General features: G+C 43.1%; 54 protein-coding genes and 2 pseudogenes (1 of these 56 running past the window's edge). 23 read left to right on the top strand and 33 right to left on the bottom strand.

Going from position 1 to position 57671, the window contains the following annotated elements; genetic code table 11:
• Positions 1 to 63 precede the first annotated feature (63 nt).
• The 3 genes from C805_RS08560 to C805_RS08550 form a co-directional block, all read right to left on the bottom strand.
• Positions 64 to 513 (bottom strand): helix-turn-helix domain-containing protein, encoded by a 450-nt coding sequence (locus tag C805_RS08560; protein WP_022750874.1) that lies wholly within the window; start codon positions 511 to 513, stop codon positions 64 to 66.
• 147 nt (positions 514 to 660) lie between these two features.
• Entirely contained in the window at positions 661 to 1944 is a 1284-nt protein-coding gene (locus C805_RS08555; RefSeq protein ID WP_016213412.1) for a HAMP domain-containing sensor histidine kinase, read from the bottom strand.
• A complete protein-coding gene (locus C805_RS08550; protein WP_016213411.1) occupies positions 1932 to 2606 on the bottom strand; it encodes a response regulator transcription factor in 675 nt (224 codons plus the stop codon). Before C805_RS08550 ends, C805_RS08555 begins: the two co-directional genes overlap by 13 nt.
• A 294-nt stretch (positions 2607 to 2900) precedes the next feature.
• Between C805_RS08550 and C805_RS27470 the strand changes: the two genes are divergently transcribed.
• Positions 2901 to 3050, top strand: coding sequence for a hypothetical protein (locus C805_RS27470; RefSeq protein ID WP_371197581.1), 150 nt, complete (start codon positions 2901 to 2903; stop codon positions 3048 to 3050).
• A 27-nt stretch (positions 3051 to 3077) separates the two neighbouring features.
• Here C805_RS27470 and C805_RS26920 read toward each other — a convergent pair.
• Positions 3078 to 3227, bottom strand: a pseudogene (locus C805_RS26920) (CHAP domain-containing protein); the annotation flags it as partial.
• Positions 3228 to 3373: 146 nt separating this feature from the next.
• Here C805_RS26920 and istA (C805_RS26915) point away from each other — a divergent pair.
• From istA (C805_RS26915) to istB, 3 genes are read left to right on the top strand one after another with little or no spacing between them, the layout of a single operon-like run.
• Complete coding sequence (gene istA / locus C805_RS26915) at positions 3374 to 4036, top strand: IS21 family transposase (RefSeq protein ID WP_242832653.1); 663 nt, start codon at positions 3374 to 3376, stop codon at positions 4034 to 4036.
• A gap of 55 nt (positions 4037 to 4091) precedes the next feature.
• Positions 4092 to 4580 (top strand): Mu transposase domain-containing protein, encoded by a 489-nt coding sequence (locus C805_RS26910; RefSeq protein ID WP_016213409.1) that lies wholly within the window; start codon positions 4092 to 4094, stop codon positions 4578 to 4580.
• Positions 4573 to 5370 (top strand): IS21-like element helper ATPase IstB, encoded by a 798-nt coding sequence (gene istB, locus C805_RS08540; RefSeq protein WP_016213408.1) that lies wholly within the window; start codon positions 4573 to 4575, stop codon positions 5368 to 5370. Before C805_RS26910 ends, istB begins: the two co-directional genes overlap by 8 nt.
• A gap of 74 nt (positions 5371 to 5444) precedes the next feature.
• Here istB and C805_RS08535 read toward each other — a convergent pair.
• From C805_RS08535 to C805_RS27460, 9 genes and pseudogenes are all read right to left on the bottom strand, one after another.
• Positions 5445 to 5693 (bottom strand): annotated as a pseudogene (locus C805_RS08535) (single-stranded DNA-binding protein); the annotation flags it as partial.
• A 268-nt stretch (positions 5694 to 5961) separates the two neighbouring features.
• Positions 5962 to 6438, bottom strand: a complete 477-nt coding sequence (locus C805_RS08530; RefSeq protein WP_155957601.1) for a hypothetical protein — start codon at positions 6436 to 6438, stop codon at positions 5962 to 5964.
• A 225-nt stretch (positions 6439 to 6663) separates the two neighbouring features.
• A complete protein-coding gene (locus C805_RS08525) occupies positions 6664 to 6975 on the bottom strand; it encodes a hypothetical protein (RefSeq protein WP_016213405.1) in 312 nt (103 codons plus the stop codon).
• Positions 6976 to 6996: 21 nt separating this feature from the next.
• Positions 6997 to 7935: a hypothetical protein gene (locus C805_RS08520; RefSeq protein ID WP_016213404.1), complete on the bottom strand. Its 939-nt coding sequence runs from the start codon at positions 7933 to 7935 to the stop codon at positions 6997 to 6999.
• Positions 7936 to 8134: 199 nt separating this feature from the next.
• Positions 8135 to 10129, bottom strand: coding sequence for a PcfJ domain-containing protein (locus C805_RS08515; protein ID WP_016213403.1), 1995 nt, complete (start codon positions 10127 to 10129; stop codon positions 8135 to 8137).
• Positions 10130 to 11176: a Cas9 inhibitor AcrIIA9 family protein gene (locus C805_RS26905; protein WP_016213402.1), complete on the bottom strand. Its 1047-nt coding sequence runs from the start codon at positions 11174 to 11176 to the stop codon at positions 10130 to 10132.
• A 36-nt stretch (positions 11177 to 11212) separates the two neighbouring features.
• Positions 11213 to 11494 carry a hypothetical protein gene (locus C805_RS08510; protein WP_016213401.1) on the bottom strand — a complete coding sequence of 94 codons (282 nt, stop codon included), beginning with the start codon at positions 11492 to 11494 and terminating at the stop codon, positions 11213 to 11215.
• 98 nt (positions 11495 to 11592) lie between these two features.
• The gene (locus C805_RS27465) at positions 11593 to 14463 is read right to left on the bottom strand and encodes a helicase-related protein (RefSeq protein WP_016213400.1); all 2871 of its coding nucleotides are present in this window, start codon (positions 14461 to 14463) and stop codon (positions 11593 to 11595) included.
• Between the two features lie 6 nt (positions 14464 to 14469).
• The gene (locus tag C805_RS27460) at positions 14470 to 17658 is read right to left on the bottom strand and encodes an N-6 DNA methylase (protein WP_016213399.1); all 3189 of its coding nucleotides are present in this window, start codon (positions 17656 to 17658) and stop codon (positions 14470 to 14472) included.
• Between the two features lie 252 nt (positions 17659 to 17910).
• Here C805_RS27460 and C805_RS08500 point away from each other — a divergent pair, with 252 nt between their 5' ends.
• Positions 17911 to 19047, top strand: coding sequence for a phospholipase D-like domain-containing protein (locus C805_RS08500; RefSeq protein WP_016213398.1), 1137 nt, complete (start codon positions 17911 to 17913; stop codon positions 19045 to 19047).
• A gap of 106 nt (positions 19048 to 19153) precedes the next feature.
• A complete protein-coding gene (locus tag C805_RS08495) occupies positions 19154 to 20650 on the top strand; it encodes a protein kinase domain-containing protein (RefSeq protein WP_016213397.1) in 1497 nt (498 codons plus the stop codon).
• Between the two features lie 1142 nt (positions 20651 to 21792).
• Here C805_RS08495 and C805_RS08490 read toward each other — a convergent pair.
• The 7 genes from C805_RS08490 to C805_RS08460 all read right to left on the bottom strand — a co-directional run bounded on the left by C805_RS08490 (position 21793) and on the right by C805_RS08460 (position 26282).
• Complete coding sequence (locus tag C805_RS08490) at positions 21793 to 22569, bottom strand: ATP-binding protein (protein ID WP_016213396.1); 777 nt, start codon at positions 22567 to 22569, stop codon at positions 21793 to 21795.
• Positions 22566 to 24113, bottom strand: coding sequence for an IS21 family transposase (gene istA / locus C805_RS08485; protein WP_016213395.1), 1548 nt, complete (start codon positions 24111 to 24113; stop codon positions 22566 to 22568). The genes C805_RS08490 and istA (C805_RS08485) overlap by 4 nt, the downstream gene beginning before the upstream one ends.
• A gap of 434 nt (positions 24114 to 24547) precedes the next feature.
• Positions 24548 to 24826 (bottom strand): hypothetical protein, encoded by a 279-nt coding sequence (locus tag C805_RS08480; RefSeq protein WP_016213394.1) that lies wholly within the window; start codon positions 24824 to 24826, stop codon positions 24548 to 24550.
• A gap of 2 nt (positions 24827 to 24828) precedes the next feature.
• Positions 24829 to 25059 carry a hypothetical protein gene (locus C805_RS08475; RefSeq protein ID WP_016213393.1) on the bottom strand — a complete coding sequence of 77 codons (231 nt, stop codon included), beginning with the start codon at positions 25057 to 25059 and terminating at the stop codon, positions 24829 to 24831.
• 22 nt (positions 25060 to 25081) lie between these two features.
• Complete coding sequence (locus C805_RS08470) at positions 25082 to 25273, bottom strand: hypothetical protein (protein ID WP_016213392.1); 192 nt, start codon at positions 25271 to 25273, stop codon at positions 25082 to 25084.
• A gap of 39 nt (positions 25274 to 25312) precedes the next feature.
• Positions 25313 to 25876, bottom strand: coding sequence for a hypothetical protein (locus C805_RS08465; protein ID WP_016213391.1), 564 nt, complete (start codon positions 25874 to 25876; stop codon positions 25313 to 25315).
• A 100-nt stretch (positions 25877 to 25976) separates the two neighbouring features.
• Positions 25977 to 26282, bottom strand: coding sequence for a hypothetical protein (locus C805_RS08460; RefSeq protein WP_016213390.1), 306 nt, complete (start codon positions 26280 to 26282; stop codon positions 25977 to 25979).
• Between the two features lie 197 nt (positions 26283 to 26479).
• Between C805_RS08460 and C805_RS26900 the strand changes: the two genes are divergently transcribed.
• Positions 26480 to 26584, top strand: a complete 105-nt coding sequence (locus C805_RS26900; RefSeq protein ID WP_330571708.1) for a putative holin-like toxin — start codon at positions 26480 to 26482, stop codon at positions 26582 to 26584.
• A gap of 561 nt (positions 26585 to 27145) precedes the next feature.
• On the opposite strand, the gene C805_RS08455 is transcribed toward C805_RS26900, so the two are convergent.
• The 6 genes from C805_RS08455 to C805_RS08430 form a co-directional block, all read right to left on the bottom strand.
• Complete coding sequence (locus tag C805_RS08455) at positions 27146 to 27481, bottom strand: type II toxin-antitoxin system RelE/ParE family toxin (RefSeq protein ID WP_016213389.1); 336 nt, start codon at positions 27479 to 27481, stop codon at positions 27146 to 27148.
• Positions 27482 to 27486: 5 nt separating this feature from the next.
• Positions 27487 to 27786: a type II toxin-antitoxin system RelB/DinJ family antitoxin gene (locus tag C805_RS08450; RefSeq protein WP_016213388.1), complete on the bottom strand. Its 300-nt coding sequence runs from the start codon at positions 27784 to 27786 to the stop codon at positions 27487 to 27489.
• Positions 27787 to 27872: 86 nt separating this feature from the next.
• The gene (locus C805_RS08445) at positions 27873 to 28130 is read right to left on the bottom strand and encodes a hypothetical protein (protein ID WP_016213387.1); all 258 of its coding nucleotides are present in this window, start codon (positions 28128 to 28130) and stop codon (positions 27873 to 27875) included.
• A 28-nt stretch (positions 28131 to 28158) separates the two neighbouring features.
• Positions 28159 to 29721: a 23S rRNA (uracil(1939)-C(5))-methyltransferase RlmD gene (rlmD, locus tag C805_RS08440; RefSeq protein WP_016213386.1), complete on the bottom strand. Its 1563-nt coding sequence runs from the start codon at positions 29719 to 29721 to the stop codon at positions 28159 to 28161.
• Positions 29722 to 29817: 96 nt separating this feature from the next.
• A complete protein-coding gene (locus C805_RS08435) occupies positions 29818 to 30765 on the bottom strand; it encodes a 3'-5' exoribonuclease YhaM family protein (protein ID WP_016213385.1) in 948 nt (315 codons plus the stop codon).
• Between the two features lie 24 nt (positions 30766 to 30789).
• Positions 30790 to 32082, bottom strand: a complete 1293-nt coding sequence (locus C805_RS08430; RefSeq protein ID WP_016213384.1) for a S1C family serine protease — start codon at positions 32080 to 32082, stop codon at positions 30790 to 30792.
• Positions 32083 to 32466: 384 nt separating this feature from the next.
• Here C805_RS08430 and C805_RS08425 point away from each other — a divergent pair, with 384 nt between their 5' ends.
• The 15 genes from C805_RS08425 (at position 32467) to C805_RS08355 (ending at position 50348) form a co-directional block, all read left to right on the top strand.
• A complete protein-coding gene (locus C805_RS08425) occupies positions 32467 to 34836 on the top strand; it encodes an endonuclease MutS2 (protein ID WP_016213383.1) in 2370 nt (789 codons plus the stop codon).
• Positions 34837 to 34867: 31 nt separating this feature from the next.
• The gene (locus C805_RS08420; RefSeq protein ID WP_016213382.1) at positions 34868 to 35569 is read left to right on the top strand and encodes a response regulator transcription factor; all 702 of its coding nucleotides are present in this window, start codon (positions 34868 to 34870) and stop codon (positions 35567 to 35569) included.
• Complete coding sequence (locus C805_RS08415; protein ID WP_016213381.1) at positions 35566 to 36978, top strand: sensor histidine kinase; 1413 nt, start codon at positions 35566 to 35568, stop codon at positions 36976 to 36978. Before C805_RS08420 ends, C805_RS08415 begins: the two co-directional genes overlap by 4 nt.
• Positions 36979 to 37244: 266 nt before the next feature.
• Positions 37245 to 38087 carry a transketolase gene (locus C805_RS08410; protein ID WP_016213380.1) on the top strand — a complete coding sequence of 281 codons (843 nt, stop codon included), beginning with the start codon at positions 37245 to 37247 and terminating at the stop codon, positions 38085 to 38087.
• A gap of 4 nt (positions 38088 to 38091) precedes the next feature.
• Positions 38092 to 39027 (top strand): transketolase family protein, encoded by a 936-nt coding sequence (locus C805_RS08405; RefSeq protein ID WP_016213379.1) that lies wholly within the window; start codon positions 38092 to 38094, stop codon positions 39025 to 39027.
• 68 nt (positions 39028 to 39095) lie between these two features.
• The gene (gene deoC / locus C805_RS08400; protein WP_016213378.1) at positions 39096 to 39821 is read left to right on the top strand and encodes a deoxyribose-phosphate aldolase; all 726 of its coding nucleotides are present in this window, start codon (positions 39096 to 39098) and stop codon (positions 39819 to 39821) included.
• A gap of 32 nt (positions 39822 to 39853) precedes the next feature.
• Complete coding sequence (deoC, locus tag C805_RS08395) at positions 39854 to 40582, top strand: deoxyribose-phosphate aldolase (RefSeq protein ID WP_016213377.1); 729 nt, start codon at positions 39854 to 39856, stop codon at positions 40580 to 40582.
• Positions 40583 to 40832: 250 nt separating this feature from the next.
• A complete protein-coding gene (locus tag C805_RS08390) occupies positions 40833 to 42350 on the top strand; it encodes an FGGY-family carbohydrate kinase (protein WP_016213376.1) in 1518 nt (505 codons plus the stop codon).
• A gap of 304 nt (positions 42351 to 42654) precedes the next feature.
• Entirely contained in the window at positions 42655 to 43953 is a 1299-nt protein-coding gene (locus C805_RS08385) for a transaldolase family protein (RefSeq protein WP_016213375.1), read from the top strand.
• A gap of 90 nt (positions 43954 to 44043) precedes the next feature.
• Positions 44044 to 44478, top strand: coding sequence for an RpiB/LacA/LacB family sugar-phosphate isomerase (locus C805_RS08380; RefSeq protein WP_016213374.1), 435 nt, complete (start codon positions 44044 to 44046; stop codon positions 44476 to 44478).
• A gap of 321 nt (positions 44479 to 44799) precedes the next feature.
• Positions 44800 to 45519, top strand: a complete 720-nt coding sequence (locus tag C805_RS08375) for a GntR family transcriptional regulator (protein ID WP_016213373.1) — start codon at positions 44800 to 44802, stop codon at positions 45517 to 45519.
• A 144-nt stretch (positions 45520 to 45663) separates the two neighbouring features.
• Complete coding sequence (locus C805_RS08370) at positions 45664 to 46509, top strand: class II fructose-bisphosphate aldolase (protein ID WP_016213372.1); 846 nt, start codon at positions 45664 to 45666, stop codon at positions 46507 to 46509.
• 13 nt (positions 46510 to 46522) lie between these two features.
• Positions 46523 to 47470, top strand: coding sequence for a PHP domain-containing protein (locus C805_RS08365; protein WP_016213371.1), 948 nt, complete (start codon positions 46523 to 46525; stop codon positions 47468 to 47470).
• A 425-nt stretch (positions 47471 to 47895) separates the two neighbouring features.
• Positions 47896 to 48837 carry a tyrosine-type recombinase/integrase gene (locus C805_RS08360; protein ID WP_016213370.1) on the top strand — a complete coding sequence of 314 codons (942 nt, stop codon included), beginning with the start codon at positions 47896 to 47898 and terminating at the stop codon, positions 48835 to 48837.
• 188 nt (positions 48838 to 49025) lie between these two features.
• Positions 49026 to 50348: a HEAT repeat domain-containing protein gene (locus tag C805_RS08355; RefSeq protein ID WP_016213369.1), complete on the top strand. Its 1323-nt coding sequence runs from the start codon at positions 49026 to 49028 to the stop codon at positions 50346 to 50348.
• 50 nt (positions 50349 to 50398) lie between these two features.
• On the opposite strand, the gene C805_RS24980 is transcribed toward C805_RS08355, so the two are convergent.
• Positions 50399 to 51355 carry a glycosyltransferase family 2 protein gene (locus C805_RS24980; RefSeq protein WP_016213368.1) on the bottom strand — a complete coding sequence of 319 codons (957 nt, stop codon included), beginning with the start codon at positions 51353 to 51355 and terminating at the stop codon, positions 50399 to 50401.
• Between the two features lie 27 nt (positions 51356 to 51382).
• Positions 51383 to 52420: a polysaccharide pyruvyl transferase family protein gene (locus tag C805_RS08345; RefSeq protein ID WP_016213367.1), complete on the bottom strand. Its 1038-nt coding sequence runs from the start codon at positions 52418 to 52420 to the stop codon at positions 51383 to 51385.
• Positions 52421 to 52811: 391 nt separating this feature from the next.
• Between C805_RS08345 and C805_RS26210 the strand changes: the two genes are divergently transcribed.
• The gene (locus tag C805_RS26210; protein ID WP_016213366.1) at positions 52812 to 52958 is read left to right on the top strand and encodes a hypothetical protein; all 147 of its coding nucleotides are present in this window, start codon (positions 52812 to 52814) and stop codon (positions 52956 to 52958) included.
• A 3-nt stretch (positions 52959 to 52961) separates the two neighbouring features.
• Here C805_RS26210 and C805_RS08340 read toward each other — a convergent pair whose 3' ends face one another.
• The 5 genes from C805_RS08340 to C805_RS08320 form a co-directional block, all read right to left on the bottom strand.
• Positions 52962 to 53894 (bottom strand): helix-turn-helix transcriptional regulator, encoded by a 933-nt coding sequence (locus C805_RS08340; RefSeq protein ID WP_016213365.1) that lies wholly within the window; start codon positions 53892 to 53894, stop codon positions 52962 to 52964.
• On the bottom strand, positions 53867 to 54811 hold the full coding sequence (locus C805_RS08335; protein ID WP_016213364.1) for a helix-turn-helix domain-containing protein: 945 nt from the start codon (positions 54809 to 54811) through the stop codon (positions 53867 to 53869). The genes C805_RS08340 and C805_RS08335 overlap by 28 nt, the downstream gene beginning before the upstream one ends.
• Positions 54812 to 55161: 350 nt before the next feature.
• Positions 55162 to 56043, bottom strand: a complete 882-nt coding sequence (locus C805_RS08330; RefSeq protein WP_016213363.1) for a hypothetical protein — start codon at positions 56041 to 56043, stop codon at positions 55162 to 55164.
• A 142-nt stretch (positions 56044 to 56185) separates the two neighbouring features.
• On the bottom strand, positions 56186 to 56722 hold the full coding sequence (locus tag C805_RS08325; protein WP_016213362.1) for a bL17 family ribosomal protein: 537 nt from the start codon (positions 56720 to 56722) through the stop codon (positions 56186 to 56188).
• 148 nt (positions 56723 to 56870) lie between these two features.
• On the bottom strand, positions 56871 to 57671 hold the 3' portion of the coding sequence (locus C805_RS08320) for a DNA-directed RNA polymerase subunit alpha (protein ID WP_016213360.1). 159 nt of this gene lie beyond the right edge of the window; 801 of the gene's 960 nt are visible here — the last part of the coding sequence; its start codon lies beyond the right edge, outside the window; its stop codon occupies positions 56871 to 56873.

Below are 57671 nucleotides of genomic sequence, written 5' to 3'. Positions count from 1 at the left end.
ACTTGCCTCAAATTGTGAATAATCGACCATTTTTTCCTCCGTTTCTTACGTTTCTGTAGATTGCTAATATTTTTTATAGATATATTCAGTAAAAATCCGATAAAAACAATATACAATCCAGACCACCCAGGTTATTTCCCACTTGTGTGATATTACAGAAATCATCAAATAAAGAACAGCAACAGTAATAGCAGTCATCCAATTCGTTATTTTTTTCTTCCTGGTTATTTCATTGGCTGATACTTTTACAACATCTGACAACAGACTTTCATATTCGTTATCAACGTTGTTTTCTGTTCTTTCACCCTTGAATAATTCTGCTATGGAAATCCCCAGGGATGCAGCTAATGGTTCAATAAGAGATACATCTGGAAATCCGATACCTCGTTCCCATTTTGAAACAGCTGCACTTGATACTCCCAATTCATTCGCTAAATCCTGCTGCGTGCGATTTTGTTCTTTCCTGATAGCGGCAATCAGACTGCCTGTTTTTTGAACGTTCAATATTTTCACCTTCTTTCCGATTTCATAATATCACAAGAAACACCATATTCAAGAAACGCTCCGTTGAAATGTTAAACGCTGCATTGGATTTATGCAAATCCTCCTTGGTTGGCTTTAAGCACGGCACTTGACTCATTGCTCGCAGAAATAAAAATATCAACTCATTTTGTGGACTGCAATTTTAATTGTTACAGAAGCTCCACTCGGAGTAACATTTGAAAGTTCTAAACATCCGCCGTGTTTCTGGCTAAGGACACGGCTTGTAGCCAATCCCAGTCCCATATGTTCACCCGTTTTATCCTCAGAATAAAGAAAGGTATTCTTATTGCGGAGCATTGCCTTTGAAAATCCTTTGCCGTCGTCTGTAATGGTTATAGTAAGTGCATCATCAATAAATGTGTATAGGAAACTCACTTTGCTATTAGCATACCGAATGGCATTAGAAAAGATATTCTCAACAATACGGTAAAATATTTGTTCATCTAATTTTACTTGACATTCGGATACTGTAGAATGATATTCAATCTCCAAGCTATGCTGTCCTACAATAAGTGAAAGGCTTTCTGTAGCATTTTTCAAAAAATCTGGTAACTGAACGACAGAATACTTTGTTTCGGTTTCTTCAATGGTATTCAAATCACGAATATAATCTGTATAACGCTCAAGTCGTTTTGAGGTTATCGCAAGGTTGGATAGTGTATGCTGCAATTTCTCATCATTCAGACTTCCATTTGTAAAACATTGCTGCATATATTCGACATAGCCCTCTATAATCGCAATCGGATTTCTGAGGTCATGTGCCACTGATGCCTGTAAAATTTTCCGCTGCTCAATCATATTCCATAGCTGTCGGTTATTATCATACAAAGCTTGCCGCATTTCTTCAAAAGCTGTGCAGAGCCTGCCTAATTCATCGTTACTGTTATAAGCAACTGTAAAATCAAGGTCTTGCCCCTTTATATGCTTTGTTGCATCTGCAAGAATCTGAATTGGCGGCGATAGCTTTTTCCTATAAAACCACCATGCACATAACATGATTCCTATAACTGAATAGATAAAAGGAAGCCCTGCCATAGAAATGCTTATTGCTCTATATAGTAACTGTTGTTTTGGGCGGAGTGTGGAGAAGCTGGATTCTATTCTCTCTATTGTAAATTCTGTATCCCCTAACTTTTCTTCTTCCGCTTTAGCGGGGACAAGCATAGACACTTTAGAAGGTTCATCAAGTATCAATCTTTGCTTTGCCTCAGATACCGTCCCATCTGCCATAATAGTCCGTGTATGCAGCCAAATTTCCTGTGAGTCGGGGATGATATTCTTCTGCATACGATAACAGATATAAATTGTAAAAGCAGAGGATGTAAAAACAATTGTCATTGTAATGGCAACCGTCCAGATAAATGCACTTTTAATGGATTTTACTTTCTTCATTTTTTCCATCTATATCCCATCCCCCAAACTGTTTCTATATATTCCTTGCCCGTAGCTTCAGTCAGTTTATTTCTGATTTTTCGGATATGCTCTTTAATAACATTGCTGTCGCCCTCAGCATTAAAGCCCCATACGGCTTCGTATATCCGTTCTTTATCAAATATCTGGTTAGCGTTACTCATCAGAAACTCGACAATATCAAATTCACGATTTGATAAGTTCAGCGACCTTTCTCCATAAAAAATTTTGCGTTCAGCAAGATTTACAATTAAGCCTTGTGAAGATACGATTTTAGGAGTACGCTTGCTTCTCTCGTCCCTCCGCAGGTGAGCCGCCACCCTTGCGGTCAATTCTTGTAAACTAAAAGGCTTGGTTATATAGTCATCGCCGCCGACCTGCAAACCGTTTACCTTGTCCTGTTCTGTAATCCGAGCAGTCAAAAACAAAATAGGGCAGGTGACATTATTACGGATAATCTTGCATAGCTCCAATCCGTCCATTTCGGGCATGTTGATGTCAAGCAAAATTAAATCTGGATATGTATTCAGCATTGATATTGCCTCCTCCGCATCTTCCGCTGCAAAAGTCTCATATCCGCAATCCTGCAAGTGGCTTGATAATAATTCGGTCAGCATTTTTTCATCATCAACAATGAGTATCTTATATGCCATAGTAAAAACCTCCTAATCTAAAATATTTTAAAGCTTAAAAGTCAAAAAGTGGTCAAATTCTTACTTTTTTTCGAATATCAACAGGCTTTTGTGTATCTTTCAGAATAAGCCATATCCGATAGATGTTTATTGCGCCCTCAATCTGATTTTTTTAGATATCCGCCGTACCCACCGAAGTGATACGTTCTATTTTTTCGCTTTCCTGTGCTGCCATATATTCAAATATATCTGACTGCCCAACATACCATAATATTATATCCATCAATAAGAACTATAACAAGTCTGCAACCGTAAATGTTCACTACAACATTATATCGCATGAACTTTGGCAAGAAAAATAATCTTACGCAGTCAATTGAATGCTTTTTTGATGAGGCGGAACTGACTATCATAGCAGGGACGGCGCAGGAGATATGTAAGGCAAAAGAGCAGCCAGAGGATTGACCTCTGGTTTCCTTTTACCCTGTTGAATTAATAGTTTGGACATCCGTAGTCGTATATTGAGTTGCTTCCGACTGGATAGCTCTGCTGTTTGCAGGCATCCCCAGAGTTGCCCTCCACGGTGTAGACCGTTCCATTCTCGCATTTTTCTACAATGCCCACATGGTCGATTGAGCCGTTGCTCCCCTGTTAGCGCCAATGATAAAATGTAAGAAAACGCCGAAGAAAAAATGCAGGTTTATGGCGGAGAGAAAGAAAAAAAGATAGACTCCTGATAGGACAAAAAATGTCCAGGAAAGGAGTCGGAAATGAGAGGAGAAAGCTGGATGGACATACGAAGTGACAGACAAAAAGGAATGAGCTATGTGGAGCTTGGGAAAAAATACCACATGGATCCCCGGACAGCAAAGAGGTATGCACAGTCACCACAGAAGCCGGAGTACACACTGACACAGCCAAAGCCAACAAAACTGGATGCCTACAAGCAGCAGATAGACCAATGGCTGGAGGAAGCGCCCTATTCTGCGGTACGGATACTGGAGAAACTGCAGGAACAGGGATTTGACGGAAAATACAGCATCGTGAAGGAATACGTCCGGGGGAAGAAAATGGACCTGGATGAAAAAGCAACGGTGCGGTTTGAAACCATGCCGGGAAAACAGGGGCAGATGGACTGGGGCTTTTTTGAGGACCATCTGGTATACGAAGACGGGAAATGGAAGAAACTGTACTGTTTCCTTATGATACTGGGATATTCGCGGATGCGTTATATCGAATTTGTGACGGACATGAGCACAAATACACTAATCCGGTGCCATCAGAACGCGTTCCGGTATTTTGGAGGTTATCCGGAGGAGATACTCTATGACAACATGAAACAGGTGGTCATCAAACGCCTTTTAAAACAGGAAGATTCCACACTGAACCGGCAGTTTGAAGATTTTGCAGGCTTCTACGGCTTCAAACCGATTTTTGTGCCGCCCCTATAGAGGACAGACAAAAGGCAGGGTTGAACGGACGGTGCAGTTTGTACGAGACAATTTCATGGTTGGAATCAAATACGAGAGTCTTTCAGACCTCAACGGTCAGGCGCAGGCCTGGTGCAACAAGGTCAATGGAAAAGTTCACGCCACCACCAATGAAATCCCCTTTGAACGTCTGAAAGCGGAACGGTTAAACCCTCTGTGCCGGGAGTACATCATGGACAAAATCAACCTGCGCCGGGTACAAAAAGACTGCCTCATCTCCTATGCCGGAAACCAGTACTCCGTGCCGGCGGAGTACATCGGCAAAGATGTGGCAGTCGTAGCCCTCGACAGTATGCTGGCTGCCTACTATGAGGGAAAGCAGATAGCTCTGCACCGGATATCGTATCAGAAAAAAGATATGGTTGTCAATCCGCAGCACTATAGGCGGCTCACTATGAAACAGACAATGGATGCAGAAAATATACTTTTGGAACAGGACAAGGTCATTGATTTTCCCCTGAAACCTTCTGACCTGTCCAGATATGACGAGGTGCTGTATGAATGAATTGACCATGGACAGGCTGAAAGAGAATCTGGAAAGCCTCAAGATGAAGAACACTCTGGAGATTCTGGACAACTACCTGGAATGGGCGGTAGCGGAGAAATTAAATGTCGTGGATGTTTTGGATCACATTTTTGCTGAAGAAGCGAAATCCAGGCGCAGACGCGCATATGAGAAACAGATTCAGATGTCCGGTTTCCCCATTAAAAAGACTCTGGACGACTTTGATTTTTCCTTTCAGCCCTCTATTGATAAACGCCAGATCGATGAACTGGCAACCATGCGTTTCCTGGAAAACGGGGAAAATATAGTCTTTCTGGGGCCGCCGGGAGTGGGAAAGACGCATCTTGCCTCAGCCCTTGGGCTTGTAGCTGCAAGACACAGGTTTTCAACCTACTACATCAACTGTCACCAGCTCATTGAACAGCTCAAGAAAGCCCACTTTGAGAACCGGCTGCCGGACAGGCTCAAAATCCTGTCCAGGTACAGGATGCTTATCATTGATGAGATTGGATATCTCCCTATGGACATTCAGGGGGCCAACCTGTTTTTCCAGCTCATCGCAAGGCGGTATGAAAAGACATCCACGGTCTTTACCTCTAACAAGACTTTTTCGCAGTGGAATGAGGTGTTTGCTGATGTCACCATTGCCTCAGCCATTCTGGACCGTGTTCTGCATCACTGCACAGTAGTCAACATCAAAGGCGAATCATACAGGCTGAAAGAACGCAAGGAATTCATGCGTCAAAAGCAGCAGATCGTAAACACACTTTTTGAGCAGGGAAACACTTGAAAAGGTTACATGACTCCGCCGAAAAACTACAAAATATAATCGGCGTTTTCTTACATTTTTAAATCGGCGTTGACAGTATAGCTGCCAGTCTGGATGCGTCCCTCTACGGCCACGCGCATTCCTTTGGCAAGATATTTTTCAGCAAACTCTGCGGTCTTGCCAAATGCGATACAGGGAAGAAAATCCGCCTGCTGCTCCCCGTTTTTCCTGAACGGACGGTTTACTGCCAATGTATATCGGGCAATCGCCGTATTGTTATCGTTCGTAGAGTAACGAATTTCAGGGTCACGGGTAAGTCTTCCAATCAGCATAATCTTATTCATGTTTTTCTCCTTTTTGTAAATATTCTCTTTGTAATACAGCCGCTTTTGACTGTTTTCTCAAACTTTCTCCCGGTGCGTCAGCACATTTATATTTATGTTGCAAATATATTACTGTAAATAAAAAACACCACAACTGTACGGATTTGTATGTTATGGCATTTCATTATTAAGCTGTATTGTTTTGAGCTGAAAAATAGCCGTCCTGCACAGATTAAACCCTGTAGGACAGCTATTTTGCGTTTTAATATTCATGGTTGGAGAGTAACCATTATGCCAGCTGCAGTTCCTTTTCTAATTTAAGCACTTGTTCCAGCGTAAGCCCGGAATACATCGCGATTTTTTCCAACGGCAAATCTCCGTCTTCTATCATTCTCACTGCGGAATCTATTTTTTCCTGTTCCACACCCTGCTCAATACCCTGCTCATATTTTTCCTGATAATTCATCTGCAAAGTCATATACTCATGACTCCATTCTCCATCCTTTTTGGCAGACTGCACCGTTTCACCTGATTTTCCAGTAAAGTCCTTTTTTTTCATGGCATACTCATAATAAAACTTTGCATCATCATTAGTGAAATGAAATTCATCCTGTATTTTCACTATTATGGCATCATCACCTGCATTTATTTTCTTCAAATCTGATATTATTTTGCCTAGTTTGTCCATAAAAGCCGTGTACTCATTCATTCTTTTTATAGCTTCTTCTGCTTCTTCAAGGTACACTATTGCACTTTCTTCAGACAATCCCTCTTTTTCCTGTAATATTTTTAAAATTCTTTCTTCTGAAATATTGCATTCTCTGCACGCGCTAATGATGCCATAAATTTTTCCTTCTTCCCGCTTTTCTCTATACCGCATTTCCAATGTCATAATCTCAGCTCCCATCTGCATTCCATTTTTTAGTGAATCATCCACATTGAAAATTTTAAGGCAAAACATTTTGAAATGCTTTGCCTGTGGCTTTCTTTTCTAACTGATATGATATTCCTTATAAAGTTCCTGACGGTATTCTTCATCCTGCGACACTCTGACAATATCAGATAGCCTGCCGTCTTCATTTAGTAACATTATCAGGTTGGCCATCTTGTTCTCTCCATATTTTTCTCCTATTTCCCAATTTTCCTGGTCACGCATTAACAATGTCATATACTCATGCCTCCATTCTCTGTTTTTCCGGGCATTTTTCACTGCCTCTTCCAGTTCATCCACGAACGGGTCTGCTGGTTTCTTCCCGGCTACATAATCCAGGAATGCTTTCAGTCCGGGGCTGACATCATCCATAGTTCCTGTATGAAGTAAATTTTAAATATACTTTTTAGCAGCTTCTAAACTCAAATTGAATTTTTCCTGCAGCTTTTCCAATATCACCTGAACAGGTACGTCCATATCTTTCAGTGTAGATACCAGAACAGTAATGCCTTCCTCGCGTCCTTCTTCGCGTCCCCGATTCATTATTGTCTTCGCTTCATATTCTAATATCTTTCCGCCCATAACTGATTGCACTCCTTTCTTTACTGAATCATATTTTACAGCAATGTGCTCCAGAACCTTATTGGACATATCACAAATCGTACATTTTGCATACTCAGTAATATCTCCCTGTTCCATTAGCTTTTCCAGCTTTGTCTTTATCATTGCGTATTCTTGTTTTAACGACTCCAGTTCTGCTCCATTTTTCTCATATTCCTCAAACCTCTTCTCATGGGAAAATATATAGAACGGGATTAAAAACAGAAGCTTCTTATCAAATATCTCTTCTATCGTGTACTGCTGTGACTTCATTAAAGGAATGCCATAAGTAACACCTCCGCCGGGAGTGACCATCTTGATTTTTAACTTATCCGGTGTCGAAGCATTACATCTTAAATACAATACTGCTGAATGCGGGAATGTCACAGTAAGGATATTCCCCTTAATCTCTCCCTCATCAAGTGCAATCTGGGTGTCGTATTCAAACATCCTTACCAACATACTATTATCTGTGCTGCTCTGGCATTCCAAATGGTACTTTTTCGTTTCCGGCCCTACTATTATAAAGCTTGCGTCTGTAATCCGTCCGTCTTCATTTCCGCCTTGCTGATTCAGAAAATGTTCATTGGAAGAGAAAATAACCTTTTCCTTTCCGGAGTATCTTTCACGAAACACTTCGTTAATCACCGGAATAATCAAGCTGCTGCAGTCATTTAATAATGTACGGAACACATCGTCATACGGCGTATTCGTCAGTTTAACCTCACTCATTGGCATTCTCTCCTTTCCAGCCTTCCCTTACTCTGATTATATCATGTTTTGGCAGCCGCATAAAGAGTTGATTTCTGTATCAGCTGCCATTATGGTATCTTGCATCTCTTATAGTGTGGCTTTGATAATTACAGAAAAATCATACTATATTTATATATAATTTAGCATTGACCGACTTTGTAAGCGGTATTATTCGGAATCATGCCGCAGCAGCCGGAAGCCGGGCGCTAAGCACCCTCTGCTCCCAGGCTGTGATAAACGCCTCAACTTCCGGCGTCATGCTGCAGTTTCCTGTGCCCCGTACCTGTACCGCTTTTTGTCCCCGGACTTCAATCGTATAAAATGGCTTTTCTTCGTCAGAGCTTTTCCGCAGGAACAGTATGACACATTCTTTGTTAGCCGCACGTTCCACATAGCCGCCCACGCAGTGATGCAATGCATGCCCTTCTTTTATAACATCATCCGGCGTATCAGGATACACGATTTTCAAACCGTCTTTCTCAAAATCCAGCCGCCCGGAAAGCTTCTGGTATACAGCGATAAAGTCACGTTTTATTTTAGCGTCTTTCCTGTGCTTTATCCGGCGGGCCGCTTTATCGTGGGATTTCTGTAAATCTTTCGGGTACAGGACAAAGCTGTTCTCCATGTCGTATCCCAGCTTATGGCACATATCCAGATAATCCCTGTACTCTGACACCAAATCCTGCATCTCCTCGTACCGCAGCACGCCATGAGGATTTTTCCGCAAACGCAGGAATCCGTACTGGCTTTCCATATACCGGATAAACTTATGCACCGTCATATGCTCAAGGATTGGCAGGATGTCCCGGTTTACTTCATGTTCCAGCTGCCAGATAAGGAGCCGCTGCCTGTCCTTTAATCCATTGTATTTCTGGAATATCTGCAACGTAGATATATCTACGTTTAATTCCTTTAGGAACTGCACATCTTCGGCTGCTGCTTTCAGTATCCGGTGTGTCCGGTTTTCTGTTTCGTCCAGACAGTCCGGATGATGGCGGTATGCCAGGTCTGTTACAATTTCATAGAATCCGGTTTTCACCAGATGCTCCATGCGTGGGTGCTTTAGATATGCGGCAAGAAATGGCAGCGACTGCATCTGTTCCCGGAAATGGCTGTAATAGCCGTCAATAGGGCAGTACTGCCATGCAGTGCCGTTTAGTTCGTCTGGAAGATTCCTGGTGTATAAATGACCGCATGTATCAGCCTCGAAACTACACTGCCATTGGCTGAACAGGGCCGGACGTTCTCCTTTCTTCCAGTCCGTCAGGATTCCGCTGCCATGCTGGTAATAATAGCATTCAGAGTCAATCTTTCCATCGCCGCCATTTTGCCGGATAAACTGCCGGGCATTTTCGTAAATATTTATTTCAGGCGTGTCATCTGTGTATGTGTAATACACTTTTACAATCCGTATCACCAGTTCGCCGTTGCCGACATTCTGGATGACCTGGCAGGTGTCACGGTCCGTCATACAGCATCCACGGCGGGAGCGTGGCTTCATGATAAGCTCATGCCTGCAATGTGGGCAAACTGCTTTGTTCCCATGTCTTACGCCGGAAAGCTGGATTTCTTTGCCACAAGCGGAACATACACCGGGAACATCCTTTCCGCCACGCTTATAATCATAGTAAAAATACGCAGGCATGACGGATTTATGAATCCAGCCTTTCAGCCCACGGGGCAAGGTAGGCACACCAGACATACGGCTGATGATTGTATTTTCACGGATTCTCTGGCGTTCCTGTCTGCGCTTTTCCTGTATGCCCGCCTGTGCTTTGAGCAGTGGTTTGAACCCACTGCCAGGACTGCTTTTAAAATACTTGCAGAGGCGCGTTTCATCCGCTGCAGAGTAAAAAGCGCACTTATCTTTAAAATCCCAGCTGTATCCCAGATTATTGAACGCCGCTGTACGCCATGCCGTGCCGCCATTTTCCTTCCGGGTTAATGTTATGAAGTCGTCCCTGCTTTGAAAGACTGTATAGCATGGCTGGAAGCTCCCCTGCGCAGCCTGTGCGCGGGAATAGGCATACAGTATCAGTGTTTTGTGATGGTCAATCATCTTTACTGCCGTGCGGATGATATAGTCAATCTGCCCTGCATGGAGAAGCCCGCTGCCTTTTTTCATTTTTAAACAAGGGTCAGCGAATCTCCTGCATTCTCTTTTATTTAACATTTAAGACACCCCCGGTAAGCTCATTTGCTGGTAATCATTTTTCTTCGGTTCCTGCTTTTTCTCTGTTTCCTTTTTGGCTGTTTTTTTAGACTTTGTAGTCCCTTTGGCTTTGGATGCAGCATTGACATACGGACGTGGAGTGAACTTTTCTTCTTCCACATGGTCTTCCTGTGCGTCCGGGTCATTGAAATAGTCCTCTGCCCATTGGTAACACAGACCGTCAGGGACATCGCCGCCGTAAACTCCATTTTCCGGCTGGATGTCATTATCTTTCATTTCCTGTTGGAGATAATCTTTTGCCATGCGGTTGATATAATGGAAACAATGAATCATAGATTTGTTCGGATTCATAGTCTGCCGGGCAAATGAAGGGTCTTTGCGGCACAGGGTCTGTATATGCTCAGAAACACATTCCTTCATGTTCCGACGGGTGAGTTTTTCTGTATCTACACGGACACGTTCTGTGGATGCGGATACTATGTCAGCGTCGCTCATGCTCTTAATTTTCTCAAGGGCAGCTTCCCTTCCCTGCTTTTTCGCAAGCTGTTTGGCTTCCCACTCTGCCCTGCGTTTTGCCTCAGCTTCTTCATGAGCCTTTCTCTTAGCATCTTCTGATGCATCCAAAGGCTTTCCTGCTGGGATAGTGCGGTCAGACATATCCATTGTCAGTTCCTTTGCAGGTGGTTCTGATTGTGCCTGTGCAGATGGCAGTTCTTTTGCAGGAGCCTGTGCTTCTGCTTGTGATTTCTTTTCCGGCTCCGGGGATTTATCCTGTCCCGTCTGTACAGTAGGAGCCTTTTTCTCTGGGACAGACTTATGCTGAATGTCAGGCTGCTGTGCCTGGATTGCCGGAGCTTTTGGCTTTACAGGCTGTGACTGGGTTACTGCTGATTTTGCCTGTTGTGACGGAGAAACAGCAGATTTAGGCTGTGAAGTTTTAGTTTTAGGCTGTTGCGGACGGGATGCCGCAGCCGTTCTGGAAACCTGTGTGTTGCAGAATGGCACCGTGAATAAATCCAGTCCAGCCATATTAGTAGAATAGCTCATATAATAAATACCTCCTCGTATTGGTGTGTTGATTAGTTAAATGAAATCCTTGACAGACATTCCGGGCGCGTCCCACGGATTGCTTGGGGAATAATCACGCTCTGTACAGGATGAATGCTGTATTTCTCCGTTGTGATATTCAGGCTCCTCATCGAACTCTGGCTCATCTTCCGGATGTTTCAGCATTTCAATCCATTCATCAAGCTGTTTGTCTGTATAATGCTTTTCAGCTTCTGCAATCTGTTCTTCTTTGCTCTGGTATCGGTTTACCCGACGGAGCAGAAGGACAGCTTTTAAAATCTTTAATTTCCTTTCCATATGAATCTCCATTCCCTGCCTGCACTCTGGCAGAATATTATTATTAAGGCACCCGCAGCCCCCAAATGGGGGGCTATTGATGTCCATAAAGCATAATATTACGCTGCACTCCCGGATTGGGATACGCCGCCAATGTTAAGCTCTGAATCCAGCTCTGCCAGACGTGCGGACTTAACGCGCAGCTCTTCTTCGTACTGGAACGGCTTATTGATTTCTGATTTAGCCGCTTCCTGCTGCTGGAGCAGGTTTGCCAGAGTTGTTTCATAATCTGCCAGACGTTCCGGTATTTTATCCAGTGCATTATCAATTCGTACCAGATTGCCGCGAGCATCCGTTCCCAACTCAACATTGTAGGCAATGGCTCCTTTCAGGCTCAGTTTGTGGGTGAATCCGGTGAATTTGACGTATAAGCCAAATCCCCGGTAACTGCCAATAATCACTGGCTCTTCACTTGTCACATCCTGTATGGCATCCATCAGGGCTGTCCCAGCATCCGTCTTGTCTGTATAGGCTGCGCCCAGTATCTCCATTCCGGCGAATCCTTCTGCGGAGTGAGGGTGCTGGCTTAATGTCTGGATATCGTCTGTTAAGCCAGCAATAAAGCCTTGCGCTTGTTGAATCTGCTCCGGGAAATGTTTTAACACATTGTCTTCCAGACGGTATTGTTTGCTCTGGTGGTCGGCTTTCATAATCTTCAAACGCGACACTTCCACGTCCAAATCCATACGTTCTTTAATGCGCGGGTCGCCAGCGCACAATGCTTTTATCTCAGCGAATGAGAGCGTAGCTTCGTCCACATCTTCACAGCTTCGTACAGGGGATTTGCTGGTCATAATCTGAGAGATAAACTTCTGCTTATTCTCCACGGTTTGCCAGAGGTATGCGTCGAATGTTGCGTTTGTAACGTATCTGAAAACATGCACTTTCGGGTTCCGGTTGCCCCTGCGTTCGATTCTGCCTTTTCTTTGAATCAAGTCACGAGGGCGCCAGGGGCAATCCAAATCATGTAATGCGATAAGCCTGTCCTGCACGTTGGTCCCGGCACCCATTTTCTGGGTAGAACCGATTAAGACACGCACCTGCCCGGAGCGGACTTTTGCGAACAGCTCTTTCTTTTGTATGTCGGTCTTGGCACTATGTATAAAGGCAACCTGTTCCGGAGCCATGCCGCCAGAAATCAGTTTTCTTCGGATGTCGTCATAGATATTTGTAAACGGAGCATCTTTAGAACCGTCACTTGATGCTTTTCCAGATGGCGTCGCAATGTCGCAGAATACCAGCTGCGTTAATTTTTCTGAATCACCTTCTTTCCATATCTTTAAAATATTTGCCACGCATTTATTCACTTTCGTTTCCGGCCCGTCCGGCAGCATGGGGTTAATAATTCTTTGGTCAAGCCCCAGCTTCCGCCCGTCTGATGTGATGCGCAACATGTTATCAATATGCGGGTCGATTCCGCCGTGGACTTTCTCTGCGCGTTTGGACAGTTCCTTTACCATAGCCTGCTGAAACTCTGTTGGCTCTGATACGATATTATGGTATTCCACTTCCGGCGTGGGCAGGTTAAGCTGGTCTGCGGTCTTGATGTCCGCAATTTCTTTGAACATATTCATTAGTTCCGGCAGGTTGAAGAACTTGGCAAAACGTGTACGTGCCCTGTATCCAGTGCCTTCCGGAGCCAATTCCAGGGCGGTGGTGGTTTCTCCAAACCGGGATGCCCAGCTGTCAAACTGCCCCATGCCCATCTCCTGAAGACGGTCATATTGCAGGTATCTCTGGATAGAGTACATTTCCGTCATACTGTTTGAGATAGGGGTCCCAGTAGCAAACACAATGCCCCTGCCGCCCGTGGTTTCATCCAGATAACGGCATTTTGCAAACATATCGCTTGATTTCTGTGCGTCTGCCGTAGACAGGCCAGCCACGTTGCGCATTTTTGTATATAAGAACAAATTTTTGTACAGGTCCGATTCGTCCACGAACATCATGTCAACGCCGAGTTCTTCAAACGTGACCACATCATCCTTGCGTCCATTTGCCTGTAACTTTTCAAGCCGCACTTCCAGGCTTTTCTTGGTACGCTCCAGCTGCTTAACGGTAAAGCGTTCTCCATGGCTGGCTTTCACTTCCCGGATGCCGTCTGTAATTTCGTCAATCTGTTCCCGTATCAAGCGTTCCTGGCGTTCCATGCTTACCGGGATACGCTCAAACTGGCTGTGCCCGATGATGACTGCATCAATGTCGCTGGTGGCTATACGGGCGCAGAATTTCTTACGGTTACGGGTTTCAAAATCCTTTTTAGTTGTGACCAGAATATTCGCAGCTGGGTACAGCCTTAAGAATTCAGCCGCAGTCTGCTCTGTAAGATGATTCGGGACGACGAATATTGACTTATGGCATAGGCCCAGACGCTTCGATTCCATAGCGGCGGCAATCATCTCGAATGTTTTCCCAGCCCCCACTTCATGCGCAAGCAGGGTATTCCCGCCATACAGCACATGTGCAATCGCATTGACCTGATGGGGCTGGAGTTTTATTTCCGGGTTGATGCCTGAGAATACGATATGGGAGCCGTCATATTCGCGAGGGCGGGTATTGTTCATGGTTTCGTTATAGTGATGGACAAGCGTCTGACGGCGTTCCGGCTCCTTGAATATCCAGTCTTTGAATGCATCTTTTAAAGCCTGCTGTTTCTGCTGGGCAAGGGTTGTCTGTTTTGCGTTCAGGACGCGTTTTTCCTTTCCGTCTGCGTCTTCAACCGTATCGTAAATGCGCACGTCACGCAGATTCAAGGAATCTTCGAGGATACGATAGGCATTTGCCCTGTCAGTCCCGTATGTCGTGTATGCTGCAACGTCGTTGTATGGGGCGGCGTTCTTATTGGCAATGCACCATTCCGCCGTAAACGCTGAATAATTTACTGTGATTCTGTTCCGCAAATACATAGGCGTATTCAGGGTTTCGTACATAAACTGCTAGATATAGTTTTTGTCAATCCATGTCGCACCCAGACGTACTTCAATCTCAGATGCGTCAAGGTCTTTTGGCTGTGCAGCTTTTAAGGCTTTGACATTGATTTGATATGCCGGGTCTTTTATTGCCGCTTTCTGTGCCTGACGCAGCTTTCTTCGGACATTGCCAGATAAATATTCGTCTGCGGTCTGCCATTTTCCGTTGATTGGGTCTTTATAGATTACGCCCTGTAATTCCCGAATCAGCTCGGATTCACTTTTTCCGGTCAGCTGTGACATAAACAGCAAATCCACTTTGGCGCGTTCTCCAATGGATACAACCAGAGCTTCCGATGCCTTGTCTACGCTGGTGATTGTCTTATGCTGTTTGATAGTGCGTTTCGTGAACATATCCGCTTTGCGTTCCAGCCTGCCGTCTTCATCCAAGATTTCCAAGGAGCAGAGCAGATAATAGCTTGAATCCCGCTCAAACGCCAGACGGTTCGCACGGCTGTTAATCAGGCCGTATTTATGAGTGTAAGCATCGTATAACTGGTTTAACTCTGCCTGACCTGCCTTAATGGCACTATCCGGTATATATTCATCCATCTGCAGGGCAATTAACTTTTGTACGCAGTCACGCAGTTTTATCATGCCTTTGACACGTTTCTCGGCTGTTGCGTTCAGCTCGGCTTTCTTCATCATAGAATTCTCACGGTAGTACACTTCACCGTCTACCAGAGTGAAAGAATAGTTCTTCACGCTGTCGTCAGCCGGGAGCGTGTCTGCCGGAGTGCTTTTATCCGACTCTGCAGGCACGGCTTTCTGGTAGGTCCCACGAATATATTCCATTGCCTTTTGGAGCTGTGTGGCAAGGTCGGCTCCGGGAATTGGAACAACTGTATAATCCTGCCTGCCATACTGTGTGCTTTCTGATGAAGGCATTCCCAGAACCATTTCAGGATGATTGAGGAAATAATTATTGATAATGAATCCGTCTGTATTCTCTTCAGTATGTACCCAATCTGGGATTTCGTCTGCTGGGGTATCGCGTTTCTGTAAGAACAGGATGTCAGACACCACTTCTGTATTAGCGTTCGCTTTAAAGGCGTTGTCAGGCAGACGGACAGCCCCAAGCAGGTCCGCTTTTGTAGCCAGATATTCCCTTACGTCTGTATCCTTGGAATCCATTGTGTAACGGGTGGTGATAAACGCCAGGATGCCGCCGGGACGCACTTTATCAAGGGACTTAGCCAGGAAGTAATTATGAATAGAAAAGCCCAGCTTGTTGTATTCCAGGTCGTTGACCTGATACTGCCCGAATGGCACGTTGCCAATGGCAAGGTCAAAGAAATCATCCGGGAAGCCTGCCTTTTCATAGCCAGTAATATCAATCCGGGCATTGGGGTACAGCAGCTTTGCAATGCGTCCGCTGATGCCATCCAGCTCCACGCCGTACAGCTTAGATTTGGACATTTCTTCTGGCAATAAGCCGAAGAAGTTTCCGACGCCGCAGGCAGGCTCCAGAATATTGCCGTATGTAAAGCCTATACTGCCGACAGCCTGATACATTGCCTTAATAACAACCGGGCTGGTGTAATGGGCATTCAGGACAGATGCTTTGGCAGATGTGTATTCTTCCGATGTCAGTATATCCTTAAGCTCCTGATATTCCTTTTCCCAGCCAGTCTTGTCCGGCTCGAATGCATCCGGGACACCGCCCCAGCCGACATATTTAGATAAAATCTGCTGTTCATCAAACGTGGCAGTGCGGCCTTCGGATTCGATTTGCTTGAGGGTTCTGATGGCTTTTATATTCATTTGGAACTTGGTTTTCGGTCCACCCTCGCCCAGACGGTCATCTGTGATTGTGAAATTACAGGGTACAGGAACGGATACTTCCTGTGCGTCGGATGTGTCCTGCACGACTTCTGTATCTGGCGTGGGAACTGGCTCTTCTGTATCCGGTGTGGGCTGCTTCGCGTTGCGAGAATCATGCTGTAGCAAATCATTCAAACGGTCTTTGCTTTCCACGCGGAAGATTGGGTATCGCTGCGACGGGTCACGCAGCTGCACATCATACATGCCGATATTCGTAATCTCGTAGGCCGTATCTTCCAAATACACGGTATCGCCCACCTGATAATTTGCAGGTTGTGGCTCCTGTCTGACTGGCTCAGCATCAGGATTATTATGGATACTGTTTTCTGTATCTGTTGCTTCAGCAGCGACAGGCTCTTTTGCAGTATCTTCCTGAACGTCTTCAGTAGTGGTAGACTTCAGTTCTTTCGTAGCATCTTCCTGAGTGTTTTCAACAATAGCAGATTCCTTTGTAGCATCTTCCTGAGCAGCATCCGCTTTGGTTTCATCAGACTCCTGTACAGGAACCTTTAACGGCTGCACATCACTATCACTGCCCTTTGGCTGTACAGGCTGGGGGACATCCTGAACCGCCAGTTTCTGATGCTCGTGGTTATAGATAGTGACCGCAATCGTTCTGAGCATCTGCTCGCTGTATTCGCTTACGGCAGCACCGAGAACCTTGATGATTCTTTGCGTGTTAAAGTCTGGGATATACTGAAAATCTTTGCTTTTTAGATATTTCTCTGGCTGAAAGCCGCATCTGGCAAGGAGTACATAGGAAATGCTTGCCACAGCAGTCAGCCGGAATTCCACACTGACCTCCGGCTCTTCCAACTCTTCCAAAAAGCTCCCTTCACACTCATACATAATGTCTTTATGATAGTTCTTCCAGTATCCGTTTGCCATATTTACGGCAATCATCTCAAGCTGATACACAAGGCCTTTCTCCCCGGACACGCCGAACTGTTCTTCCAGAGCCTTTGTGACAATGCCACGGTATTCTTGTTTGTACCGCCATTGGAAAAGGCTGGCCGAATTTCTCTTTAATTCCGTATCCCCGATGTCAAAGACATAACGTATCTTAGGGTAGCCGTTACGGTTAATGGCAATGAGGCCAATGCCTTTTGAGCCACGGCGGATATGCCGATTCATCCTCCTGGTCCATAAGTCAAACTCGGCGCATGCCGTAGCTTTTGGACGCTGGGAATGAATCATCAACTGGTCTGGAAATGTATAGTGGTACACATTAGATACCGTGTTTAAGAAACCAACCCAGTTCTGGGGATTTTTCGTAACCTGTGCCGCAGTCTGTCCTGCAAGCTGTATGTAGTTCTGTAATTTTGTAGTCATAAGATAGCCCTCCTTTTATCGTTACGCCCAGAGTTGCCAGGCAATTAGATTTCCTGCATACGCACCCGCTCCTTTTTTGCCACAGGCAGAAAAAAATTAAGCTGTCAAAAAAATACAGATGGTGTATATGCGATGGTATTTATTTCTGTATGGATGAGTGCTATAATGATGGAAAGACAACGTAACAAATCAGGATTTAGCAGCGATAAATCTGATAATTCACAAAAGAGTTGTACCCCAAAATAGATAACCGTGAAGGGCGGCGATAGCACGAAAAAAGAATTTCTTACCGCAAATGCTAAATTTATATATTCAAAAAATGAATTAGGATATCAAGAAGTTTTAGATAATTTTGAAAAAGCTTCTGAGATTACTATTATTACCTATAATATATCTGAAAAGAAAAATGCTTTAGTTTCCGCATTGAGGAAAGCAAGTGAACATTGTGTAATCAATGTTATAACAAATATTCCAAGTAGGTGGGAAACATACTATGGTGATACCTTTCGGGATAGAGCCAGACAGAAGATAAACTTATATTTGTCAAAGCTAAAACCGGAAAGTCTTGGCATTAACTCTACTGTATTTTTTGATTTCTCTAATCTTGGGAAAATAATAATGACCGATTCTATAGTTTATGTGGGGTCAGCCAATTATTCAGAAGAAAGTGCAAATAATACAGAATTTGGATTTGTTTCAAAAGATAAAGATTTTGTTGATTTTATCAATGCTGAAGTTCTACCAGACGTTAAAAACTCATCTATTCCATATTATGAATATGATTATACAGCTCTTCTACTTGAGGCAAGTATGATACTCTCAGCTATATATAACATAAAAAACGAATTGTATGAAGAGGTTTATAGGTTACACGATGATATAGATGGCAAATGGTATTACTATGTTGAACACGAAGCCACCTTGACAGTATCGACCTTGGATAACGTCGTTCAAATTGTAAAGGAGGCGCATAGGGTCGCCCGTAACATTTACGATGCGATTGATACTATTACTAATGGAAATGAAGATGAAACAAATGTTGCAAATGATATATATGAAGATTTGATGGCTTTATATTTAACAATTGAAGAAGTAAGGGGATTTGATACACTAATTGAGTTATCGGAGTTCGATTCAGAACAATATATAATCCAGAAACTACAAAATGAATATGCAATGGAGGCATATGAAGACAATTTAGAGAATTGTATTGAAAGTGCATCGAATGAAGCAATGAGTGCTGTTTGGGATTTAACTAGAGCAGCAAAAGAAGATATAGATGAATTAATCGAAGAAGTCCAGAAATTTTTTGAAATTTACGCATCTTTTATAGAGAATCTACGTGCAAAAGAAATAAAGAAGATTAGTCCCAAAATAGATAATACATAAAAAAACATCCGCAATCTGTGAATGGATACATATCCCTGTATATATCATTAAATAATTGTGAAAAAGGACATGACTAAAATTACTATAAAATTAATGGAGGATTATAATGTATAGTGCAGATGATTTAAAACAAGATATCCTTGCTAATGTAAAAGGAGATAATACCTTTTCACCTTTATGTTTTCAAATTTTACAACATACACAATTTAGATTTAACGATAGTTCCAGTTACACTCGAATACAGTGGAATACCTATCAGCGTAATCTTGTTATCTTCTGTGCATCTGAAGATAAAAAAGAATTAGAAAAATATAAACAAAATTTATATTCACTATGTTATAGCGTACACGGAACGCAAGATGATTATATTATTACTTCTTTGGAAATTATTGCCAAAAGCGATATTACCCCTGTTTCTTCCCAATCATTACTGACAGACGAAGAAATAATTATTTCCAATACAGTTAAAATTGACCGTACAAACAATAATATTGGTAACGGAGGCTTTGGAGAAGTATACCAATATTATGATGAAAATAAAGAAGAACTGGTTGCCTATAAAATTTATCAACCAAGTGTCTTTCAAACAAGCGAGCCTGAAATTATGAAAAAAAGATTTCTACGTGAAGGGAAAAAATTGCTCAGTTATGCCCATCCGCATATCGTTAGAGCCTATGATTATGGTTTTCTTGGAGATGAAAGTGCTTACATAAAAATGGAATTTATCTCAGGAAATCGGTTATCTGATTTTATAATAGAGAAGTTTCCTTTAGAAAAATCTCTCATAGAAAAATTATGTATGCAATATGTTGATGCTATGGCATACATTCATTCAAAAACAGATTTGCATAGAGATATAAGTTATTCAAATGTCATGGTGACAAGTAATAATGACATAAAAATACTTGATTTTGGTTTTGCCAAGAACTTAAATGATGATACTAACTATGATACAAGTTATAATGATATTCAAAGAAAATTTGTCCTTCCGCGCGAACAATACACTTCTTATACCGAAGTATATTGTATAGGTGCAATCCTTTATACAATCATTACTGGAAAATTGTTTGATAATACATTTGACATTAATAATTTGGAAACATCAAATTGCAACGATAAATTAAAAGAAGGAACAAGAATATGTTTATCTGAAAAAGCAGAACAACGATTTAAAAACGCTCAAGAATTAAAAAACTATCTTGTTACAAATACCTGCGAAAAAAAAGAAAACTTTTATTCCTTGGATAGCTTTCGAGATATCATCAAACGTGGTATAGAATTACATTTTTCTTTTGGAAATTTACCTACAAATGACATAATTAAAAAATGGATAGAAGTAGATTTAAAAGATATCATCGAAAGTTCTACTTTCCAAAGCACAATTAATTTACTAACTTTATTATTCAGACTGCCCCATCTGAAAAAAGTTACCTATCAAAAAAATCTTACATTTGATTTGGACAAATCACTATTTATTTCAATGTATGATTTTTATATTATATTACCCGATAGCATGAAATTACTTTTTATTAAAAATGTTTGTCTTATTATAAAAGAAAAATCGCAAGCAGACCAACTTGAGGAAGAATTGCCATTTAACTAATTTTTCTATAAAAGGTAATCAGCATACGATATATATAAGAAATAAAGTATTATTGCATTATGGTATGCAAACTGACCGATTGACAACTTTTGGTTCGTCAAACTGTTATACATAAAAAAGCCATTTGCAATCTGTGGATGGATATGTAAACCGTATGTGCCATAGCATACAGAAGAAGAGAAGTACAAGAATGTCGGAAAAGTTGTGAGGGACTTAAAATATATTTTCCTACGGGGACTGGAAGAAGTGTCAAAAAAGAAAGAATCTGAAAATAGAAATCGAATTATGCTCAAAGCTGTGATATAATTTCCATGTTGTCCTACCAATACCTGGCAACGGGAGGAGGTGTTCACATGGAAGTTATCGTTTCTTTTATTATTGCTGTTGCGGCTGGCGTGATTAGCCATCTCGTCTGCAAATGGCTGGACAGTAAAGACCATAAGGACAACAAATAGCCTAGTGGGTGCTTTGCCACTATAAAAAGAAAAGAAGAATCCCCGGACTGTACTGCAATACGGTTCGGGGATTCGTTTCTTCGTCCACATGGACTTATCGTTTCTTTTAGCCTATTGGCATTATAGCATATGCTGTTTTGATTTTCAATATACAATAAAAAATCTAATGAAAAGCAGCTGGGATTTATATATCAGGATACAAAAGAAGAGAAGAGTCTACCGTCCTATTGATGGCTTACTGTCCTATCCACTGTCCTATCGCCTTTTTACAGGACAGCAACTACGCCTGATAGGACAGTAAGGCAACCATCATCCCCCCTGTAATCTTTATGCGGACAGCTTAATATGGCAGCATTTGAATTGCAAACTGCGCAGCAATGCTTTTATGTATGCATCGAATAATACACCCTTTTCATATTGCTTTATACAAATAAAAAAGCAGGATTTCCGATTCATTTTTCAGACATACAGAAGAGGGATTCCTTACAGAACCATACAGAAGAAAATGTAAGAAAGTATGAAAGTTTGTAAGACTCTTAAAACATACTTTCATACGCCAAAAAGCCTTATAAATCAAGAGAAACACACCCTTGTGAATATTCCGATGCGGCGGAGCCGCCTGTCCGGTGTGGCGTGAGCCACCTGTCCGGACAAGCGTGAGCCACTGGTAAGTTTGTACCTTTACAATTACATACAGTCAGATTCTTTCAGCCCATATACTTCCCGCATGGAGATATCCTTTGATGGATCGACGGGGATGATGTCTATCATGTAGGCATCGTGTACGATACGGTCAAGGATCGCATCCGCGAGTGGGGAGGCGTCCCCTCCGAGCTGCTCATACCATCCGTCTCGTTGATATTGTGAGCAGAAGATGGTGGAGGATCTCTTCCTCCGGCAGTGCAGGAGTTCAAAGATGTCCTTCTGTTCCTCCTCTGTAGGCTTTATCAGCAGCCACTCGTCAAGGATGAGGAGGATGGGATTGGCGTATTTTGCCATCGTTTTCCTGTAGCAGTTATTCTCACGTGCGGTCTTAAGGTCAAGGAGAAGATCGGGAAGCCGTACATACTTTGTGTTGTAATAGCGCTTACATGCTTCCATGCCCAGGGCGCAGGCAAGATAGCTCTTGCCGCTTCCGGTCGCTCCGGTGATGAAGATGTTGCGGCAGTCAGAGATGTATTCACAGCCTGACAGCCGTTTGATCAGTGCCTTGTTCAGCTTACGCCCTGATGAATAATCAATGTCAGCGATGCTTGCGGATGGCTGGTCGAACTCAGCGTTGTGGATCAGCCTTTTGAGGCGGTTGTTCTTCCGGCTGCTGTACTCCACATCAACGAGCAGCCCGAACCGGTCTTCAAAGGGAATCCCTTTCATTGAGGGATCCATTGTCTGTGAGCGGAATGCATCCGCCATAGTGGTAAGCCGCATTTCAATAAGCTTATCAATAGTTGCCTGATTGGTCATGATTTCGTCCTCCTATAGTATCCGGCACCTCTTGTAATGCCGTGGGTGTTGTTATTGTTACGGACAGTGCTGTCTGTTGTATCAGAGCCTTCTGCTTTTGATGCCGCCAGCATGTTGCTGATGCTCTTATAGCTGGGACCTGGGGTGTATGAAAGGGCTGCTTTGCAGGCTTCCTCCAGCTTTGCCGGGGAATACTTGTCTGCGAGTTTTAACAGCCCCATACAGGCTCTGTAGGACTGCTGTTCCACCCGTTTGGATCGGAGAACTGCATCTATGACTTTTGCGGTGTTTTCACCTATTCTTTCCGCCCAGTTACGGAAACGGTCGCCGTTCCATTCAAGATAGTGCTGATGATCCTTCGGCATATGTTCCGTGACGGTGCTGTATTGATTTTTACGACCGTATAAGCGCCTGTGGGAGGCGATACGGTTCTGGTTATGGAAAACCTCGATGACTGTGCCCGTTATCCGCACATCGACCTTTTTTCCGATGTATTCGTATGGAATTGAGTATAGCATTCCATCAACGGATATGTGATAATTGAACTGAACGGTGGCTTGTTTCCACTCCGCCAGTTCATAACGGGCTGCAGGTAATGGCGCCAGCAATGGCAGTTCTTCGTCGCGGAAGAGTTCATACCGGCAGCCTTCTTTCTTTTGGAAAGGGCGGTTGTTAAACTCTTCCAGCTTTACTCTGATCGCGGCATTCAATTCCGCAATCGTGAAGAACTGCTCTTTACGCAGGGCGGCTGTGATCCATGTGGAGATGTTTCCCACAGTGCTCTCGGCATTCGGCTTATCCTTCGGCGTCCTGACGCGGGCAGGAATGATTGCCGTGCCATAGTGCTCGGCCATCTCATGGTAAACGGTGTTGATCCTCTGGTCTTTCCAGCCGCCGTTATGGATGACCGCTGTCTTGCAGTTATCCGGCACAAGAATCTTTGCAACGCCGCCGAAATACTCATACATGTGGACATGGGCATCAATCCATGACTGCTGTTTCTCATCGGAGAACGCTTCCACATACGCATACTGGCTGTATGTCATCACGCCGACAAAGATATACACAGGTACGGTCTCTCCGGTATAAGGATCGATCAGTTCGGCGGTATCGCCAGCCCAGTCAACCTCCACCTGCTCCGCAGGTTTGCGGTTGATATGCATGGTGGCACGGCGTTTGTTTTCGTCCTGCTGGATGTAATAGCAGAACTGCGAATACATGAGCGGTTCGTCACCGGCCTGGCGGCAGTCCTCCATGTATTCCGTCCACAGGAGCTTCTTGGAAACGCCGTTCTTTAAGAGTTCCTTGCGGATGTAGGCAAAATCAGGCATCCGCTTTGAAGTGACCGCTGGTGCGGATGGAGATAACAGCTTTTCTAAATCCCCATCAGTCGTGCTGTCTGAAAGCGGCCATGAAATCCCGCGTTCCTTAGCGCATTTAAGCACCTTGGAGACGGTGTTGCGCGAACATGGAACAGATAGTGCGATGTTCCGCTCGCTGAATCCTAAGCCTTTCAATCTTAGGATTTCTCGATACTTGGTCATAATCTTGACCCTCCTTAAAATGAATTTACGCATTTCTGCGCATACATTCATTCTAATCAGATCAAGAGTGTGGCTCAATGATGCCGGAATAGTGGCTCACTCAAAAACGGAACGGTGGCTCACTTCGACCGGACAGGTGGCTCAAAACCACCCGGATTATTCACCTTGTAAGAATGTATGAAAGTTTTTTAAGTCAATTATAGAAAAAAATATATATGTATATAATATATGTGTATATGTATATTTTTTATATATATAAGGGTTGGAAAAACTTTCATACATTCTTACGCCCTTTAAAACCCTTGCCTGTATTGGGTTTTAAAGCAGGCATTTCTACACTTTCTTACACCTGCTAAAAACCCTCATAAACCAGGCTTTTTCTGTATGCCATTCCTGTACTTTCTTACAAATTTTCCTACAAACTTTCTTACACTTTATCCAGAATCTCCGCTGTAATAAAACTCATCCATTACCTTTTCGCAGTCTTCTTTGCTCTGTAAGCCATAATGCCCATGGTTCAGGCTTTTCAGCTTCTGGTTCCAGCATGTCCAGACAGCGTATGTGCCATCGTCTTTTTCAGCTGCTACCATGTAAAGATGGGAATCGTCAGGATGGTACGATTTCTTTCTGATTTTCAGGACAGTGTACTTGGGAAGATTCTCTTTGAAGTAAATCCTCACCTGTTCCATAACTTCTAATAATCCGGTCTTCATATTTATTCTTCGCCTCCTTCCGGGATTTCCACAAAATTATACAGTTCCAGATTTTCATACACCCATGAATCTGCTGTGTACTCCCCTACAAGTCCCGCCCCGATAAGTCGCCAGTCTGGAGGGCAGTTATGGGCGGATGCAAACTCATCCAGAATGTCTTTTACCCAGCGGATTAAATCAAAATTTCTTTCATTGTCTGCCTGTGCGATTATCTCCCTGATTGTTTGTTCCATGCGTCAGCTCCTTTTGTTACGGTCATAACATAAACCGTTTCTTTCCGTCACTGCAAACTGCTTTCATAAAAAGCAGTTTGCCATTTTCCTTTGCGTTTCTGATAACAGTTTCCGCCTGCTCCAATACCGGGGTTTTACCATAGTATCTGCCGCTGTCTGCTGGGCATTGCGGAAACTCATAGATTTCATAATATAAAATCTTGTAATCTGCCATTCCTGGTTGCTCCTTTCGCTATATTCCTGACTTTAGAATCTATTTTCTTGCGCCTTTTATATCCATGATATAGCATCCGGTCTGCGGAGAACGGTATATATCCGATATGTGTTCAACGGCAATCTTCCCGCTGACATATTCCTTTGCCTTTTCCAGCCCCATTACCCATATGTGGTACTCTCCGTTCTTATGGATGCAGACGGCCTCGCCGTGTTCCCACCACATCAGCTTGTAATGCTCTTTTCTGCCTTTCATGTCCTCTAATGACCTGACATGGAGCGTCTGCATTCTCTTCATTGCGTCCTTTCCCATATAAATGCCGAAATCATCGGAAATACATCTTTTTACCATATCACCGCATTTATATAGGGAATCACATACCAGCGTATGCCCTGATTCTCCCCAGCTCCATGAAACGGGCTTCCTCCCGTCACGGAACATGGTGCAGGTATGGCTGCTCCCCTTCGTCAGCCTGAACATGGTTTCGTCCCTGTCAAAACATCCCATATGTATAAGCTGCATCCCTGCGCCCTTCTTCACTTTCAATACCACGCATTCCATGTTGTTTTCCACTACTTCCACTAAATCACATAATTCCGCCATGATTGACTTCCCCTTTCATCTGATATATTTTCCGGCAGCAAAAAAGAGCCTGTTTTTACGACTGGCTCTAAAGTCGTTTTTTAAGGGCATATGGCATATATTATTCTTCAGCTTCAACGCCTTTTATCAGCCCCAGTGAAACGAGTATGATGACCGTATCCTTAATGCCGCACATATACGAAATATCGGCATAACGGTGATTGACTGTTGTTGCACACGCCATATAATCATTGATTACCTTTCTCTGTGCTTTGGTTAAGTCAAGGTTTTCATAGCGCTGTGCCAGTTCATTTTCATCTTTGATGTCATTCAGATAGGTTTCATCTGTCCACGCTAAAGCATCCCTGCTCCTGTCCATGAAATTCCCCATGCCTTTTTCAATTAAATCCTGTATCAACTTATTCATTTGCCTCTCCTTCCTGTATTATATTTCAAAAATGCACCCGAATATTTTATTGTTGTTAATGGGGGAAGTATTTACGGAGAAATCCAAAGAGTAGAAAAAAGCAGATTGCTGTTCAGCGTGAGATATGCTATAATCTGTGCCAGAGCAGCCGTGTTACAAGGTGGCAGCCTCCCTCACTTCACAGAAGACGGGAGGTGATGCATATGAGTACATACGAAGTTTTAAGCCTGTTGTTTTTTGGTGGTTCGTTTCTCGTTGCATTGCTTGCCTATTTAGACAATAGGAACAACAAGCGAAAATAAATAAGCCTACCTTGCTAACTTGGCCGGTTACAGGTAGGCTTTAGGCTTATTCGTGGAGGCTAACCACTTTGTGGGCGGTTGCTCCTTTTCTATAATATAACATTTCCGGGTTCGGAAATCAATATGATTTTTTATTAAAACGTTTTGCAATGATATAACAATCCCGTGGGTTCACCACGGGATTGTTATTGCGTTGCACTTTTCTCATTGCGTTGCTTTCCTATATATAGATAGGAACAATAAGTGAAAATAAATAAGCCTACCTTGTAATTCTTGGCGGTTGCAGATAGGCTTTAGCCAATCTGAGAGTCTAACCACTTTGTGGGCGGCTGCTCCTTTTCTATAATATAACATTTCTGTATCTGAAAATCAACCGTATTTATTTATCTTGCAGATTATCTCATATCATATTAAAATGCCTAAAAGACGCCATAATCGCTTTTTCTTTCTCTGGCGGACATTTCGGCACACGGCTTTTATTATCGCCTACATTGTAATTCAGACGCTTTACTGTTGCTGATGGAGGAAAGATTTTTCTTGTTCCAGTTCAGATATATTGTGCTATTCCAGTTCCATTTTTCCAAGCTCCACTAACTGGTTTCGTTTTCTATATACAACTGCTGTTATATGGACCGTTCTATGTCCGTCGTCTGCCCAGTAATAGATGATAAAATTTTTTACTATTGTTTTCCTGATTCCCTGCTTTCTCCATTTTTCCGAATCAACCAGCGGATTACGCTTCAGCATATTCTCTAATGAAGCAGCCATTTTTTTCATTTCCGAAAATAGGTCATATGCCACCTGCGGGGCAAGAAGTTCATCAGCAATATAGTCCCTTATTTCCTTCATCTGCGACAGGGCGTATTTTGTAATTTTTACGTTATATTGTTCTTCCATGATTATCAAAGCCCTTCCATAAGCCGGTCAAAGGCTTCTTCATAAGGAACTGATTCTCCCTTTTTTGCCTGCTCCAGTCCGGTCTGCATCATTTCATCAAACTCTGCATCGGTCATGGTATCAAGGGTTTTGATTCCTGAAGGCAACTCAACCGAAAAAGGAATCCCCCTTTTCATAATTACCTGCCTATAGGTCATATTAATAAAAGCCGATGTGGATACACCGAGTTTTTCCAGTATATCTTCCGCCTGTTTCTTGACATCAGGTTCCACTCTGACATTTACATTTGCACTTCGTGCTGCCATATTGCCGCCGCCTTTCTTTTTTCTTTATTATATCCTTTTGTGCCGCAAAATGCAACACTATTATTGCCATTACCAAATCTGCCATCTCATATCATATTAAAATGCCTAAACGCCGCCATAATCGCTTTTTCTTTCTCCGGCGGGCATTGCGGCACACGGCTTTTATTATCGCCTATATTGTAATTCAGACGTTTCTCAATACCGCATTTGTTTTTTATCTGTGCTACATACAGTGACGATACCTTTAAACCATACTCCGACATTATCCATTCTTTAATTTCCGTATAGGTTGCACAACCTTTGACATCCTTCAGATATTCATTATCTTTTGGCTCATAATCCACATACGCATAGACTGTTTCAGCAGTGTAACTATTTCCTACCCAAAAGGACGCACGTCTCAACGTGCACCGTATGCGGAAACATATCCACCATCTGCACCTCTCTCACTTCATACCCTCCCCCGCACAGATACTTCAAATCCCTGGCCAGTGTAGCTGAATCGCAGCTCACATACACCACCCGTTGCGGCTGCATTCTCACAATGGTTTCCAGGCACTTTTCGTCACAGCCTTTCCTGGGCGGATCCACCACGATTACATCCGGATGCCATTCCAGTCCCTGCTGCAGACGGGTATTATAAAACTCAGGCAGCACTTCCTCTGCCCTGCCTGCAATAAATTCCGCATTCTCAATATGATTGATAGCTGCATTCCTTCTGGCATCCTCAATAGCCTGGGGTACAATCTCCACACCATAGACCTGCTTCGCCTTCCTGGCCAAAAACAGAGAAATCGTGCCGATTCCACAGTACAGATCCCAGACCGTCTCCCGGCCGGTCAGCCCCGCATACTGTAATGCAGTCTCATACAGTTTCCGGGTCTGCACCGGATTCACCTGATAAAAAGACAAGGGAGAAATCTGATACTTTATTTCTCCCATACAGTCTGTAATATAATCCTGTCCCCAGAGTGTGACAATTTCCTGGCCCAGAATTACATTCGTATTCTTTTCATTTCTATTCAGAGTAATGCTGGTCATTCCCTCCACAGCCTGTAGTTTTTCCACCAGACGTTCTGCAAAAGGAAGGTGCTTCCCATTAATAACAAGACACACCATAATTTCCCCTGTGGCAAATCCGGAACGTATCAGCACATGACGCACCAGCCCCGTGCCTGTCTCCTCCCGATAGGCGGGAATCTCATATTCCTCCATAAATGAAATAACACATTCCAGTATTTTTTCATTGACCTCCGTACCCAGAAAGCATTTCCTGCTGGAAATAATATTATGGGTACGGGCAGCAAAAAATCCTGTTACAATCTTTCCATTTTTATCTGTGCCAATGGGAAACTGTGCCTTATTCCGGTAAAACCAGGGTTCCTCCATTCCCATAATGGGATGTATCAGAGGAATATAATTTTTCTGCGCCTCATCCTGCCCGTGTGAAAAATTCTCTGGCGTCAAAGTTCTGCTGGCATGGGCATTTTTGCCCTGAAGCTCTTCCGGCAGCAGAAACCCGCCAATCCGTTTCAGATTGTTACGCACCTTATTCTCCTTGAATTCCAGCTGCTTCCGGTAATCCAGCGCCTGTATCTGACAGCCGCCGCACTGGCGATAATACTGACAGCGGGGCTCTGTCCGGTACGGAGATGGTTTCAGCACCTTCATCAGCCGGGCATACCCGAAATGCTTTTTCATTTTCATGATTTTTACCAGTACCTGATCTCCCAAAACCGCATCTTTTACAAAAAAAACAATGCCATTCACTTTTCCGATGCCTTCCCCTTCAGCACCCATATCCTCAATCAGCAGTTCCAGCTCCATATCCTTCTGAAATACGGGCCATTCTCCCGCTGCATTCCGGTTTTCATTTTTTCGCTCTGAATGATTCTGATTTCCAACCCTGTTATTTTTCTGCTTTCTGTATCTCATGTCCGATTTCCTGCCAACACCCTTTCCTCAATCTGTCGCCTGGCCGGGCGCCCTGCCCTGATTTTAACCGGCGCCCTTTCCGGAATCCCCCGGTCTTTACTCTTCGCTGGTTCTTCGTATATTGGATTCAAACAGACGGTTATACCCCAGCCATCCGCTGGTCCCGTCCCCGGCGGCAAGAGCTTCCTTCATGGTCTGCATTTTGGCGTCCGTGTTATCTGCAAAACTTAAAGCCACCGCCTCTGCAATTGCCGGTTTTTTCGGAGAGCCATACTCCAGTTCCCCATGGTGTGCCAGAATACAGTGCTTCAGTTCATTTGCCAGTTTCACCGGAAATCCCGGTATCCCGCTGATACGTTTTCCCAGAAGTTCCACGCCAATCACAATATGCCCCAGAAGCTGTCCCGCGTCTGTATAGTCATTTTCCGGAAAGACAGACAGTTCTTCCAGTTTGCCGATATCATGAAACATGGCTGACGTCAGAAGCAGATCCTTATGGAGCATGGGATATGCCTGCGTGTAATAATCGCACAGCTTCGTTACGCTTAACGTGTGCTCCAGCAGTCCTCCCACATAACCGTGATGAACATTTTTGGCTGCACTGTGGAATTTAAAACGTTTTTCAAATTCTTTATCTTCCAGAAAGAAACCGGAACACAGTTTTTTTAGCCAGGGATTATTCATCTCCTGTATAAATCCGGTAAGTTCCCGATACATTTCGTCAATATCTTTTTCACTGACCGGCAGATATTCTATCGGGTCATATTCACCCTCCCGCACCCTGCGGACACGTTTTACATTTAACTGAAGCGCTCCCTGAAAACTGGTGACATCTCCCACCACATCAATATAATCCAACGCCTCAAATTCATCAATTCCCTGAGAATTGGGATCCCAGATTTTTGCATCCAGTATTCCTGTTTTGTCCTGCAGAATCAGGGATTCATAAGGCTTTCCCGCTTTGGTCAGCGCTGTCTGTTTCGTTTTGCACAGGTAAATTTCTCCCACACGCTCTCCCTCTCTCAGGGTTTCAATATATTTCATAACTTTACTCCTCACTAAAAAAATTTATTTTAATACGCCTGCTGTTGCCGTACAGTCCAGTTCCACATATTCCTCACCGCTCTGGCGTTTCACGGTAATGGTTATGACATCTTCCGGATTCAGTGCATAAATACGCTGATTATACTGCTCCACATTTACAAGTTCTTCTCCGTTTATTTTTACAATTACATCTGCCTCCTGAATCCCCGCAGCCATTGCAGGAGAATCCATTACCACTGATTTCACATAAACCCCTTTGGGAATCTTATACTCATCTGCAATATCATCTGTTACGGTACTCAGACGCAGACCCACATAAGGAATATCACGGTTATTGGACAGATCTTCTATCACCTGTTTCAGCTCTGAAATGGACAGGGCCGTAATGGTATTCCGGTCGCTGCTGCTGCTGTAATCCTGCAGTACAAGGCCTACAATTTCACCTTTCAGATTGATAAGCACACCGCTTCCGCTGGCACTTCCCACGATATCAGTGGTGAAAATCGTATAATTTCTGTCTATGGTGGAAACCTCATTTCTGGAAGACGTAATGGTTCCGCATAAAATAGAATAATTTGCTCCCAGCGGACTTCCAATGGCCAGCACTGTGGTCCCCTGCTCAATCATATAGGAATTGCCCAGAGATGCAATAACCACCTGTTCCATGACTGTTTCCGGGATTTCCGTCAGCGGAACACCGATTACTGCAATTCCCGTATTACCATCATACTTCTTCAAAGCAGCAGATACCATTGTATTATCCGCAAATGTAATGCTGATAGCCTGCGCATCCGCAATCACTTTTTTCTCTGTCAGGATCAGAAGTTCCTGCCCGTTATTCCCGATAATAATTCCTGCAGCCCGGTTTTCATTTTCATAAGGGGTGTTAAACCAGTCGATGCCGCTGGTTACCCCGGTCACAGTTACCACAGATTTATTGGCCTGTTTTCCGATGGCATACAGTTTATTCTGCAATGCCTGATAATCCTCAATCTCCAGCTCTTCCCGCACCACCACAGTCTGATTTTCCGGTTCCGGCTCAGGCTCTTCTTCCTCCTGCAGATTCTCCGCATCCTCTTCTTCCTCCGGAACATCATCCCTTGGAATACTGATGGTGGATTCCTCCGGCGGACAGAACCACTCCTCCAGATATGGTCTCAGAAAAACAAATACAAAACAGGCAACTGCCCCAAAAATCACAGCGCAGAGAAGATTATAGCCCATACGAATCAGAAGACGTTTTTTATTGATCGGTTTGTCCTTTATCTTCTCCTTAATAAACGCAAATTCCTGCTCATTCTGCTCCGGTTGTTTCATGGCACGTCCTCCTGAAAAAGCATATTACGTTCACCCTCCATGCCATACATATCCTGTCTCCCGATTTATGGTGAACTGTTATTACATAGATATTATACGTTTTTCCCCCGCTTGTTGCAAGATTTTTATTTTTAAGGTATAATATCGCCAGATATTATGGCCCCCATGGGCACAGGTACCATATTTCATTGCGCAGCAATTAAGGTATAATCTGCCTTGAGGAGGGGCCCACTCTGTGGGAGGAGCCCTGAAGGCAAAAGGATTCGTACTGCTCTGCTGTTTTGTATTTATTTCGCCAGATATTATGGCCCGTATGGGCATAAGTACCGTTTTTCCTTCATCGCATCCCGCACCTTCAACCACAAAATAATAAGGATTAAAATTATGAATGATAAAGCACTGAACACATTAGAATACTACAAAATTATAGATATGCTGTGCAGCCATGCAACCTCTGCCACCGGCAGAGAACTCTGCCGGAACCTGAAACCTTCCACAGACCTGGCAGAAATTCAGCTTGCTCAGCAGCAGACTTCCGATGCACTGACCAGAATTTTTCAGAAAGGTTCCCTTTCTTTTGCCGGCACCCACAACCTGGGAGCCTCTTTCAAACGCCTGGAAATCGGCGGTACCCTGAGCATAGAAGAGCTGCTCAGAGTTGCTTCCCTGCTGGAAGTGGCAAAACGCGCCAGAACCTATTCCCGCAGTGAAAGAGAAGACGTAAAGCCGGATTCTCTGGATGAATTTTTTTCTGCCATCGAACCTCTTCCCTCCCTTCTGGGAGAGATTCGCCGGTGTATCCTGTCGGAGGATGAAATCGCAGACGATGCTTCCGCGGCCCTGAAAAATATCCGGCGTTCCATCAAAAACACCAATGAGAAAATCCGAAGCCAGATGAACGACATGTTAAACAGCAGCCGGAACCACTTACAGGATGCGGTAATTACCATGCGGGGCGGACGTTACTGCCTTCCGGTAAAAGCCGAAGCAAAAAGTCAGGTCCCCGGTATGATTCACGACCAGTCCTCCACAGGCTCCACCATTTTCATTGAACCCATGGCCGTGGTAAAACTCAACAACGACCTGCGGGAACTCCACATGAAAGAACAGGAAGAAATTGAAGTGATTCTCGCCTCTCTGAGCAATCTTGCGGCAGAATCCGTTCCTTATTTAAAGAGCAACTACGAAATACTCACAAAACTTGATTTTATATTTGCAAAAGGTTCCCTGGCCAGACAATATAACGGTTCCGCCCCCGTTTTTAATCAGGAGCACCGTATCCGTATCCGCAAAGGACGTCATCCTCTGCTGGACAGCCGCAAGGTAGTGCCCATTGACATTCATCTGGGGGATGAATTCCATCTGCTGATTGTAACAGGCCCCAACACCGGAGGAAAAACCGTATCCCTGAAAACAGTGGGACTTTTTACCCTGATGGGCCAGGCGGGACTGCATATTCCCGCTAACGACCGCTCAGAATTATCCGTATTTGAAGATGTATTTGCAGACATTGGTGATGAGCAGAGTATTGAGCAGAACCTGAGCACCTTTTCCTCTCACATGACCAATATTATTACTATTTTAAAAAATGTCAGTGAAAATTCACTGGTGCTTTTCGACGAGCTCTGTGCCGGAACAGACCCCACAGAAGGAGCAGCTCTGGCCATTTCCATTCTCTCAAAACTCCACAGCTTCGGTGTACGCACCATGGCCACCACCCACTACAGCGAGCTGAAAGTATTTGCCCTCTCCACCCCCGGCGTGGAAAATGCCTGCTGTGAGTTTTCCGTGGAAACCTTAAGCCCCACCTACCGGCTGCTGATTGGTATTCCAGGGAAAAGCAACGCTTTCGCCATTTCCGGAAAACTGGGCCTTCCGCCGGAAATCATTGAGGATGCCAGAAGCCGCATGACAGAGCAGGACGAAAATCTGGAAGATCTGATTTCTGATCTGGAGACCAGCCGGATTACCATGGAAAAAGAACGTCTGGAGGCAGAACAGTACCGTCAGGAAACAGAAGCCCTGAAACGCCGCATGGAAGAAAAACAGGAACGTCTGGACAGCCAGCGGGAAAAAATCATCCGCCAGGCCAACGAAGAAGCCCATGCCATTCTCCGGGAAGCAAAAGCAGTGGCCGACCAGACCATTAAAAATTTCCACAAATACGGACAGGGCGCCGCCACTGCCAGAGACATGGAACAGGAACGCAGCAAACTCCGGAATAAAATGAACTCACTGGAAAAAGACATGTCCATGAAGCAGAAGGAAACCGCCAACCACAAAGTCCCCAAAAAGCTGCGCATCGGAGACTCCGTAAAAGTCCTGAGCATGAACCTGAAAGGCACTGTCCACACTCTGCCAAACGACAAAGGAGACCTGTACGTTCAGATGGGCATTCTCCGTTCCCTGGTCAACATCAGAGACCTTGTGCTGTTAGAAGAACCCTCTCCATTCAGCAATAAGAAGAAATCCACGGGAACCGGAAAAATAAAGATGTCAAAATCCGCTTCTGTTTCCACAGAAATCAACCTGATCGGAAAAACCACAGACGAAGCCATTGCCCTGCTGGACAAATATCTGGACGATGCTTACCTTGCCCATATGCCCTCTGTACGGATTGTACACGGAAAAGGCACCGGGGCATTACGCAAAGCCGTACACGGACATCTGAAACGGCTAAAATATGTAAAATCTTTCCGGCTTGGTGAATTTGGAGAAGGAGACTCCGGCGTCACCATAGCAGAATTTTCATAAGACAGCCCACTGTTTCCCAAAGGAGGTATTTATGGCAGCAAAACAGAAAATCCTGATTGTAGACGACGATGTAAATATTGCCGAGCTGATTTCTCTCTATCTCACCAAAGAATGTTATGACACGCGCATGGTACATGACGGAGAAGAAGCGCTGGCTTTATATGAGCAATACCGGCCCAACCTGATTTTACTGGACCTTATGCTTCCCGGCATTGACGGATACCAGGTATGCCGGGAAATCCGTGCAAAATCCGGCCTTCCCATCATTATGCTTTCCGCCAAAGGAGAAATCTTCGACAAAGTGCTTGGACTGGAACTGGGCGCAGATGATTATATCATGAAACCTTTTGACTCCAAAGAACTGGTAGCCAGAGTCAAAGCTGTGCTCCGGCGCTATCAGCCCTCCCGGCCGGATGCATCCATTTCCGATATCAAATGTGTGGAATATCCCGATCTTACCATCAACCAGACCAATTATTCCGTTCTCTATTACGGAAAACCCGTGGATATGCCTCCCAAAGAGCTGGAACTGCTCTATTTTCTGGCTTCCTCCCCAAATCAGGTATTCACCAGAGAACAGCTTCTGGACCATATCTGGGGCTATGAGTATATCGGCGATACCCGTACCGTAGACGTCCATGTCAAACGTCTTCGGGAAAAAATAAAAGATCACCCCTCCTGGAGTCTTGCCACCGTCTGGGGGATCGGATATAAATTCGAGGTAAAACAGTGAAACGAACCCTTTATCCAAAACTTTTACTGGGGTATGCCGCCTTTGGTATCCTTGGCTTTCTCACCATTGCCATCTTCACCTCCCGGCTGACCCTGAATTACATAGAGCGGGACACTGCCTCTGACCTGTACCGGGAATCCAATCTTCTGGCTGCCAACTATGCCGCCAACTATTACCGGGGCACCATGACGCTGGAAGATGTAACCTCCCATTTTGTGGCGGTGGCCACTTACCTGGACGCGGAAATCCGAGTAGTCAGTCTGGACGGAAAGGTGCTGATCACATCCGGCTCTAATACCTCTTCCAACACCATCGAAGACTTTGATATCACTGCCTTTGGCACCAGCTACTACCAGACAGGTACCTTTTTTAACACCTTTCCGGAAGAAACCCTCTCCGTATTTTCTCCTATTACCATCAATTACAAGGTACGGGGCTATGTGCTGATACACAAGCCCGTCCGTGACCTGATTGCTCTGAAAGACGGATTTATCAATATCGCCTATATGACGCTGGCTGTGATTTTTCTCTGTGCCTTTGTGCTGATCGGACTGTTCACCTGTACGGTTTACATTCCCATCCGGAAAATCACACGGGCAGCCAGGGACTATTCCGAAGGGAATTTTGATACCCAGATTAATATCCAGACCAATGACGAAATCGGATATCTGGCCGCTTCCCTGAATTACATGGCTGCAGAACTTTCCACCCTGGAAGATGACCAGCGCAAATTTATTGCCAACGTCTCCCACGACTTCCGCTCCCCCCTGACTTCCATCAAAGGATATGTGGAAGCCATCATGGACGGCACCATCCCCCATGAAATGCAGGACAAATACCTGAACATTATCCTGTTAGAAACGGAACGCCTGAACAAACTGACCCAGAGTATGCTGGAACTGAACAAATACGGAGCCAGAGGCACCATGCTGGACATCAGCAGCTTTGACATTAACAACACCATCAAACTGGTAGTACAGTCCTTTGAAGGCATCTGCCAGGAAAAGAAAATTTCCTTTGAGCTGATACTGACGGGACATACCTCCTATGTCTATGCAGATATGAGTAAAATCCAGCAGGTACTTTACAACCTCATTGACAATGCCATCAAGTTCAGCCACCCGGATTCCACCATCACCATTGAAACCACGGAAAAAAACGAAAAGGTTTTCATTTCGGTAAAGGATACGGGGATCGGCATTCCCAAAGACAGCATGAAAAAAATCTGGGAACGCTTTTACAAGACAGACTTATCCCGCGGAAAAGACAAGCGGGGCACCGGACTGGGCCTTGCCATTGTCAGAGAAATTATCTCCGTTCACAACGAAAATATCAACGTAATCAGTACAGAAGGCGTGGGCACAGAGTTTATCTTTACCCTGCCTCTGAATCAGGACAACCGGGATTAAAGGGCCGGCCAAATCCGGCCATGGTACAGGCTGTTTTCTGCCTCGGAGCAGCCTCCCCCTGTCTGTCACCGCACGCCCGGAAATCAAATACATATACACATCTGCTTTTTGCGGCCAAACCCCGGTTTTAAGCCGCAGTTCTTCATCTGAACAGTTCAAATCTCCATAATACAACTTTTTAAAATTTACGTTGACAAAGGCCATGTTATATTATATACTTGTATATACAAGGTAAGATAAGAATAAACAGGTAAGGTGGTGATACCGTGAATCAGGACTTTCTTCACTCCCTGGAGCAGAAAGCAACTCTTTGCCGGTTAAATGTCAGCCGGATGATGCGGGCCAGCGGCCACGGCCATATCGGCGGCGCATTTTCATCCATGGACATTGTAACCGCACTGTATTTTTACAAAATGAAGGTGTGGCCGGAAGATCCGGACCGGGCAGACAGAGACCGCTTCCTGCTGTCAGCAGGACACAAGAGTATGGTCCAGTACGCTGTACTTGCGGAAATGGGATTCTTCCCAAAAGAACTCCTTGACACTTACGGCTCCCTTCATTCCAGACTTCCGGGACATCCCAATATGCACAAGCTGCCGGGGGTGGAAGCCAACACCGGCGCACTGGGACATGGACTGGCCATTGCCGCAGGCATGGCAATGGGATTACGTCTGGACGGTAAACCTTCTCAGGTCTATACGATTCTGGGAGACGGAGAACTGGCAGAAGGTTCCAACTGGGAAGCAGCTGCGGCAGCCGCCCATCATAAGGTGGACAATCTCACAGCTTTTGTGGATTTCAACGGTCTTCAAATCAGCGGCAAAGTGACAGAAGTAATGAACTTCACTCCCATTGATGAAAAATTCCGGGCCTTTGGCTGGGCTGTCCGTGAAATCGACGGAAACGACATGACACAGATTGTGGAAACACTGGACGCACTTCCTTTTGAACCAGGAAAACCCTCCATGATTGTGGCCCGCACCGTCAAGTCCAAAGGACTGAAACAGGGAGAAGGAAACCCGGCGTTCCACTACTGGAATGCCAGCCCCGAAGAATGCGACGCACTGGACCGGGATCTGATTTCCATGCTGGATGAAAAGGAGGAGTGAAATTATGGGCGAATGGATGGACCCCAGAAAAACCTTCGGGAAAGCAGTTACAGAGCTTGCTCTGGAAAATAAAGACATCGTAGTGCTCTCTGCTGACAGCGGAAAAAGCTCCGGCTTTACAGAATTTATGGAAAAATATCCGGAACGGTATTTTGAATGCGGCATAATGGAACAGACTGCAATCGGCATTGCATCAGGACTTGCAGCAACCGGAAAAATCCCCGTATTCTGCGCCATTGCACCTTTTGTCACAGTCCGGCCCTTTGAAATGTTCAGAAATGATCTGGGTTATATGGAACAGAATGCCAAAATTGTAGGCAGAAACTGCGGCATCACCTATTCTGACCTTGGTGCAACCCACCATTCTCTGGAGGATTTCGCATTGATGCGGATGATTCCGGGAGTAACCATACTGGCGCCCCAGGATCCCGGCGAGATCATCGGCGCTGTCCAGGCAATGATTGCACACAAAGGCCCCGTTTACATGAGAATCGGCAATCCCAAAATCGAAGTATTATTTGAACAGGAGCCCTTTGTCATCGGAAAAGGCCGGAAAATCAGAGAAGGCAGCGACATAACCCTTATCTCCACAGGTTCCGCTACTGCATTTGCCATAAAAGCGGCAGAACTGCTGGAACAGGAAGGGATACATACAGACCTGATTGGAATGCCTTCGGTATGGCCTCTGGATGAGGAAATGATTCTGGAATCCGCCGGCAAAACCGGGCGTGTGGTGACCCTGGAAGAACATTATATAAAAGGCGGTCTGGGAACCATGGTTCTGGAAACACTGAATGCGGCCGGCATGAAAGTCCCGCTGCATATGCACGGAATTCCCCATCTGTATGCCGGAAACGGGCCTTATGAAGAGCTTCTGGCATATTACGGACTGGATCCCCAGGGAATTATGGAGACAGTAAAAAAAGTCTGTGAAAGCTGACATGCCTGACCGGGCCTGTGCCTTCACAGCAGGGTGGTAATTTTACATACACAAAGGAGGATTTAACTATGGTGGATTTATCAAAACTGACAAAATGGGAAATGGGAAAATTATTTGACTATGCGCTGCTGCCAAAGCAGACAACAGAAGCTGAAATCCGCAAAGGATGTCAGGAAGCCATCAAATACAACTGCAAGGCTTTCTGCTACTCTTCTTCTGAATGGACACCGGTAGTAGTAGAAGAACTGAAAGGAACCGACCTTCTGGTAGGCGCAGCCATCGGATTCCCCTTTGGTCAGCAGTCCAGCAAAGTAAAGGCATTTGAGACAGAAGAAGCCGTTCGTCTGGGCGCTACCGTTCTGGACAACTGTATGAACGTAGGCGATTTAAAAGACAAAAAATACGACAAAATCCGTGCGGAATTTAAAGAATATGTGGATGCTGCTCAGGGCGTTATGACCAAAATGATTATCGAAACCTGCTTCCTGACAAAAGAAGAAATCGTTACCGCTACCGAGCTGGTGTGCGAAGCAGGCATTGACTGGGTAAAAACCTCCACCGGACAGTATGCAGGACCTTCCGTTCAGGATGTTATGCTGATGGTTGACGCTGTGAAAGGCTCCAAAACCAAAATCAAAGTATCCGGCGTGAAAGACCCAAGACCTCAGAACGCTTTCTGTTTCCTGAGAGCAGGGGCAGAACTGATTGGAACAAGAGCTGCAGTGGAAATTCTGGATTCTGTGGACGATTTAAGGAAAATGGGACTGATTCCCGCTTATACCGGGGATAAATAAACACAGACAGAAAATGACAGGAGGGTTTTTCAATGATTGATTTATCAAAAATGACAAAATGGGATATGGGAAAATTATTCGATTTTTCCGTACTTCCAAAACAGACAACAGAAGCTGAAATCCGCAAAGGATGCCAGTTGGCAAAAGAATATAACTGCAAGGCTTTCTGCTTCTCCTCTTCCGAATGGACCCCCATCGTAGCGGAAGAACTGAAAGGGACAGACATCATGGTAGGCGCAGCAATTGGATTCCCCTTCGGCCAGCAGTCCAGTAAAGTAAAGGCATTTGAGACAGAAGAAGCCGTTCGTCTGGGCGCTACCGTTCTGGACAACTGTATGAATGTAGGCGATTTAAAGGACAAAAAATACGACAAAATCCGTGCGGAATTCAAGGATTATGTGGATGCTGCTCAGGGCGTTATGACCAAAATGATTATTGAAACCTGCTTCCTGACAAAAGAAGAAATCGTTACCGCCACCAAACTGGTGTGCGAAGCAGGCATTGACTGGGTAAAAACTTCCACCGGACAGTATGCAGGACCTTCCGTTCAGGATGTTATGCTGATGGTTGACGCTGTAGAAGGCACCAAAACAAAGGTAAAAGTTGCCGGCGTCAAAGACCCAAGACCTCAGAACACCTTCTGCTTTATCCAGGCAGGAGCAGAGATTATCGGAACGAGAGCCGCTATGGAAATTCTGGACGCAGTAGACGATCTCAGAAAAATCGGCCTGATTCCGGCTTACGTTGGTGACAAAGAATAATCCGTAACGAATTTTTCACATCGGATGTAAAACAAACAGGTTCCGGCGCAGACCGGAACAGACACACAGACAGAACAGATATGGAATCATACGGAAAGGGCAGTGTTCATCCCCAAACCCCAAATACAAATTGCCATTGTATTCCTTACTGACCTGATAAAACGGAACCTGCACGGACGGTATCTTTTATATCTGCTGACAAATATTTCGGGGTTTTAAAAATTTTCAAACAAACGAGGAGGATTTTATTATGGCACAATATTTAGTTGGACTTGACGGTGGTACCACCGGATGCAAAACCTGTATTTTTGATCTGGACGGAAAACTGATTGGAAGCGATTACCGGGAATATCCCTGCTATTATCCGAAGCCAGGATATGTAGAGCAGCTGACAGAAGACCTGCTTCCTGCATTTTATGACAGCATTAAGACCACCATTGATAAAACCGGCATCAACCCCAAAGACATCATTGGATTCGGCTTCTCCAGCCAGGGTTCCGTAATCGGACTTCTGGATGAAAACGGGGAACTGATCCGCCCATGGGTTGGATGGCAGGATTTACGAAGTGAAGGCGAAGGCATCCAGTATCTGTTAGACAGAATTCCCAGAAGCGAAATTTACAAACAGACCGGTGACCCGGTGGGAACCACTTTCTCCAATGGAAAACTGGCATGGCTGAAACTCCATGAGCCGGAAAACTTTGAGAAAACAGCCATGTTTGCCACCATGCAGGATTATTTCCTGAAAAAATTCGGTGCAGACGGATATTATACCGATTACTCTTCCGCCAGCCGGGAAGGTATGATGGATATTGACAATGAATGCTGGTCCAAAGAACTCCATGACATTCTGGGCATTGATTTGTCCAAACGTGCCACCATCGTAAAAGAGCCTGGTAAGGTTGTGGGACATATCGGAGAAGAAGTATCCGCAAAAACAGGTCTTCCCGTTGGAACTCCCATCTGTATCGGCGCTCATGACCAGAACTGCTGTACCTTCGGCGCAGGCGCAGTAAACGACGGAGACGCTGCCCTTGTACTCGGTACTTTCGGCTCCTGCTTCGTGGTTTCTGACAAATCCATCCGCGACCCCAAAGAACGTCTGGTAGTAAAAGGCAATCACGGATGCGGCAACTTCACCATTGAAGCATTTGCCAATACTGCTGCATCTGCATACAGATGGTATCGCGACACTTTCTGCGATTATGAAAAAGAAGCAGCAAAAACCTCCGGAAAAGATCCCTATGATCTGATTAACGACCAGATTGCAACTTCCCCCATCGGAGCAAACGGAGTAACATTCCTCTCCTTCTTACAGGGCGCCGGCGGAGCAAGAATCAACGGAAAAGCAAGAGGTTCCTGGATTGGTATGACGCTGGGAACAACCAAGGCAGATATGGCCCGTGCCGTTATGGAAGGTATCTGCTATGAAATGTACGATATTATCCGTGCAGAAGAAGAATCCGGCATTAAAATCGGCAAAATCCGTCTGGCCGGCGGAGCAGCAAAATCTCCATTGTGGTGCCAGATGATGGCTGACATCTTCAAACACCCCATTCAGATTCTGGAAAACGGAGAAGCCGGATGTCTGGGCGCAGCTCTCTACGCAGGCGTTGGCGTAGGTGCTTACAAAGACTGCCACGAAGCAGCAAAAGTAGTCCGCACTACCAAAGAATACACGCCGAATCCGGACAACTTCGCAGCTTATGACGCAGCTTACCAGAGATTCTGCGACATTTACGACGCACTGGACAAAAAGATTTTCTAATCCGTCATACATGTACTGCAGGCACAGGCCCTCCCTCTGGCTTACGCCTGCAGAACAGGACGATTTCTGTTTCCGGGAAGGAAAGTTTTACCTGCCTGCCCTTTTCCTTCCCGGACTGACAGAAATTCTCCGTAACAGTACAATCCCTCACTGTTACATTTATTTGCCCTCTTAATTTTGTTTTGCTTTATATTTAATTGTATATACATGTATAGTTATATCGGGTCTTTCTGTCGGCAGTAACGTTTTTCGGACAAACCATCTTCCAGACAGAGAGCAATTACTGACAGGAGGTTACAAGAAAATGAAAATCAATTTAAAATCACTGGGACTGGAAACCGTCCGGGGGGAGGAATCCCTGGTGGAACGGATTCTGGATATGCCCCTTGATCAGGAAGAATATCAGCAGCTTAAAAGCATTGGAACATACATCGGTGTAACTGACCAGTTCAAAGATGTAACTGAAACTTTCCAGGTTCCGGAAGGGGAAACGCCCGCAGGATTTAAACGGGAACTTGTACTGGAAAAAGACGGGGTTATCCGCGCAGATCTGGTAAGAGATATTTCTTATGATAAAAACGGTATCCTGCGTCCCACCAGAGTCCTTTTTTCCGCAGACAGCGCCAATCCTTATGAAGTGGCTCCCATCAGTCCTCTGCTTTCCAATCTTACCTGCAATCCCGGTATTATTTACGACCTGTTCCTGAACAATCCCAAAGCCAATGTAGGAAATGTCTACAAAAACCGGGATGAAGTTATGGCAGAAATCGGAAAAATTCTGGGGCCGGGATGCGACATCAGTGTGGAGCTGAACAATCCTTTTGAAGAAGATTTCAATAAGATTCTGGAAGAAGCTGAGAAATTCAAAGAAATGTTCTCCAAATACAGGGTCGTAATCAAAGTGCCTCACACAGGCGCAGTTACACCTCAGAATGTGGGACAACTTCTGACCGGCAGTAAAAAACTGGATAAGCGCTTCGACCAGACTGAGACAGAACATGCGCTGCGGGGCCACAATCTGGCACTGAAGCTGCACGAACACGGATACCGGGTGAACTTCACACTGATGTTTGAGCCCTTCCAGACCCTTATGGCACTGCAGGCAAGACCTTATTTTATCAATACTTTCCTGCGCCACCGTCTGGTACAGTCCCAGACCATTCTGAACTATCTTCACATGTATGATGCCTCCGGCGATTCCGCTGTTTTAGAACAGCTGCGGGATTACTTTATTTCCTGTGACTATTACACTGAAGCAGACAAAGGCATCTCACTGGAAGAAGTGCTTCGCTTCGGCCGGGATCTGATTACCTACCGTCATTTTGAAGACTCTCAGGGCAGCGACGGACTGGACGGTATGCGGCATAACCTCCGGGTTCTGAAAAACTGCAACATGAAGGATACCCGTCTTATCGTATGCTCCATGGAAGGGCCTTACAACTATCCGGATATTGACAAACTTCTGGCTGAACCGGAATTCCAGGATATGAATCACAAAGTAGTCATCACTGCTGAGCCCCAGTATCTTGCAAGATTCACATCCACCAATCAGGTTATCAGCTACCAGAGAAGATTTATGAATGCGGCAAAAGGACAGAGTTAATCCTCAAATCTGCTTTCACTGCTGCATGTGAGAATTATACATACGCTCATTTTTACCCTGTGTAAAAATGACAGTCAGGGAGGAAGTATCATGAAAATCGTATTTGGATGTGATCCAAACGCACAGGATTTTAAAGAACAGCTGATGGCCTACACGGAAAGTCTGGGATATGAAACGTCTGATTTTGGCAGCGATGATCCCATCTATGCAAACACCGCATTCCGCGTAGCCCAGGCAGTTGCCGCAAAAGAATTTGACCGCGGAATTCTCCTGTGCGGAACCGGTATCGGCGTATCCATCGCCGCAAATAAAGTAAAAGGTGCTTACGCAGCATGTATTCACGACGTATATCAGGCTCAGAGAGCCGAGCTGTCCAATCATGCAAATATCATTACCATGGGTGCCCAGGTTGTGGGCATCGAACTGGCCAAAGTCATGATAAAAGAATATCTCTCCCAGACCTTTGACCCTAACGGAAGATCCGGGGCCAAGGTGCAGAGAATCACAGACTTTGAAAATGAATAAAAAAGAATGCGCATAGCGCATTCTCCGCGCGCGAGCGGCCCACCACAGCGCCGATATGAAATGAAGACAGCAAAGGCTCCGGTTACCCTGAATGTAAAAGGCTCCGGGGCCTTTTCGCAATCTTGACAGTAAATCTCTAATATCCTATAATATTAATGTGGTAATTTTTTACATTCACAGTATGGATGATGGTTCAAACCGGCCCGCAGAAGGCTGAAAAGACAGTCATTTATAAATGTATTGAAAGAGGATGAAGCGTGTATCTTCCGTGCAGCGGACAGCCAAATCATCTGTTTTCAATAGATGAGGAGGAGAACATAAATGTTAGACAGAAATAACCCCAAACCGTTATATCAACAACTTATGGATATCCTGATCGATGCCATTGATTCCGGCAAATGGGAAGCGAATAAGAAAATTCCGTCAGAAAATGAACTCAGCGCCACCTATGGCCTGAGCCGCATGACTGTCCGTTCTGTTCTGACAGATCTGGTAAAAGAAGGACGCCTTTACCGGGTGCAGGGTATCGGCACTTTTGTAGCTGAAAAAATAGAAACATTCAGCCCATCCTACATTGGAATCCGGGAACAGCTGGAAAAAATGGGCTATGAAGTGGCCACAAAAATTATTGAATGCGGTATAGAACCATGCAGCGCTACCGTTGCAAAGCATTTAAAACTTCCCAAAGAAGCGCCTGTTTTTAAAATCAAGCGGGTGCGCTGTATCAAGGGAGGCCCTATCAGTATACATATTTCCTATGTAAACTCTTCCTACAGTAAAACACTGACGCCGGAAGCTCTGGAAAAGGAACAGCTGTGCATTCTCCTCAATCAGAACTACGGTATCAAGCGGAAAAAGGCTCTGGAAACTCTGGAATCCGTGCAGGCCTCCGAAGGAGAAGCTGCCCTTCTGGACGTGGAAAAAGGATATCCTCTGCTGCTGCTGAAAGATATTCTTTATTCCGAAACGGACGAGCCCTACGAATACACAAAAGTAGTCTTCCGGGGAGATAAAATCAAAATCCGCCTGCAGTATGAATAACTGCATTCTGCAGCTTTTCATACACATACATATTTCAGCTAAACTGCACTCTGCTTCCAGGCTGAAATCAGGTTTTTCAGGAAGAGTTTTGTTGTACCTTTTCCTGTATATACATGCATGATATTGTAAAAGGAGGAATAACATATGTCAGACAACAGATTTATCCATGTATTAAATGAAGCCAGACAGAAAAATATTGCTGTGGGAGCAGTGAATATTTTCAATTACCTGACTGCAGATGCCGCTGCAGAAGCTGCCCGCCAGCTTAACGTAAACCTGATTATTCAGACATCCGCCGGAACCGTGGAACATTTCGGCGCAAAACGGTTATACGATATGGTAGATTCTCTGCGAAAAGACCTTCCCATCGAGGTTGCGCTTCACCTGGACCACTGCCGGAACAAAGAGCTGGGAATGCTCTGCGTCGACACGGGATGGGACGCCATAATGATGGATTTTTCCCATCTGCCCTTTGAGGAAAATATCAAAAATACCAGAGAACTGGCAGAATATGCCCATGAACGCAACGTGGCCATCGAAGGAGAAATCGGTATCATTTCCGGTGTGGAAGAAGATATTGTCAGCGATACGGCAGTGGGCGCAGACTATGAAGAAACCATGGAATTTATTCAGCGTTCCCGGATTGACGCCATTGCTCCCGCCATCGGAACTGCCCACGGTATTTACCATGGCGTACCTAAAATCAATTTTGAACTGGTGGAACGCCTTGGAAAAGAAACCACGCCCGTGGTTATCCACGGAGGTTCCGGACTGTCCGCAGATACTTTTATCCGGCTGATTGCCGCAGGCGGCCGGAAAGTCAACATCTCCACCCTGGTGAAAAACGCATATCTGGACAAAATCCGTGAGCTGGTTCTCTCTGATAAGAAATATGCGCCCATTCCTTTTGACACGGAAGTAAAACAGGCAGTGGTTCAGGAAGTTCAGAAACACCTGAAAGTCTTCTCAGGACTCAGCAAAGAATTTTAAATGAGGGAATAGTATGAAAGCAAATTATGAATGTGATTTACATGGACATACCAACCGTTCCGACGGAAATGACAGCCCGGCAGAATTTATCCGGCATGCCGCCCAACGAGGCGTAAAAATTGCCGCTATCACGGACCATGACGTCATTCCCCCGGCTGTGGTGGATACAGCTCAGGGCGAAAAAGACATTCTTGTCTATGCCAGAGAACAGGGCGTTCAGCTTATCAAAGGCATTGAAATCTCCTGTGAAACCTATATTGACGACGTTCATCTGGTCTGCTTCCACTGCGACTGGGAAGATCCGTATTTTTCTGATCTGGACACCTTTACTGTAAAAAGCAAGGTAGACAGCTACCGGAAGCTGATTCGGGCTCTCAGTGAAAAGGGAATGCCCATGAGCTGGCAGGAAGTCCTGAACAACAACGGCAATTCCATTCCGGATCACCTGGTACAGAAAAAAATGATTTTCGAGCTGATGGTACGAAAAGGATATTTTGAAAACTGGCAGGACGCAAAACTTTTTGTGAAAAACTCCAGAGAAATTGTAATCAAACGTGAGAAACCGGACTCCGTTTCCGTTATCCAGGCAGTTCACAAAATGGGCGGAATCGTTATTCTGGCCCACCCCTACCTGATTTCCGAGCCGGTTACTTATCAGGGAAAGGAACTCACCAGAAAAGAATTTATCCAGGTTCTGACAGAAGCGGGACTGGATGGAATCGAGGCCTCCTATACCTATGATAAAACAAGCTACAGCGGCACCATGACCGCAGCGGAAATCAAAGCAGAAGTCGAACAGCTTTACACCGGCCAGGGGCTTATTATCTCCGGCGGCTCCGATTACCATGCCGATGGGAAAAAGGGCGTGAAAAATCCGCGGGAAATCGGCGACTGCGGCATTACCATGGAAGATTTCATGAAATATGAGGCTCTGAAGCATCTGGTGGAGCAGCCTCTGTAAACTGATAATACTCCAAAACATCTGACAGGGCAGCTTCTGTAAAATGGAATATGAAGTTCCATTTTTGCAGAATACACACTGCCGGATTCCATAAAGCACCTGAATGACACCGGACAGGATATGACAAAAACATGACAACGTACTGATTCAGAACTTTCTTCAGGCTCACAGCACCTTTCCGGGCACATCTGAGACGAAGAATTTTCAGTCACTGCAGATTGCTTATCATATCCTGTCTTTTTCTTTTCCTTTTCCACCTTTTTCTTTCTTTTCTGCCCTTTTCATCTTTTTTCGCACTTTTTCTGCCCCTTTTCCAGTCAAATTCCTGTTCCTGCACCCTGCCTCTTCCTTCTTGCCAAATCATTCTCTTTCGAGTACCATATTCAAAGCATACTTCATATCACACATACAAAGGAGAAATTGTCATGAACCAGTTACAGACAGCAATCGAAACCTACCTGGAATTCTGCCGGTCCCAGAAACGTCTGGATTCTAAGACCCTCAAAGCATACCGCATCGATCTGAACCAGTTTTCTTCCGCCGTCTCCACCACCCAGCTTACAGACATCACCCCGGAACTGCTGGAATCCTATATCGCCCCGCTCCATACCATCTGTAAATCCAAAACTGTTAAACGGAAAATCGCCTCCTTAAAGGCTTTCTTCCACTATTTAGAATATAAAGACCTTATTTCTCTCAACCCTTTCAACAAAATTCAGGTGAAATTCCGTGAACCTGTCATTCTTCCCAAAACCATTCCTCTCCACACCCTGGAAACCCTTTTATCTGCCATGTACCGCCAGCGCGCTGCCGCCAAAACACCCTTTCAGCAACGTAACATTTTACGGGATATAGCAGTGACAGAACTTCTATTTGCCACCGGTATACGGATTTCCGAGCTCTGCTCCCTGAAAGTATCCGATGTGGATCTGTATGATAAAACCATCTTAATTTACGGAAAAGGCTCAAAGGAACGAAAAATTCAGATTGGCAATGAAGATGTACTCCGCATTCTGCAGGAATACCAGCTTGAATACCAAAAAGAAATGGAGGCCTGCGGCTGTTTTTTCATCAATTACTGCAATCAGCCGCTGTCAGACCAGTCCGTCCGGCGAATTATCAACAAATATACTGCGCTTGCTTCTATTGACCAACATATTACTCCCCACATGTTCCGCCATACTTTTGCCACCTGTCTCCTGGAATCCGATGTGGACATCCGCTACATTCAGGAAATGCTGGGACACAGCTCCATCAACATTACGGAAATCTATACTCATGTGGCAATGTCCAAACAGCGTGACATTCTTACAAAGAAGCATCCGCGAAAGGATTTATCTGTCTGTCAGAATCAGAAAAGTGTATAACAGGTGTTTTGTATCTGCGCCGCTTCATCCTGGGATGAGGCGGCGTGGTTTTTGGGTGGGGAGGGTGAGGAAGAATGAAGAAATAAGTGATGGATAATCCACTGTTATCCTTTATTTTAGAATAAAAAGCCAATACAAACAAAGAGTTATATTTAAAATTAAGAAAATTATATTGTGGAGTGGTTTATATGGACAATTATAAAATATACCCCAAACAATTTAGAAATGTAAAAATTCCAATTGAAAAAAATAGATGTTTTTTTATTATGCCTTTTTCAGATGATTTTGATATTGTGTATGGGGAATTAAAATCTTTATTGGGTAAAAGTGGTTATATTTGTACTAGAGTAGATGAAATTGCTGGTTCTATACCAATTATAAATAAAATTCTTACAGAATTGCTCAAAGCCCAATTTATTATTGTCGATTTAACTAATTGCAATCCTAATGTATTTTATGAATTGGGTATAGCGCACACTTTTAAAGATGCAGAAAATATATTTTTACTAAAACAAAAAGGTACAAATGTTCCTTTTGATATTACACATTTGACATATCATGAATATGAAAAAAATAATTTAAAATATTTAGCTGCTTTATTAAAACAATCACTTCATGAAAAACAATTTATTTCTGATTTTGATGAAATATTAAATATAAAAGGAATAATAGATTATTTACATGATAACCAAGAGGAATTTATCGATATTTTACACCATATTGTTGGTAATGATATGGTATATATTACTGAAATAATGCAAAACTCCCATTGTTTTAACGAAAATGAAGTAGATAATATTTTAAAAAAATTTGAGCACAATATAAAAGAGTGTATACTATCAAAAAGTAATATAACTCTTTCGGGATTATTTAATTTTTATGCCGAATTGCTAATATCAAGTAGTGTTTATTGTGACATTTCTCCCTACATTATCCATTTCACTAGTGATTTTTTTATAAATGTGTCTATGAATAAAGCTGAGATACAAACATATAAAATTGATTTTATTTTAAAATTTGCAAATGCTAATTGTTGTCTAAGTACAATAATGCCATGGATTGTACAATATTTCAAAAATTCAAAGTTTGGTACAATAGACCTAAATAGATATAAATTAGAAACATTTTTATTAACAACAGATAATAAAGAGGTCAACAATATTATCGGCATTTCAATGACGGATAAAGATTGTCATATTCGAGAACATTTTGCAGATATAATTGGTGAAAAAAAGTTATATGAAGCAAACTCTATTTTATGTAAACAATTATCTTCAGAAAAAAATTATTTTACGGCAGCTAGCATCATAGAAGCAATGGGGAAATTAGGTCTACCAGAAAATGTAAGCTATATTGAAGAATGGATAAAGGAAAATGAAAATGAAATCTTAGAGACTAAGAACTACTTCGTTTTAAAACATATTAGAATATCTCTATCAAAATTAAATCCTATAAAAAGAAAACTTTTTGATGAGAAATATCTCCAATATTTGGGTGAATTTATTTGTTAGGACAAACTACAGAACCGGAAAGCAATTTGTGTTGCTTTTCCGGTTCAATGTTAGATTCCCCATATTCTTTTTAACAAATTTATATCTATGTTATTTATTAAATCATCAACATCGAAGTTTAATTCAATATATTTCATAAATTCTATAAGATATTTTTTTTGTACTTGAATATTTTGCTCAACACTAAATAATGTATTAAGTAACATTGCGCAACCTCTTTGAAAAAAAGCATAGTAATACTTTTGATATTCAGAAAATCTATTTTCATTTTTTAAAAATGATTTTAATATCTTAAAAGTTTCAAAGAAATCAGAAATATGTTTTGAAGAAAAACTATGCATTATAGAATTACTTCGTTGATAATAGTGAAGATAATTTCTAGAAACCAGTATTATATGCTTTGAAAAATAAAAAAACTGAAACATAAACACATTATCTTCAAAATATGTTTCTGGAAATAAAATTTTATTATCAAGTATCACATTACTTCGGTATACCTTATTGCCAAGTAACGGGCTAATATGTTCAGAATAATTATATGTATTCGTTAATAAAGCAAGTGCTAATTTAGATTCGATTACATTTTCTTTTTCGTATGAATAACGTTTTTGTGACAAAAAATATGAATCGTATTCTGTTAAAATTCCCATTATCGCAGCATCACATTGTGGATTATTCTCAAGTAAATTTATACAATTTTGATAGGCGTTCAAATCAATCCAGTCGTCACTATCAATAAACGTAATATATTTTGTTTTGCATCTAGCAATACCGATATTTCTAGCTGCACCAGGACCACCCCCTAATGTTATATGGCATTCAATATTATCATAATTTTTGATATAGTATTGAATAATACCAGATGTATTATCAGTTGAGCCATTATCAACAATAATTATCTTTATATTTTTTACACTCTGATTAATAACAGAAAGTAAGCAACGTTCTAAATATTCTGCATTATTATATGTTGGTATAATAACAGTTATAATATATTCATCTATCATATATAATCTCTCCAATTATTTCCAAAATTAAATCAGGTTAATAAAGTTGAATTGTTTGACGGCTTGCTTGATCAAATTAGAACAATCTGGAATGCATAACTCCTTACGATTATATTCTATAAAATCAATTGAACAATTCCCCAAATTTTCAATATGAGAATATTTACCGTTAAATTGATATGATTTGATCATATTATAAGATTTAGCATTATATATTATTGGAAACACAGGAATATTAGCAATCCAGCCTAATATTATAGAATGAAATCTTGTTCCAATAATATATTCAGCATCCAAAAATTCTGATAAAAATTTTTCTAAATTTAGTCCGTTATATTCAATAACTTTAACATATTTATGATAATTAGTTGGCATACGGAATAAAATGTCATAAGCAGCTATAGAATCATCTTGATGATTACAAAAAGAAGCAATCTTTACTCCGTAACCATTTTCTATATAGTAAATAGAAATATCTACTAACTTTTGATAATAGTAATTCTGAGAATAGTTTGTCAATCCGATTCTCTGATTGTTATAAATACATGAAATTGAAATTGACTTAGATTTATTTTTTTTTGTTTCTAATTTGTAGTTAAAAATTACATCAGGTGCCCATCTGACATTAGGCAATTCCATGAATTGATTATAGGATTGTATATCTCGAAAACAAATGTCGTCTACGTCCAAAAACCATCTTTTATATAATTTATAGTGTTCTATATCCGTATACGGACCAAAGTTTGCTCCTATAATAATAAATGGTACGTTATTAAAGTATCTAGTTTTTTTTACATCTTCAAATTTGGTATGTATTTTATTAACATCCCTAGGCTGCATAAATAAAGAACCGCCAATCAGTATTTGTAAATCAAACTTTATGTCAAATATATTTTTTAAAGGATAAACTTTTACATTCGTAAAGGATAAAAATGTATCTGTATATGGCTTCGACTCAATAATATAGAAAATACAATTCTTATATCTATTACAAATAACTTTTATAAACAAATCGTCTCCAAGATTATTAGCAAAATAACCATATAGTAAAATTTTATTATTCACATATATTGTCCTAATATTACGTTTAAGGTTTGAGTATTGTTGAAGTATTTATTATCAAATCAAAATATCTTATCAAAGGATAACAGTGGATTATCCATCACTCACCCAACCACCTCTCCTAATCCCTCTGATACTCCATCGCTCCAGAGTATCTATATTTTAACTACTCCACTCGTTAAACTTATACAAAAAATAAATCAAAAGACTTTTCCCCCATTTTTGTACAATAGTGGTTGGATGAGTATATGATACTATTATATAGCAGAATTTTCCAAAAAAACCATGTCGTATTCTGAAAAATTTTGTCACATACAATTTTTCAAAATACGACATGGTATTCTTTCCCTAATTATGCTATTCTGACTAAAAATACGAAGGAGGAGTTCTCTCAATGAAACGTTTTAAGAAAACATTAGCTTTACTTATGGCTACTACCTGTCTGATGGCAACGGTGATTTCACCATTTTTCGAGTTTTTCCCATCTGATTCTGGTTCCGCTTCCACTTATTCTTATTTTGACCTTGAAGTTCAGAAATAATATTTATAATTTTTTCCCAAAATATTCTTCATAATGATTTTTCAGAAGATATGCATTGTGATTTTGTTTTAAGGCAGTAGCTATATAATATGCCTGCCTTAAAATCTTTTCACAGTCTTTTTTAGTAAAATCAACCTCCTCGTTTTTTTCTAACAATTGTTCCATATTCCATTCCATTTCTCCCAATAATTGCGGCAAATTACCAGAAGTTTTTTCTTCCTTGCATAGTACAAGTCCCTGTTTAACTAATTGAATCGCTTTCCAATGTTCACCTAATTCGCCATACATATTTGCCAAATTATCTAATATAAGAAGCTCTGTAACTTTTCCTTTTTCTGATATACGATAGCCACTATTGATCCCTTCATAAATTTTTTCTAAAAAAATAATGGCTTCTTCGATTTGATTATCATAAAAATAAGTGTTAGCAATATTACACAAAATAGATATTTCATTTTCCATTAAGGGGTATTTGCTAAAATCATGCTTTTCAGGAAAATCAATCGTTATTTTTAGACCTTCCATCAATTTTCTTCTTTCTTCCTGATGAGTAATTCGTTTTAATTTCCAATCCAGAATCGCTCTACCTTTTATAACATATTGTTTACTTGTATCACTATCATCTATCATTTTTTCCAACTGACACAAAATTTCATCTGCCTTTTCATATTCAAATTTATGCAGCGCATTTTCATACTCTCTGGCATATTCCAGTACCCGGACATCATCCCCGGAAACCATGGCAAACGCCCGGTTTTTCTCTTTACCCATGCGTTCCATTAACCGTTTATAGACTTCTTTTCCCGGATTCTGCTTTCCATTTTCGATTCGCGAAAGAGTCTGTGCATTACAGATTCCCTCACACAGTTCTTCCTGTGTCATATGCAAAGCCTGTCTGTTTCGCCGAATTACATCTCCTGCCCGATACACTCCCATTGTAATACCTCCCTCAAATATTTTTCTACTTCCCCTGCCTGCTCATCACCATCAAAATCATACAGATAGTAGGCCTGCAGACATTGATTTACACATTCCTCCTGCACCTGTTCTTCCAGTCCCACATTCAGTTTTGGTAAAACTTTCGCATACAGAAAATGCAAATCTGCACAATAACAGTAACTTCTGCCATTGCCTGTTACTTCCAGTCCATCTTCTATTTCCTGCAATGCTTCCGAATACTTTTTCTCTTCCATCAGAATCTTTGCCAGTTCCAGCTGTACCATGGGATAAATTTCCTCTTTCAGTTCCATGGAATAGTGCTTTTTCATATATCTGTGCACCCGAAGCAGATTCTCTTTATGATATTTGCGGACTTTTGTGAGCAAAATTTCGATTTCAATCTTACTGAGCAGAAGTTCTTCTTCCTCGCTGTTATCTTTTGGAATCGTATATTCTGCCGCTTCCTGTAAAAGCTGTTCTGCCTGATTAAAAAGATTTTCTTTCTCCATTGGTTCTGAAGATTTTTCTGAATTTTCAGCCTTTAATAACAGAATTTTGGCCTTTTGCAGCTTTATGTACTGCTGATGCAGTTTATCATCATCCACCATGCTTTCGTAGGCAGCCAGTTCTTTTTCGGCCAGAAGAACATCCTTTTTCCAGATGGCCTCATCCACTTCATCACGCCGCCGAAAATACCTGGAATCATCTCTGTCCAGCAGCAGTTCAAATTTGTTTACATTCAGACCTAACCGTTCCAGCAGGGTCTGAGCCATCATAACAGGCGTATCTGTTTCCCCGTTTTCAATTCTGGACATGGTTGCTACAGAACATAAATTTCTGCACAAATCTGCCTGCGATACCTTCTGTTTCTTCCGATAGTACCGGATGAACTCCCCTAATTTGTACTTATTCATTTCATACTCCTTACTCTTTTGTGAATTTCATGTCCCTGGAGGGTTATGCAGCACAGTATTTATTATACCATAACTGCTGCGCCATACTTTTTCCCCATTCAGAGCGCCTCCTTTTATACATATTATACCATATCCCTTTCCTTTTGTTGAAAAAATACATGAATTGTCCATATATTTTTACTGGGTATAAACGTCGCATTTCAAATATCTTTTGCTGTCTGTCATAATTTAAGGCCTCCTGTGACTTTTTATTATATCACAAAAGACCTCTTCAAAATGCTGCAATTCAGTTTTTACCGAGTTTCTCCATACTTACAATCCGCCTATCATACTTAAATAATCCGCTCTTCCTAAATCCCGCCGGAAGCCACATCCATCACCGGTACTTCTCCTCCTGCCCCGGTGCTGCCGCCGGCTGCGGCTGTTTCTGCTCCCGTTGATGTTACCGGTACGGATGGGCTGGCTGCTGAAAATTCTGCTGCCATGGCCATGGCTATTTCCTGTTCAATTTGCTGTTCAATCTGGGCTTCTGTCAGTTTCATTCCGTCAGCGCTTAATTCCAGCTCTACTCCTGCTGTTGGAAACTGTATGGGCTCAAATTCCATCCCGCAGGAATTATCCCGGGACGCATTTCCCATATTCTTTTTATACTCAAGATCTGCTTCTTCCATTTTTTCATGTTCCATATTGCGGTGAATGCGGCGGCGCTGCATCAGTTGCTGATGCTGGCGCTTTTGTTTCTGAACGTTCTGTGCCTTTTCATTTCTGGCTTTCTGCTTCAGATTCTGTTCCTTCCGTTTCATCCGCAGTTTCAAATCATTTTTCCGCTGCTGTTCCTCTGCCTTTGCCTCACTGGCATTTTTCTTCTGCATCTGTTCTTCCTGTTTCAGGTTCTGGGTTTTCATATGAGCGCACCGCACCATTCTTTTGGCATGGATAATAGCGGCAGCAAGTTCTGATTCATTGAACTGGCCTGTTCCCTTGGCCCGCAGAAGATTTGCCAGCTTTCCTTTGGCCTGAGTCAGCACTTTTCCTGCGCTCTGGGCTTTGGAAGCCCGCAGTAAAGCGGAACGTATTTCTCTGGGATTATAATTCACCCTTTTCTTTATCACTTTATTCTGACCGGTTTTTCTGGCTGCTCCGGTACGTTTTCTGGTATTATTGGTGGATATGCTTCCCTGCATACTTCCCGCAGACATTCCACCTGCATTATATGACGATGCTACCCTCATGCTGTTCCCTCCCTGAAACTTTTTCTGGAAATCCTTTCCCTTTCTAATAACATCGTCACATTTTTACAAAAAATAACCGCCGGAAAGAATACATTTCAAATATTCTTTCCGGCGGCTGTGTTTAAAATATCTTTTTCCGATTCTATACTAATTCCAGAAGAACCTCTAAAGCACCGTCACCTTTACGCTGGCCAATTTTCACGATTCTGGTGTATCCACCGTTACGATCTACATACTTTGGAGCAATTTCGTCAAACAATTTGGCTGCAATATCAACTTTTTTGGTGTTTTTCTTCTTTCCGGCATTTTCAGCGGGAACAGATGTCACAGAGTATAATACTTTGTTCATCTTGCGTCTCGCATGTAAGCGGGAAGGAAGGTCTTTTTTGATTTTCTTCTCTACTTCGTCGTATACGGTTACTTTCTTACCGTCTACCACTTCTTTTACTCTTTTTCCGTCTTTGTCCTTGCGGGGAACTTTTGCAGTTACTGTAACTTCTTCAAAATTGTCTTTTTCCTTTACTGCCATGGCAATCAGTCCTTCTGCTACTTTGCAGACTTCCTTTGCCTTTGCTTCCGTTGTCACAATTTTACCGTTATACAGCAATGCTGTTACCTGGTTTCTGATCAGAGCTTTTCTCTGGTCAGAAGTTCTGCCTAATTTTCTGTATTTAGCCATTTTAATAATCCTCCATTTTGAATATCCGGCAATGCCTTTTGGTCTTATTTACCGAACATGTAATGCGCAGGGCTACGCTCTTTGGTCTTATAAACCCTGTCCTCTATGGGAAAGAACTGTTCGTTCAGCAGCACCCCTCCGAAGAATTTCATTCTTCTCCGGGGTTTAACTGTAAACCAAGTTCTTTTAATTTTGCCAGCACTTCTTCCAGTGATTTGCGTCCAAGATTCCGAACTTTCATCATATCTTCCGGCGTTCTGTTGGTCAGTTCTTCCACTGTGTTGATTCCTGCCCGTTTCAGGCAGTTATAAGAACGTACAGACAGTTCAAGTTCGTCAATATTCATCTCAAGAACTTTTTCTTTTGCATTGTCTTCTTTTTCAATCATGACTTCTGCAGTTCTTGCATTTTCAGACAAATCAATGAACAGATTCAAATGCTCGCTTAAAACTTTTGCTGCCAGACTTACTGCTTCGTCCGGCTCTAACGTACCGTTAGTATATACGTCAAGTGTAAGTTTATCATAGTCTGTAATTTGTCCCACACGTGTATTTTCAATGGTAAGGTTCACACGTTCTACCGGTGTATAAATGGAATCAATTGCGATTACACCAATAGGTACATCTTCACTCTTGTTCTTATCGGCGCTCACATAGCCCCTGCCTTTGGTAATGGTCAGTTCCATATACAGTCTGGAATCTGCGCCTCCGTTCAGATGAGCAATTACCAGATCGGGATTCAGCACCTGAATATCCGGATCTACCTGAATATCTGCTGCTGTAACTACGCCTTCGCCTTCAAATTCAATGTAAGCAACTTTAGACTCGTTTGTTGGGCTGGTGTTTTTTAATGCCAGATTCTTGATGTTCATAATAATCTCAGTTACGTCTTCCTTTACGCCGGGAATGGAACTGAATTCATGCAAAACACTTTCGATTTTTACCTGGCT

The organism is Eubacterium sp. 14-2 (assembly GCF_000403845.2).
In the GTDB taxonomy this organism is placed as follows: Bacteria; Bacillota; Clostridia; order Lachnospirales; family Lachnospiraceae; genus Petralouisia.
Note: the sequence above shows the minus strand (reverse complement) of the source record. Positions and strands in the feature narration are given on the sequence as shown.

What these genes read in the sequence shown, in the direction of transcription:
- C805_RS08555 (WP_016213412.1), bottom strand. Translation starts at nt 1,944, where the DNA reads ATGGAAAAAATGAAGAAAGTAAAATCCATTAAAAGTGCATTTATCTGG.
- C805_RS08550 (WP_016213411.1), bottom strand. Translation starts at nt 2,606, where the DNA reads ATGGCATATAAGATACTCATTGTTGATGATGAAAAAATGCTGACCGAA.
- C805_RS27470 (WP_371197581.1), top strand. Translation starts at nt 2,901, where the DNA reads ATGTTCACTACAACATTATATCGCATGAACTTTGGCAAGAAAAATAAT.
- istA (WP_242832653.1), top strand. Translation starts at nt 3,374, where the DNA reads ATGGACATACGAAGTGACAGACAAAAAGGAATGAGCTATGTGGAGCTT.
- C805_RS26910 (WP_016213409.1), top strand. Translation starts at nt 4,092, where the DNA reads ATGGTTGGAATCAAATACGAGAGTCTTTCAGACCTCAACGGTCAGGCG.
- istB (WP_016213408.1), top strand. Translation starts at nt 4,573, where the DNA reads ATGAATGAATTGACCATGGACAGGCTGAAAGAGAATCTGGAAAGCCTC.
- C805_RS08525 (WP_016213405.1), bottom strand. Translation starts at nt 6,975, where the DNA reads ATGGATGATGTCAGCCCCGGACTGAAAGCATTCCTGGATTATGTAGCC.
- C805_RS08520 (WP_016213404.1), bottom strand. Translation starts at nt 7,935, where the DNA reads ATGAGTGAGGTTAAACTGACGAATACGCCGTATGACGATGTGTTCCGT.
- C805_RS08515 (WP_016213403.1), bottom strand. Translation starts at nt 10,129, where the DNA reads ATGTTAAATAAAAGAGAATGCAGGAGATTCGCTGACCCTTGTTTAAAA.
- C805_RS26905 (WP_016213402.1), bottom strand. Translation starts at nt 11,176, where the DNA reads ATGAGCTATTCTACTAATATGGCTGGACTGGATTTATTCACGGTGCCA.
- C805_RS08510 (WP_016213401.1), bottom strand. Translation starts at nt 11,494, where the DNA reads ATGGAAAGGAAATTAAAGATTTTAAAAGCTGTCCTTCTGCTCCGTCGG.
- C805_RS27465 (WP_016213400.1), bottom strand. Translation starts at nt 14,463, where the DNA reads ATGTACGAAACCCTGAATACGCCTATGTATTTGCGGAACAGAATCACA.
- C805_RS27460 (WP_016213399.1), bottom strand. Translation starts at nt 17,658, where the DNA reads ATGACTACAAAATTACAGAACTACATACAGCTTGCAGGACAGACTGCG.
- C805_RS08495 (WP_016213397.1), top strand. Translation starts at nt 19,154, where the DNA reads ATGTATAGTGCAGATGATTTAAAACAAGATATCCTTGCTAATGTAAAA.
- C805_RS08490 (WP_016213396.1), bottom strand. Translation starts at nt 22,569, where the DNA reads ATGACCAATCAGGCAACTATTGATAAGCTTATTGAAATGCGGCTTACC.
- istA (WP_016213395.1), bottom strand. Translation starts at nt 24,113, where the DNA reads ATGACCAAGTATCGAGAAATCCTAAGATTGAAAGGCTTAGGATTCAGC.
- C805_RS08480 (WP_016213394.1), bottom strand. Translation starts at nt 24,826, where the DNA reads ATGAAGACCGGATTATTAGAAGTTATGGAACAGGTGAGGATTTACTTC.
- C805_RS08475 (WP_016213393.1), bottom strand. Translation starts at nt 25,059, where the DNA reads ATGGAACAAACAATCAGGGAGATAATCGCACAGGCAGACAATGAAAGA.
- C805_RS08470 (WP_016213392.1), bottom strand. Translation starts at nt 25,273, where the DNA reads ATGGCAGATTACAAGATTTTATATTATGAAATCTATGAGTTTCCGCAA.
- C805_RS08465 (WP_016213391.1), bottom strand. Translation starts at nt 25,876, where the DNA reads ATGGCGGAATTATGTGATTTAGTGGAAGTAGTGGAAAACAACATGGAA.
- C805_RS08460 (WP_016213390.1), bottom strand. Translation starts at nt 26,282, where the DNA reads ATGAATAAGTTGATACAGGATTTAATTGAAAAAGGCATGGGGAATTTC.
- C805_RS26900 (WP_330571708.1), top strand. Translation starts at nt 26,480, where the DNA reads ATGCATATGAGTACATACGAAGTTTTAAGCCTGTTGTTTTTTGGTGGT.
- C805_RS08455 (WP_016213389.1), bottom strand. Translation starts at nt 27,481, where the DNA reads ATGGAAGAACAATATAACGTAAAAATTACAAAATACGCCCTGTCGCAG.
- C805_RS08450 (WP_016213388.1), bottom strand. Translation starts at nt 27,786, where the DNA reads ATGGCAGCACGAAGTGCAAATGTAAATGTCAGAGTGGAACCTGATGTC.
- rlmD (WP_016213386.1), bottom strand. Translation starts at nt 29,721, where the DNA reads ATGAGATACAGAAAGCAGAAAAATAACAGGGTTGGAAATCAGAATCAT.
- C805_RS08435 (WP_016213385.1), bottom strand. Translation starts at nt 30,765, where the DNA reads ATGAAATATATTGAAACCCTGAGAGAGGGAGAGCGTGTGGGAGAAATT.
- C805_RS08430 (WP_016213384.1), bottom strand. Translation starts at nt 32,082, where the DNA reads ATGAAACAACCGGAGCAGAATGAGCAGGAATTTGCGTTTATTAAGGAG.
- C805_RS08425 (WP_016213383.1), top strand. Translation starts at nt 32,467, where the DNA reads ATGAATGATAAAGCACTGAACACATTAGAATACTACAAAATTATAGAT.
- C805_RS08420 (WP_016213382.1), top strand. Translation starts at nt 34,868, where the DNA reads ATGGCAGCAAAACAGAAAATCCTGATTGTAGACGACGATGTAAATATT.
- C805_RS08405 (WP_016213379.1), top strand. Translation starts at nt 38,092, where the DNA reads ATGGGCGAATGGATGGACCCCAGAAAAACCTTCGGGAAAGCAGTTACA.
- deoC (WP_016213378.1), top strand. Translation starts at nt 39,096, where the DNA reads ATGGTGGATTTATCAAAACTGACAAAATGGGAAATGGGAAAATTATTT.
- deoC (WP_016213377.1), top strand. Translation starts at nt 39,854, where the DNA reads ATGATTGATTTATCAAAAATGACAAAATGGGATATGGGAAAATTATTC.
- C805_RS08390 (WP_016213376.1), top strand. Translation starts at nt 40,833, where the DNA reads ATGGCACAATATTTAGTTGGACTTGACGGTGGTACCACCGGATGCAAA.
- C805_RS08385 (WP_016213375.1), top strand. Translation starts at nt 42,655, where the DNA reads ATGAAAATCAATTTAAAATCACTGGGACTGGAAACCGTCCGGGGGGAG.
- C805_RS08380 (WP_016213374.1), top strand. Translation starts at nt 44,044, where the DNA reads ATGAAAATCGTATTTGGATGTGATCCAAACGCACAGGATTTTAAAGAA.
- C805_RS08375 (WP_016213373.1), top strand. Translation starts at nt 44,800, where the DNA reads ATGTTAGACAGAAATAACCCCAAACCGTTATATCAACAACTTATGGAT.
- C805_RS08370 (WP_016213372.1), top strand. Translation starts at nt 45,664, where the DNA reads ATGTCAGACAACAGATTTATCCATGTATTAAATGAAGCCAGACAGAAA.
- C805_RS08365 (WP_016213371.1), top strand. Translation starts at nt 46,523, where the DNA reads ATGAAAGCAAATTATGAATGTGATTTACATGGACATACCAACCGTTCC.
- C805_RS08360 (WP_016213370.1), top strand. Translation starts at nt 47,896, where the DNA reads ATGAACCAGTTACAGACAGCAATCGAAACCTACCTGGAATTCTGCCGG.
- C805_RS08355 (WP_016213369.1), top strand. Translation starts at nt 49,026, where the DNA reads ATGGACAATTATAAAATATACCCCAAACAATTTAGAAATGTAAAAATT.
- C805_RS24980 (WP_016213368.1), bottom strand. Translation starts at nt 51,355, where the DNA reads ATGATAGATGAATATATTATAACTGTTATTATACCAACATATAATAAT.
- C805_RS26210 (WP_016213366.1), top strand. Translation starts at nt 52,812, where the DNA reads ATGAAACGTTTTAAGAAAACATTAGCTTTACTTATGGCTACTACCTGT.
- C805_RS08340 (WP_016213365.1), bottom strand. Translation starts at nt 53,894, where the DNA reads ATGGGAGTGTATCGGGCAGGAGATGTAATTCGGCGAAACAGACAGGCT.
- C805_RS08335 (WP_016213364.1), bottom strand. Translation starts at nt 54,811, where the DNA reads ATGAATAAGTACAAATTAGGGGAGTTCATCCGGTACTATCGGAAGAAA.
- C805_RS08330 (WP_016213363.1), bottom strand. Translation starts at nt 56,043, where the DNA reads ATGAGGGTAGCATCGTCATATAATGCAGGTGGAATGTCTGCGGGAAGT.
- C805_RS08325 (WP_016213362.1), bottom strand. Translation starts at nt 56,722, where the DNA reads ATGGCTAAATACAGAAAATTAGGCAGAACTTCTGACCAGAGAAAAGCT.